Annotated in this window: 49 protein-coding genes (1 of these 49 running past the window's edge); 6 read left to right on the top strand and 43 right to left on the bottom strand. The window is 60.7% G+C overall.

Going from position 1 to position 57,671, the window contains the following annotated elements; all coding sequences use genetic code 11:
• Together AC07T0_RS22135 and AC07T0_RS22130 are read left to right on the top strand one after the other, a co-directional pair.
• Window positions 1–1,530, top strand: the 3' portion of a protein-coding gene (locus AC07T0_RS22135; RefSeq protein WP_495003191.1) for an AAA family ATPase. Its footprint begins 2,112 nt before the window's first position; the window shows 1,530 of its 3,642 coding nt (coding positions 2,113–3,642); the start codon falls outside the window, past its left edge; its stop codon occupies window positions 1,528–1,530.
• Entirely contained in the window at window positions 1,527–2,138 is a 612-nt protein-coding gene (locus AC07T0_RS22130; RefSeq protein WP_495003190.1) for a glutathione S-transferase, read from the top strand. The genes AC07T0_RS22135 and AC07T0_RS22130 overlap by 4 nt, the downstream gene beginning before the upstream one ends.
• Window positions 2,139–2,241: 103 nt before the next feature.
• Here the strand turns inward: AC07T0_RS22130 and AC07T0_RS22125 are convergent, their stop codons facing one another.
• The 10 genes from AC07T0_RS22125 to AC07T0_RS22080 form a co-directional block, all read right to left on the bottom strand.
• Entirely contained in the window at window positions 2,242–2,421 is a 180-nt protein-coding gene (locus AC07T0_RS22125; protein ID WP_495003189.1) for a hypothetical protein, read from the bottom strand.
• A gap of 213 nt (window positions 2,422–2,634) precedes the next feature.
• On the bottom strand, window positions 2,635–2,910 hold the full coding sequence (locus AC07T0_RS22120) for a DUF5629 family protein (RefSeq protein ID WP_495003188.1): 276 nt from the start codon (window positions 2,908–2,910) through the stop codon (window positions 2,635–2,637).
• Window positions 2,911–3,082: 172 nt separating this feature from the next.
• Window positions 3,083–5,467 (bottom strand): efflux RND transporter permease subunit, encoded by a 2,385-nt coding sequence (locus tag AC07T0_RS22115; RefSeq protein WP_495003187.1) that lies wholly within the window; start codon window positions 5,465–5,467, stop codon window positions 3,083–3,085.
• Between the two features lie 18 nt (window positions 5,468–5,485).
• Window positions 5,486–6,538 carry a WD40/YVTN/BNR-like repeat-containing protein gene (locus AC07T0_RS22110; protein WP_495003186.1) on the bottom strand — a complete coding sequence of 351 codons (1,053 nt, stop codon included), beginning with the start codon at window positions 6,536–6,538 and terminating at the stop codon, window positions 5,486–5,488.
• 509 nt (window positions 6,539–7,047) lie between these two features.
• Window positions 7,048–9,705 carry an aminopeptidase N gene (gene pepN, locus AC07T0_RS22105; RefSeq protein ID WP_495003185.1) on the bottom strand — a complete coding sequence of 886 codons (2,658 nt, stop codon included), beginning with the start codon at window positions 9,703–9,705 and terminating at the stop codon, window positions 7,048–7,050.
• A 12-nt stretch (window positions 9,706–9,717) separates the two neighbouring features.
• A complete protein-coding gene (locus AC07T0_RS22100; protein WP_495003184.1) occupies window positions 9,718–10,548 on the bottom strand; it encodes a DUF2797 domain-containing protein in 831 nt (276 codons plus the stop codon).
• Window positions 10,545–10,805 (bottom strand): YeaC family protein, encoded by a 261-nt coding sequence (locus AC07T0_RS22095; protein WP_495003183.1) that lies wholly within the window; start codon window positions 10,803–10,805, stop codon window positions 10,545–10,547. The genes AC07T0_RS22100 and AC07T0_RS22095 overlap by 4 nt, the downstream gene beginning before the upstream one ends.
• A gap of 27 nt (window positions 10,806–10,832) precedes the next feature.
• Window positions 10,833–11,705, bottom strand: coding sequence for a rhomboid family intramembrane serine protease (locus AC07T0_RS22090; RefSeq protein WP_495003182.1), 873 nt, complete (start codon window positions 11,703–11,705; stop codon window positions 10,833–10,835).
• Complete coding sequence (locus AC07T0_RS22085) at window positions 11,702–12,676, bottom strand: metallophosphoesterase (protein ID WP_495003232.1); 975 nt, start codon at window positions 12,674–12,676, stop codon at window positions 11,702–11,704. Before AC07T0_RS22085 ends, AC07T0_RS22090 begins: the two co-directional genes overlap by 4 nt.
• Window positions 12,673–13,563: an NAD(+) kinase gene (locus AC07T0_RS22080; RefSeq protein ID WP_100942950.1), complete on the bottom strand. Its 891-nt coding sequence runs from the start codon at window positions 13,561–13,563 to the stop codon at window positions 12,673–12,675. The genes AC07T0_RS22085 and AC07T0_RS22080 overlap by 4 nt, the downstream gene beginning before the upstream one ends.
• Window positions 13,564–13,651: 88 nt before the next feature.
• Here AC07T0_RS22080 and AC07T0_RS22075 point away from each other — a divergent pair, with 88 nt between their 5' ends.
• Window positions 13,652–14,602 carry a DUF1853 family protein gene (locus AC07T0_RS22075; RefSeq protein WP_495003181.1) on the top strand — a complete coding sequence of 317 codons (951 nt, stop codon included), beginning with the start codon at window positions 13,652–13,654 and terminating at the stop codon, window positions 14,600–14,602.
• A 194-nt stretch (window positions 14,603–14,796) separates the two neighbouring features.
• On the opposite strand, the gene AC07T0_RS22070 is transcribed toward AC07T0_RS22075, so the two are convergent.
• The gene (locus AC07T0_RS22070; RefSeq protein ID WP_495003180.1) at window positions 14,797–16,083 is read right to left on the bottom strand and encodes an arsenic transporter; all 1,287 of its coding nucleotides are present in this window, start codon (window positions 16,081–16,083) and stop codon (window positions 14,797–14,799) included.
• Window positions 16,084–16,124: 41 nt separating this feature from the next.
• Window positions 16,125–16,472, bottom strand: a complete 348-nt coding sequence (locus tag AC07T0_RS22065) for a metalloregulator ArsR/SmtB family transcription factor (protein WP_495003179.1) — start codon at window positions 16,470–16,472, stop codon at window positions 16,125–16,127.
• Between the two features lie 190 nt (window positions 16,473–16,662).
• Here AC07T0_RS22065 and AC07T0_RS22060 point away from each other — a divergent pair, with 190 nt between their 5' ends.
• On the top strand, window positions 16,663–17,214 hold the full coding sequence (locus AC07T0_RS22060) for a cytochrome b (protein ID WP_495003178.1): 552 nt from the start codon (window positions 16,663–16,665) through the stop codon (window positions 17,212–17,214).
• 141 nt (window positions 17,215–17,355) lie between these two features.
• On the opposite strand, the gene AC07T0_RS22055 is transcribed toward AC07T0_RS22060, so the two are convergent.
• The 16 genes from AC07T0_RS22055 to AC07T0_RS21980 all read right to left on the bottom strand — a co-directional run bounded on the left by AC07T0_RS22055 (window position 17,356) and on the right by AC07T0_RS21980 (window position 36,400).
• Window positions 17,356–18,273: a 1-aminocyclopropane-1-carboxylate deaminase/D-cysteine desulfhydrase gene (locus AC07T0_RS22055; protein WP_495003177.1), complete on the bottom strand. Its 918-nt coding sequence runs from the start codon at window positions 18,271–18,273 to the stop codon at window positions 17,356–17,358.
• A 196-nt stretch (window positions 18,274–18,469) separates the two neighbouring features.
• The gene (locus AC07T0_RS22050; RefSeq protein WP_495003176.1) at window positions 18,470–20,506 is read right to left on the bottom strand and encodes an oxidoreductase; all 2,037 of its coding nucleotides are present in this window, start codon (window positions 20,504–20,506) and stop codon (window positions 18,470–18,472) included.
• Window positions 20,507–20,796: 290 nt separating this feature from the next.
• The gene (locus tag AC07T0_RS22045) at window positions 20,797–21,903 is read right to left on the bottom strand and encodes a hypothetical protein (protein WP_495003175.1); all 1,107 of its coding nucleotides are present in this window, start codon (window positions 21,901–21,903) and stop codon (window positions 20,797–20,799) included.
• A gap of 156 nt (window positions 21,904–22,059) precedes the next feature.
• On the bottom strand, window positions 22,060–23,025 hold the full coding sequence (locus tag AC07T0_RS22040; RefSeq protein ID WP_495003174.1) for a glycosyltransferase family 2 protein: 966 nt from the start codon (window positions 23,023–23,025) through the stop codon (window positions 22,060–22,062).
• Window positions 23,026–24,021 (bottom strand): hypothetical protein, encoded by a 996-nt coding sequence (locus tag AC07T0_RS22035; RefSeq protein ID WP_495003173.1) that lies wholly within the window; start codon window positions 24,019–24,021, stop codon window positions 23,026–23,028.
• The gene (locus tag AC07T0_RS22030; protein WP_495003172.1) at window positions 24,018–25,967 is read right to left on the bottom strand and encodes a glycosyltransferase; all 1,950 of its coding nucleotides are present in this window, start codon (window positions 25,965–25,967) and stop codon (window positions 24,018–24,020) included. Before AC07T0_RS22030 ends, AC07T0_RS22035 begins: the two co-directional genes overlap by 4 nt.
• Window positions 25,968–25,995: 28 nt before the next feature.
• A complete protein-coding gene (locus tag AC07T0_RS22025; protein ID WP_495003171.1) occupies window positions 25,996–27,324 on the bottom strand; it encodes an ABC transporter ATP-binding protein in 1,329 nt (442 codons plus the stop codon).
• A gap of 5 nt (window positions 27,325–27,329) precedes the next feature.
• Window positions 27,330–28,139, bottom strand: coding sequence for an ABC transporter permease (locus AC07T0_RS22020; RefSeq protein ID WP_495003170.1), 810 nt, complete (start codon window positions 28,137–28,139; stop codon window positions 27,330–27,332).
• Between the two features lie 36 nt (window positions 28,140–28,175).
• Complete coding sequence (locus tag AC07T0_RS22015; protein WP_495003169.1) at window positions 28,176–29,114, bottom strand: NAD-dependent epimerase/dehydratase family protein; 939 nt, start codon at window positions 29,112–29,114, stop codon at window positions 28,176–28,178.
• Between the two features lie 71 nt (window positions 29,115–29,185).
• Window positions 29,186–29,905 carry a sugar phosphate nucleotidyltransferase gene (locus AC07T0_RS22010; protein ID WP_495003168.1) on the bottom strand — a complete coding sequence of 240 codons (720 nt, stop codon included), beginning with the start codon at window positions 29,903–29,905 and terminating at the stop codon, window positions 29,186–29,188.
• 3 nt (window positions 29,906–29,908) lie between these two features.
• The gene (locus tag AC07T0_RS22005; RefSeq protein WP_495003167.1) at window positions 29,909–31,063 is read right to left on the bottom strand and encodes a DegT/DnrJ/EryC1/StrS family aminotransferase; all 1,155 of its coding nucleotides are present in this window, start codon (window positions 31,061–31,063) and stop codon (window positions 29,909–29,911) included.
• A 58-nt stretch (window positions 31,064–31,121) separates the two neighbouring features.
• The gene (locus tag AC07T0_RS22000) at window positions 31,122–32,093 is read right to left on the bottom strand and encodes a transketolase family protein (protein WP_495003166.1); all 972 of its coding nucleotides are present in this window, start codon (window positions 32,091–32,093) and stop codon (window positions 31,122–31,124) included.
• Complete coding sequence (locus AC07T0_RS21995) at window positions 32,090–32,923, bottom strand: transketolase (RefSeq protein ID WP_495003165.1); 834 nt, start codon at window positions 32,921–32,923, stop codon at window positions 32,090–32,092. The genes AC07T0_RS22000 and AC07T0_RS21995 overlap by 4 nt, the downstream gene beginning before the upstream one ends.
• On the bottom strand, window positions 32,916–33,875 hold the full coding sequence (locus AC07T0_RS21990; RefSeq protein ID WP_495003164.1) for a GDP-L-fucose synthase family protein: 960 nt from the start codon (window positions 33,873–33,875) through the stop codon (window positions 32,916–32,918). Before AC07T0_RS21990 ends, AC07T0_RS21995 begins: the two co-directional genes overlap by 8 nt.
• A 2-nt stretch (window positions 33,876–33,877) precedes the next feature.
• Entirely contained in the window at window positions 33,878–34,870 is a 993-nt protein-coding gene (locus AC07T0_RS21985) for a GHMP family kinase ATP-binding protein (RefSeq protein WP_495003163.1), read from the bottom strand.
• 3 nt (window positions 34,871–34,873) lie between these two features.
• Window positions 34,874–36,400 (bottom strand): B12-binding domain-containing radical SAM protein, encoded by a 1,527-nt coding sequence (locus tag AC07T0_RS21980; RefSeq protein WP_495003162.1) that lies wholly within the window; start codon window positions 36,398–36,400, stop codon window positions 34,874–34,876.
• 451 nt (window positions 36,401–36,851) lie between these two features.
• Here AC07T0_RS21980 and AC07T0_RS21975 point away from each other — a divergent pair, with 451 nt between their 5' ends.
• Both AC07T0_RS21975 and AC07T0_RS21970 read left to right on the top strand, forming a co-directional pair.
• Window positions 36,852–37,991 (top strand): carbon-nitrogen hydrolase family protein, encoded by a 1,140-nt coding sequence (locus AC07T0_RS21975; RefSeq protein ID WP_495003161.1) that lies wholly within the window; start codon window positions 36,852–36,854, stop codon window positions 37,989–37,991.
• Entirely contained in the window at window positions 37,988–39,028 is a 1,041-nt protein-coding gene (locus tag AC07T0_RS21970) for an AraC family transcriptional regulator (protein WP_495003160.1), read from the top strand. The genes AC07T0_RS21975 and AC07T0_RS21970 overlap by 4 nt, the downstream gene beginning before the upstream one ends.
• 371 nt (window positions 39,029–39,399) lie before the next feature.
• On the opposite strand, the gene AC07T0_RS21965 is transcribed toward AC07T0_RS21970, so the two are convergent.
• The 15 genes from AC07T0_RS21965 to tssA form a co-directional block, all read right to left on the bottom strand.
• On the bottom strand, window positions 39,400–40,266 hold the full coding sequence (locus AC07T0_RS21965; protein WP_495003159.1) for a DUF2242 domain-containing protein: 867 nt from the start codon (window positions 40,264–40,266) through the stop codon (window positions 39,400–39,402).
• 105 nt (window positions 40,267–40,371) lie between these two features.
• Window positions 40,372–41,067 (bottom strand): response regulator, encoded by a 696-nt coding sequence (locus AC07T0_RS21960; protein ID WP_495003158.1) that lies wholly within the window; start codon window positions 41,065–41,067, stop codon window positions 40,372–40,374.
• Window positions 41,068–41,378: 311 nt separating this feature from the next.
• The gene (locus tag AC07T0_RS21955) at window positions 41,379–44,639 is read right to left on the bottom strand and encodes an ImcF-related family protein (RefSeq protein ID WP_495003157.1); all 3,261 of its coding nucleotides are present in this window, start codon (window positions 44,637–44,639) and stop codon (window positions 41,379–41,381) included.
• Between the two features lie 40 nt (window positions 44,640–44,679).
• The gene (gene icmH, locus AC07T0_RS21950; protein WP_495003156.1) at window positions 44,680–45,894 is read right to left on the bottom strand and encodes a type IVB secretion system protein IcmH/DotU; all 1,215 of its coding nucleotides are present in this window, start codon (window positions 45,892–45,894) and stop codon (window positions 44,680–44,682) included.
• The gene (tssK, locus tag AC07T0_RS21945) at window positions 45,894–47,231 is read right to left on the bottom strand and encodes a type VI secretion system baseplate subunit TssK (protein WP_495003155.1); all 1,338 of its coding nucleotides are present in this window, start codon (window positions 47,229–47,231) and stop codon (window positions 45,894–45,896) included. Before tssK ends, icmH begins: the two co-directional genes overlap by 1 nt.
• A complete protein-coding gene (gene tssJ, locus AC07T0_RS21940; protein WP_495003154.1) occupies window positions 47,224–47,733 on the bottom strand; it encodes a type VI secretion system lipoprotein TssJ in 510 nt (169 codons plus the stop codon). Before tssJ ends, tssK begins: the two co-directional genes overlap by 8 nt.
• Entirely contained in the window at window positions 47,720–49,648 is a 1,929-nt protein-coding gene (locus tag AC07T0_RS21935) for a type VI secretion system Vgr family protein (protein WP_495003153.1), read from the bottom strand. Before AC07T0_RS21935 ends, tssJ begins: the two co-directional genes overlap by 14 nt.
• Before the next feature lie 16 nt (window positions 49,649–49,664).
• Complete coding sequence (locus tag AC07T0_RS21930; protein WP_495003152.1) at window positions 49,665–50,054, bottom strand: DUF4280 domain-containing protein; 390 nt, start codon at window positions 50,052–50,054, stop codon at window positions 49,665–49,667.
• A gap of 81 nt (window positions 50,055–50,135) precedes the next feature.
• Complete coding sequence (gene tssG, locus AC07T0_RS21925) at window positions 50,136–51,137, bottom strand: type VI secretion system baseplate subunit TssG (protein WP_495003151.1); 1,002 nt, start codon at window positions 51,135–51,137, stop codon at window positions 50,136–50,138.
• Window positions 51,122–52,987: a type VI secretion system baseplate subunit TssF gene (gene tssF, locus AC07T0_RS21920; RefSeq protein ID WP_495003150.1), complete on the bottom strand. Its 1,866-nt coding sequence runs from the start codon at window positions 52,985–52,987 to the stop codon at window positions 51,122–51,124. Before tssF ends, tssG begins: the two co-directional genes overlap by 16 nt.
• On the bottom strand, window positions 52,980–53,474 hold the full coding sequence (locus tag AC07T0_RS21915; protein ID WP_495003149.1) for a type VI secretion system baseplate subunit TssE: 495 nt from the start codon (window positions 53,472–53,474) through the stop codon (window positions 52,980–52,982). The genes tssF and AC07T0_RS21915 overlap by 8 nt, the downstream gene beginning before the upstream one ends.
• Window positions 53,475–53,541: 67 nt before the next feature.
• Window positions 53,542–54,015: an Hcp family type VI secretion system effector gene (locus AC07T0_RS21910; RefSeq protein WP_495003148.1), complete on the bottom strand. Its 474-nt coding sequence runs from the start codon at window positions 54,013–54,015 to the stop codon at window positions 53,542–53,544.
• A 76-nt stretch (window positions 54,016–54,091) separates the two neighbouring features.
• Window positions 54,092–55,552, bottom strand: a complete 1,461-nt coding sequence (gene tssC, locus AC07T0_RS21905; RefSeq protein ID WP_495003231.1) for a type VI secretion system contractile sheath large subunit — start codon at window positions 55,550–55,552, stop codon at window positions 54,092–54,094.
• Between the two features lie 68 nt (window positions 55,553–55,620).
• The gene (gene tssB, locus AC07T0_RS21900) at window positions 55,621–56,136 is read right to left on the bottom strand and encodes a type VI secretion system contractile sheath small subunit (protein WP_495003147.1); all 516 of its coding nucleotides are present in this window, start codon (window positions 56,134–56,136) and stop codon (window positions 55,621–55,623) included.
• Between the two features lie 29 nt (window positions 56,137–56,165).
• Window positions 56,166–57,182: a type VI secretion system protein TssA gene (gene tssA, locus AC07T0_RS21895; RefSeq protein WP_495003146.1), complete on the bottom strand. Its 1,017-nt coding sequence runs from the start codon at window positions 57,180–57,182 to the stop codon at window positions 56,166–56,168.
• Window positions 57,183–57,671 lie beyond the last annotated feature (489 nt).

Here is a 57,671-nt window from a genome sequence, read left to right as displayed (position 1 = left end):
CAGCAGTTGCAGCAGTTGCAACAGAACATCGGCCAGGACGAGCAACGGCAAACCGCCCTGCTCACCCTGCAACAGGATGCCGCGCGGCTCCAGCAACAACTGCGCGCGGCCACCGAGGCCCGCCAGGCCGCGCACCAACAGTTACTCGATCAGCAACGCCAGATGGGTACCGATCAGGAACGACTGGAACAGGAGTTGGGCGCCTTCGCCAGCCTGTTGCCGGACGAGACCCTGCAGGGCCTGCGCAATGATCCGGCGGCGACCTTCATGCAGCTCGATCAACAGGTCGCGCAACGTCTCGGCCAGTTGGAGCAGCAGCGCGAGGAGCAACAGGAACAGCGCGAGCGCCAGGAGAAAATCGAACTGGAGCAAGTCCGCCAGCAAACCCGTGAGCAGCACTGCGAAGAGCTGAAACAACGTTGCGCCGTGCTGCTTGAGCAGCAGCAGGCCAGCCGGCTCAAGCTGGTCGGCCTGATTGGCGAACATGCCAGCGTCGAAGCCTGGCAACAGCAGATGGACCAGACGGTGGAGCATGCGCGGCAAGCCGATGCTTCGGCCAACCAGCAGTTGCAGGCGCTCGCCAGTCAATTGATCCAGCTCGGCGCCGAGCTCAAGGCCCGTCAGGAGCGCCGGCAGGCCCTGGAACAAGAAAGCCTGGAACTGGCACAACAGGTTGCGGATTGGCGCGCTCGTCACCCGGAACTGGACGACGCCGGACTTGAGCAACTGCTGGCCTGCGACGATGAGCACGTCAGCCAACTGCGACAGCAATTACAGGTTAGCGAAAAAGCCGTCGAGCAAGCCCGGGTGTTGCTGCAGGAGCGGGAGAAACACCTTCAGCAGCATCAGGCCCAGCACAATGGCAACCTCGACGCGCCAGCGCTGGACGCCGCCCTGGGCGATCTGCAAACACAACTGATTGTCAGCGAACAGCACTGCGCGGAACTGCGCGCGCAACAGACCGAAGACCAGCGGCGCCAGGACGCCAACCAGGAGCTGCAACAGCGCATCGTCGACGCCAACCGCGAGTATCAGCGTTGGGCGCGCCTGGACGCGCTGATCGGCTCGGCCACTGGCGATCGCTTCCGCAAACTGGCCCAAGCCTACAACCTCGATCTGCTGGTGCACCACGCCAACGCGCAACTGCGCCAACTGGTGCGACGTTATCGCCTCAAGCGCGGCGGCAGCATGCTCGGGTTGCTGGTGATGGACACCGAGATGGGCGACGAACTGCGTTCGGTGCATTCGCTGTCCGGCGGCGAAACCTTCCTGGTCTCGCTGGCTTTGGCCTTGGGCCTGGCGTCGATGGCCTCGAGCACGCTGAAGATCGAATCGCTGTTTATCGACGAAGGCTTCGGCAGCCTCGACCCGGAATCCCTGCAACTGGCGATGGATGCGTTGGACGGCCTGCAAGCGCAGGGCCGCAAGGTCGCGGTGATTTCCCATGTACAGGAAATGCATGAGCGGATACCGGTGCAGATCCAGGTACGCCGCCAGGGCAACGGGCTGAGCACCCTGGAGGTGAAATGACCCCGGCCACGCTGTATTCGTTCCGCCGCTGCCCTTACGCCATGCGCGCACGCATGGCGCTGCGGTATTCGGGAGTGGCAGTGAATATCGAGGAGGTCAGCCTCAAGGACAAACCGGCGCGGATGCTGGCGTTGTCGAGCAAAGGCACGGTGCCGGTGCTGGCCTGCGCTGATGGGCGGGTGATCGAACAGAGTCTGGAGATCATGCACTGGGCGCTGGCCCAGCATGACCCGCAGGATTGGCGGCTCGGCAGCGATCCGGCGGCGGCACAAGTCGCTGCGCTGCTGATCGAGGAAAATGACACGGTTTTCAAGCTGTGGCTGGACCGCTACAAGTACGCGGTACGCTACCCGGAATTTCCCATGGAGCACTATCGGGAACAGGGCGGGCAATTTCTCTTGAAACTGGACGGTTTGCTTGCGCGTAACGGCCATCTGTTGACCGAACACCTGAGCCTGGCGGACATTGCAGTCGCACCGTTCGTGCGCCAATTTGCCCATGTGGATCAGGTGTGGTTTGCGCAAGCGCCGTACAAACATCTACAGACTTGGCTGGAACAGTTCCTGGCCTCGGAACTGTTCAACTCTGTTATGACAAAACCCCTGTAGGAGCGAGCTTGCTCGCGATGGTGGTCGCAGCGACGCAGTGCATCAGGTTTCCCGCGTTATCGTTGACGTCCATCGCGAGCAAGCTCGCTCCTACAACCGACGCTCAGTGCTGGGTTTTGTGATCCAGGGCGGCGTAGAAGTTGGCGCTCTGTTGCAGGTACTTCTGGGTGTAGCTCTGGGTGTGGCTTTTCGGGCTGTTGATTTCCACGCTGGCGCTGGCAGGCAGGGCCACGGTGGCGGAAACAGCGGAAGCGGAGATGATGGAGAAAAGATTGAAGTTCATGATGTAACCCTCGAATGTCAGTTGGCTTGCTTGCCCTTTCAGGCCGTGAGTCAAAAGTACATCCGAGGGTGGACATCGTTGAAATTCATTGCAGCAGTAGCGGATATCAGCGTCATTAATAGAAGCGCAAGTGACTGATTCGTCAGGCGCTGCGGTCTATTGTCGCAGCAGCGAGCGCGCCGGGGCGGCAAGCTGCATCGATACCCTAACGCCTTACTCTTCCTCGTCGCGACCGGTGAAGGTGCTCATGCAGACCAGACGGTGTTCACTGGAATCGTCGCTCAGGGTCCAGCTTTGCAGGGTCTCATCGAAGGTCGCCGCTTCAAGCTGGGCACGGGTGAAACTCCAGCGCTTCTCGGCCCGGCCATCCATGCATTCGATCAACAGGCGGCTGTCGTCGAGGGTGAAATCGAAGGCGTGCAGGCCGTCGACTTCAAGCATGTTGCAGGTTTCAAGGGCATTGAGCAGGGTGTCGGTTGCAGCGGTCATGATGTTCTATCGTGTTTGGGGAAGTGCTCATGATAGGCGATATTGCCCTGCAGCGGCGCCACTACCTGTGGGAGCGGAGCTTGCCCGCGAAGAGGCCCTTGATGCCGCCAAAAGCTTCGCGGGCAAGCGCCGCTCCCACAGGGGGGATTCAGCGCCTGCACATCAGGTGTTCTCAATGGGAAAACAACGACCCACCGACCTTGCCCGCCAGCTTCTCCGGCTTGATCAGGAACCGCGCCAGCGCCGGCAACAGCCACAGCGCGCCGAACATGTTCCAGAGCAACATGAAGGTCAGCATCAGGCCCATGTCAGCCTGGAACTTGATCGCCGAGAAAATCCAGGTGCACACCCCGATCGCCAGACACAGGCCGGTGAACAGTACCGCCTTGCCGGTGGATTTCAGCGTCTGGTAATACGCCTCCTGCAACGGCAGCCCGGCACGCAGGAAGCTTTCCAGGCGACTGTAGATGTAGATCCCGTAGTCCACGCCGATCCCGACGCCCAGCGCCACCACCGGCAAGGTCGCGACCTTCACGCCAATGCCCATGAACGCCATCAGCGCATTGCCCAGCACCGAGGTCAGCACCAGCGGCAGGACGATGCACAAGGTTGCCGCCCAGGAGCGGAAGGTGATCATGCACATGGTCGCCACGCAGAGGTACACCAGGATCAGGATGGTCAGTTCCGACTCTTTGATCACTTCGTTGGTGGCCGCCTCGATCCCCGCGTTACCAGCGGCAAGGAGGAATTCCAGGCCGTTCTTGTTGTTCTCCTTGGCGAAGTCCTGCACCGCATGCACCGCGCGGTCGAGGGTCGCGGCCTTGTGGTCGTTGAGGAACACCAGCACCGGCGCCAGCGAGCAATTGTTGTTGTACAGGCCGTCGGCGCGGGCGATGGAGTTGTTCAGCACATCGGGGTTGCGCGACAGGGTTTCCCATTTCAGGTTGCCCTCGTTCATGCCCTTGATCATCTGCTTGGACACGGTCACCAGGGAGATCGCCGACTGCACGCCCTCGGTGTTCTGCATCTTCCACATCAGCTCGTCGATGGGCGCCATCGCCTCATAGTGCGAACAGCCCTCGGGCGCTGTCTTGACCATCACCACCAGCACATCGGAACTGGTGGAGTAGTTGTTGATGATAAAGCGGTTGTCCTTGTTGTAGCGCGAGTCGGGACGCAGCTCCGGCGCGCCCTGGTCGAGGTCGCCGATCTTCAGGTTCTGCCCGTACCAAAGCCCGCCGCCCAGGGCCAGCAAGGCCAGGACGATGGACACCGGGGCCACCCTGGGGCTGGCGAAATTCGCCAGCAGGCGCCAGAACGGGTGTTCGCGGGTCGCATCCTTCTTGCTGCGCCCGACCGCCCGCTGGCTGATGCCGACATAGGAGATGGCCACCGGCAGCAAGATCAGGTTGGTGAACACGATCACCGCCACACCGATGGAGGCGCCGATGGCCAGTTCGCGGATCACGCCGATATCGATGATCAGCAGGGTGATGAAACCCACGGCGTCGGCGAGGATGGCGATCATCCCCGGCAGGAACAGTTGCCGGAAGGTCCGTCGGGCCGCCGTCAGGGCGTTGTCGGCGTCGCTGGACTGCAAGGCGATGCCATTGATCTTCTGCACCCCATGGGAAATACCGATGGCGAAGATCAGGAACGGCACCAGCATCGAATACGGGTCCAGGCCGAAGCCGAACGCATGCATCAGCCCCAGTTGCCAGACCACCGCCACCAGGGTGGTGCTCAGCACGGCGATGGTGCTGCGGATGCACCAGGTGAACCAGTACAGCAGCACCAGGGTGATGATGAAGGCGACACCGAAGAACAGCACCACCATGACCAGGCCATCGATCAGGTCACCGACCTTCTTGGCGAAGCCGACGATGTGTACCTTCACATTGGGGTTCTGCGTTTCGAACTTGTCGCGGATCTTCTCTTCGAGCTGGTGGGAGAATTTCTGGTAGTCCAGCGCCAGCAATTTGCCCTGGTCCTGCGGGTCCGGGTAGGACTCCAGCAGCGGGATATCGACGATGCTCGACTTGAAGTCGTTGGCCACCAGGCGTCCGACCTGGCCGGACTTGAGCACGTTGTTGCGCAGTTTTTCCAGGCTGTCGGCCGAGCCGTTGTAGCTTTGCGGAATCACTTCGCCGCCGGCAAAGCCCTCCTCCGTCACCTCGGTCCAGCGCACGCTGGGGCTCCACAGCGACTTGAGCCCGGAGCGGTCGACACCGGAGATGTAGAACACCTCGTCGTTGACCTGACGCAGGGTCTCCATATAGTCCTTGGTGAAGATATCGCCGTCCTTGGCCTCCACTGAAATCCGCACGGTGTTGCCCAGGTTGGCGAGGTCGTTGCGGTGCTCCATCATCTGTTCAATGAACGGATGCTTGAGCGGAATCATTTTCTCGAAGCTGGTGGACGGCCGGATCAGCGTGGCCTGCCAGAACAGGAAGGCGCTGACCAACAGGCAGATGACGATCACTGCCGGGCGGTTGTTGAAAATCAGGCGTTCGAGAAACGTCGCCTTGTCTTGATGATGACTTTGCTGACTGCTCATAGATTCCCGCCTTTCTTGTTATTGGCCCAGCTCAGCGCCCGTGGGCGTGGTGGTGTGGGCGCCGCCCTGGCCGACGAGGATCAGGTTGCCGTTGCCGGTCGCCGTCACCGCCGACAGGGAAATCCGGTCGGGACGGTTGAACACGCTGAAGGTCACGCCGTCATCGCTGCTGCGGATCACGCTGCCGCCGTTGCCGACGATTACCAGCGAGCCGTCGGCCAGCAAGGTCGCGCCGGACAGACCGAACTCCAGGGCGCCACGGGCGGCCTTGAGTTCCACCGGTTCCCAACTGCTGCCGAAGTCGCTGGAGCGGTAGAGATTGCCGCGCAAACCGTAGGCCAGCAGCGTCGAGGGTTGGGCGGTGCCGATCACGCCGAACAGCGAGCCCTGGTACGGGCCTTCGACGTGCTCCCAGGTCTGGCCCCAGTCGGCGGAGCGGAACATGCTGCCCTGCTCGCCGACCACGAACAGCCCGGCATCCTTGACCGCGGTGATGGCGTTGAGGTGGTACTGGTCGGGATTGTCGAGGCGCTCGCTGACATTTTCCCAGTGCTGGCCGCCGTCGGTGGTTGCCAGCAGGGCCCCGTAGGCGCCCACGGCAAAGCCGCTGCTGGCGTCCTTGAACCAGACATCGAGCAATGGCGCTTCACGCTTGAGGTCCTGGAACTGGCGAGTCCAGGTGGCACCGCCGTCGGTGCTGGCGAGAATCTGCGCATCGTGGCCGACGGCCCAGCCGTGCTGGTCATCGACGAAATAGACCGCGGTGAGCATCTGCCGGGTCGGGACCTTGGCCTGGGTCCAGTGGCCGCCCTGGTCGTCGGAAAAGAGGATGTGTCCGCGATCACCGACGGCCACCAGCCGCTTGCCGGCGTGGACCACGTCGAGCAGCAGGCCCTTGATAGCCTTGGCGGATTCGATGGAGTAGACGGTGTCGGCAGTGGTTGGCGCCGCCGCGTATGCGCTGGCCGGCAGTGCCGCCAGTCCCGACAGCGAAAGCGCCGCCACCAGCAATGCCGTGCCGCGCCAGGTCGGCGGACAGCAAGAACCCGTAGGCCTCACAGGCTCATTCATAGACCTTTCTCCCCATTTATTATTGTCAGGTCGTCCAACCTTTCAGGGCGCCTTCGAGGGCGTTTCATGACTGCCGGGGCGTCTGAAACCGGCAATCTAGAGCCCCTTCTAAAGCTGGAGCTATCCTATCGGGCTTTGGAATCGTCTGACAATCGACGCCACGTTATCTTTTGTTAACCCGGGGCGTTGAGGGCAGGCCTGAATGATGGGGCATCAGGCGAGGTGATGAGCAAAGGCCACGGGTGTGGCCTTTGTGGAGGTGAGTCAGGTGTTTCAAGGGTGTTTGTGCCGATGCCTTCGCGGGCAAGCTCCGCTCCCACAGTTATTTTGCTCGTCCATAACATTCAGGCTCGACCCCAATCCTGTGTTTTGCTCGCCCATAACATTCAGGCTCGATCCGCTTTCGCGGGCCAGCTGAGCCCCCACCGTTTTTGAGTCAAACCCAACCTTCCTGTGGGAGCGGAGCTTGCCCGCGAAGGGGCCCTCAAGGGCGCCCGCAGGCAAACAGCTTAAGCCAGGCTCTTGCTGACAACCTCGTACACATCCGCCGACAACTCGCCCGAACCGCGAATCCGCTCCAGCTCGGCCTTCATCAGCGCCTGGCGGGCGCCGTCGTATTTGCGCCAGCGGGTCAGCGGCGCCAATTGCCGCGAAGCGATCTGCGGATTCAGCGCATTGAGCTGGATCACCAGGTCCGCCAGGAAACGGTAACCGGAACCGTCCGCCGCATGGAAGTTGATCAGGTTCTGCCCGGCAAAGGCACCGATCAACGCCCGCACTTTGTTCGGGTTCCTGATGGTGAACGCCGGGTGCTCCATCAACGCCTTGACCCGCTGCAAGCCGCCAGGCAACGGGCTGCCGGCCTGGACGCTGAACCACTGGTCCATGACCAGCGGATTGTCCTTGAAGTGCTCGGCGAAACTGGCCAGCGCCAACGCCTTCTCGGCTTCGAACGGCGAGTTCACCAACACCGCCAGGGCGGTCAGGCGCTCGGTCATGTTATCGGCGCTTTCGAACTGCTCCAGGGTCGCCGCCAACACTTCAGGCTTGCCACTGAGCATCAGGTACGACAGCGCAATGTTCTGCAGGGCACGTCGAGCGAAATGCTCGTTCTCGGCCACATAAGGCGTGGCTTTCGACACCGCGCGATTGGCCTGGTAACGCTGCCACAAGCCATCGAACAACTGCTCGGCCAACTGCCGGCGAACGAATTCACGAGCGGTGTGGATCGCCTCGACATCAGCCACTTCGCTGATCTCGGTGAGGTAGGCCTCGCCTGGCAACGAGAGCATTTCAGCAACCATCGCCTGATCAAGCTGCTCATTGCCCAGCACGCTGCGCAAGGCCGTGACCAGACGCGGATCGAGCACCAACGCTTCGCCCTTCTGATGCTGGCCGATCAGTTCCTGCAGTACCTGCACCGACAATTGCTGGCCGGCGTCCCAACGGTTGAAACCGTCGCTGTCGTGCTGCATCAGGAACATCAGCTGGTCGCGGTCGTAGGGGAAGCTCAGCTTCACCGGTGCCGAGAACCCCCGCAGCAGCGATGGCAACGGCTTGGCGTCGAGGCCGACGAAAGTAAAGGTCTGTTCCGCTTCGGTCACCGAGAGCACGCGGCTGGTAGCGCCAGCGGTCGTTTCAGCGGCCAGTTGCAGGGCGATTTCCGCCCCCTGGGCATCCAACAGGCCGATCTCCACCGGGATCACGAACGGCAGTTTTTCCTGCTTGTCCGGGGTCTGCGGGCAGCTCTGGCGGAAGGTCAGGCTGTAGCTCTTCGCGTTCGCATCGTAGCTTTCGCTGACGGCCAGACGCGGCGTACCGGCCTGGCTGTACCAGCGTTTGAACTGGCTGAAGTCGACGCCGTTGGCATCTTCCATGGCCTTGACGAAATCGTCGCAGGTCACGGCCTGGCCGTCATGGCGCTGGAAGTACAGATCACTGCCTTTGCGGAAACCTTCGGCACCGAGCAGGGTGTGGATCATGCCGACCACTTCCGAGCCCTTCTCGTACACGGTCAGGGTGTAGAAGTTGGAGATCTCGATAAAGCTGTCCGGACGCACGGCGTGGGCCATGGGACCGGCGTCTTCGGCGAACTGGTGGGTGCGCAGGTAGGCAACATCCTGGATACGCTTGACCGTAGGCGAGTTCATATCGGCGGAGAAGCCGGCATCGCGGAACACCGTGAAGCCTTCCTTGAGCGACAGCTGGAACCAGTCGCGGCAGGTCACGCGGTTGCCCGACCAGTTGTGGAAGTATTCGTGGGCAACAATGGCCTCGACCCGCTGGTGCGCGGCGTCGGTGGCGGTTTCGGCACGGGCCAGCACGGCGCTGGAGTTGAAGATATTCAGGCCCTTGTTTTCCATGGCGCCCATATTGAAGTCGTTGACCGCGACGATCATGAAGATGTCCAGATCGTATTCGCGACCATAGGCCTCCTCGTCCCAGCGCATGGACTTCTTCAGGCTGTTCATGGCGTGCTGGCACTTGTCGATATTTTCCGGCTCGACGTAGATGCGCAGCGCGACGTCGCGACCGCTCATGGTCGCGAAGCTGTCTTCGACGCACCACAGGTCGCCCGCCACCAGGGCGAACAGGTAGGCCGGTTTCATGAACGGGTCTTCCCAGGTCGCCCAGTGCCGACCGTCGTCCTGGGGACCGTTGCCCACCGGGTTGCCGTTGGACAGCAGCACCGGATAGCGATGCTGCTCGGCGATCACCGTGGTGGTGAACTTGCTCATCACGTCCGGGCGGTCGAGGTAATAGGTGATCTTGCGAAAGCCTTCGGCCTCGCACTGGGTGCAGAACATCGCGCCGGACTTGTACAGGCCTTCCAGGGCGGTGTTGGTTTCCGGATGGATCTTCACGCTGGTGTCGACGCTGAAGCGCTCGCTGCCCGGGTGCAGGGTCAGGTGGCTGTCGTCGATCTGGTAGTCATTGCTCGACAACACCTGGTCGTCGAGCTGCACCGACAGCAGCTCCAGCAACTGACCGTCCAGCACCAGCGGCGGCAGCCCCGCGCCGGCCGCCGGGTTGCGGCGCATCACCAGCTGCGCATGGACCAGGGTATGGTCCTCGAACAACTCGAAGGTCAGGTGCGTCTCGTCGATCAGGTAGTCCGGTGCCTGATAGTCCTTCAGATAGATCATCTTCGGTTGTTCGGTGCGCATGAGGGCGTCCTTCTACTGATGCACGGCGAGCTGGTAGGCCGTGTATTTACGGATATTGATCACGCCGGTGTCGAAGATCAGGTACTGGCCCTTGATCCCCATCAGCGTGCCTTCGGCAATCGGGTCTTTGTCCAGGTTGAAGCTGACCACCTTGGTCGGGTAGTGCTCGATCGGGTAACGGATTTCCAACGGCTCGACATCCCGCACCGGCTGGATCGCCTGCAGGCCGAACCGCGCCTGCAAGGCGGCGAAGCCCTCGGCACAGGACTCGAACAACTGCTCGCGCACCGCCTTGAGGTCCACCGCCGGTGCATCGCCCTTGAGCAAGGCGCGCCAGTTGGTCTTGTCGGCCACCTGGCTGCGGAACAGGTCCTCGACGAAACCGGACTGCTGGCGAGTGGCAACTCGCACGATCGGCAGCGCCTGGCTGGCGCCCTGGTCGAGCCAGCGGGTCGGCAACTGGCTGGCGCGGGTGATGCCGACCTTGATCCCCGACGAGTTGGCCAGGTAGACCACGTGCTCGGTCATGCAGAACTTTTCGCCCCAGGACGGCTCGCGGCAGGTACCGGCGTCGTAATGGCAGCGCTCGGGACTCATGATGCAAGTGTCGCACTGGGCCAGCTTGGTCATGCACGGGTAGCAATAGCCCTGGCTGAAGCTGGTCTTGGTCTTGCGTCCACAGTGGCTGCAATGAATCGCCCCAAGGAATTCCAGGCGCAGCTTCTGGCCGATCAACGGGTTGACCGGCACCTCGCTGTCGCCCAGGCGGAAGGCGTACTGCACGTCCGCGCCTTCAAGGCGCGTCGACATCTTGCTGATTGCACCGCGGCCAAGCTCGATCAATGGATGGCATCCGACTTGAACAGGATATTCGGCACCGGCGCCGACTTCGAAGCACACTCCTGCGCGCCCATGTAGCCGGTGCGCTGGTCTTCCGGCAGGTTCTGGGTTTCCCAGGCGATCATCGCCTGCAACGACAGCTCGCGCTGTTCGGCGCTGAGCTTGCGCCCGTCCGACCATTTGCCGATTTCCACCGCCAGTTTCAGGCTCTGGTAGATATCGGGGGTGATGTTTTCAATCATTTCGATAAAAGAGGACATGCGCTCTCCACGCGTGAAAAAAGTCGACTAGATGGCCAGTTTACGACGAGACCAGAGGCCGCCCAACAAACCGCTGAAACATCCGATGAGCAGTCCGCCGACATGCGCGCCGTTGGCGATTTCGCCAAAGCCGATCATCGAGACCAGGCCCGACAGGCACAACAGCAGCCAGACCAACATCATCACCAGCACACCACGGGGCAGACGGTAGACCGGGTTCGGCGACACCCACTGGTAGATCCAGCAATGCCCGAGCAAACCGTAGAGCACACCGGACAGGCCGCCGAACAGGGTCGGGCCACTGACGTAATACTGCGTGTAGTTGGAGACCAGGCTGAACAGCAGTGTCAGCCCCAGCAGGTTGATGCTGCCCTGACGCAGCTCGATACGCCGGCCCAGCTCCCAGTACCACATACCGTTCATGGCGATGTGCAGAATGCCGAAATGGATGAGCATCGGCGTCACCAGGCGCCACCACTGCCCCGCTGCCAAGCCGTCGGCCAGGGGGGTGAACTGGACGTAGTTGCCATGGACCTGGAAGTCGAGAAAGGTGAACCAGTGCAAGGTCTGCAGGTTGTCACCGAGCAGGGTGACGCCGGCGATGATCAGGCTCAGCAGCAGGATCGTCGCGGTGGCCGGACTCTGGCGCACCTGGCTGAGAAAGTTCGGCCGGGTCATGGTCGCGGGCTTGTCCGGGACTTCCAGGTGGTTGTCCGGATCGCCGGCGGGAAAACGCTGATATAGGGACAGGACGTCGGCACTGATCGACTCGGGCACCCACAGCACCTGTTCGCCGGATTCCTCGTTGACCCGGTGCGGCACCTGCATGCGCTCCAGCAGTTTGACGAAGCCACTCAGGTCAGTGGTCAATGGCAGGCGTAAGACAGCAGTGGCACTCATCGCAAAGCCTCGGGACGTTCGACATCGACCCAGACGAATTTCTGCGGGTCGAGGGAGGTTTCCTGGTCCAGCCGGTAAGCCGCCAGCTTGCCGTAGAGCACGGCGCTGTAATCCAGGCAGGCCAGGTTGGGACGGATCGGCGCGGGCTTGCCGCTGCGCCAGTAGTGACCGACGAAGAGCATCGGCTCGTCGAGGCCGTAGCGCAGCAAGGCGTTCTTTTCGGTAGAGGACAACGGCTTGCTCGCCACCAATTCAGGCAAGGCATCCGGCTGGAAAACGATATCGCCGTAGGTCTGCGGGTCGTCTTCCCAGAACTTGGTGCGGAAGAACGCCCGGGTCAGGCCGTCGCCGCCAGTCAGCGTCAGGCCGTCCGGCAGGCGCATATCGGTACCACGTAGCAGGCGGTCGAACACCGTGGCGGCAAAACTGCCGGGCAGCGCCGAATCCTTGAGGAATGCTTCGTCGATCCGACCGTCGGGGTACTGCGCCCGCAACGGCGCGATCAAGCCGCCATCCCAGCAGGCATGCACCACGCGGAAACGTCCGGCATCGACGAACAGTGGCAGTTCGTAGAACCAGGCGAGGAAGTCCTGCCAGTCCGCCGGGTGCTGTTCGAACTGGGTCAGGGTTTCCTGGAGCAGTCGGGCATGCCGCGGCGTATGTTCGCGGACGAACTGCTTGCCACTGCCCGCCGCGGCCGGCGTGCTCCAGCCCAGGGCGTTGAACTCGTGGTTGCCCATGATGCACAGCGCCTGCCCGGCCACGACCATGTCACGGACGATATGCAGGGCCTCGCGGATGCGCGGGCCGCGGTCGATGATATCGCCAAGGAACACCGCCATGCGCAACGGATGACGCCAGACGCCCCCCAGCTTCTGGTAGCCGAGCATGTCCAGCAGATGTTCGAGGGTATGGGCGCAACCGTGCACATCACCGATCAGATCGTAGCCACGCGCGGGATCGAGCATCAGTCGCCTCCACCACCCAGCCGACTGCCCCAGCCGAGCTTGGTGCGGCAAACTTCGTAATAGTTGTGGTCCAGCGGGTGAATCAGCCGCAGTTTCTGCGGTTTCTTGCTGATGGTCACCGTATCGCCGGGGGCACAGGTGAAATGGTTCTGCCCGTCGCAGGATACCTGCGGGTAGATCTGCATGTCCTTGGACACCACGATTTTCAACTCGCTGTTGCCGTCGACCACAATGGGGCGGCTGGACAAGGTATGGGGGTACATGGGCACGATCACAATGGCATCGAGCTTGGGATGCATGATCGGTCCACCGGCGGACAGCGCGTAGGCGGTGGAGCCGGTGGGCGTGGCGACAATCAGGCCGTCGGCCTTCTGGCTGCAGACGAACTGGCCGTCGATATACAGCTCGAACTCGATCATCCGCGTCGACTTGCCGGGGTGCAGGACCACATCGTTGAGCGCATCGCCCTGGCCGATGGCTTCGGCATGGCGGCGCACTTCGGCTTGCAACAGGAAGCGGTTCTCCACCAGGTAGTGGCCGTCAAGGACCTTGGCCACTTCGACTTCCAGGTCATCCGGGCGGATATCGGTGAGAAAGCCCAGGTTGCCGCGGTTGATCCCCAGCACCGGGATATTGTGCCGGGCCAGCGCGCGGGCGGCGCCGAGCAGGCTGCCGTCACCGCCGACGACGATGACCATGTCGCAGACTTCGCCGAGCATCTTGCGCGACGAGGTTTGCAGGCCATGGCCCGGCAGGACCTCGGCGATGGTGTCCTCGAGGATGACATGCAGGTGCCGCGCCAGGAGGAATTTCTTCAGCCGGCGAACGGTATCCAGCACCTGCGAACTGCCCAGGCGGCCAATGATGCCGATATTGCGAAATTGCTCCATGGGGCTCCTGCGGGGTCTGGGACGGGCAAAGGGGAGATTATGGGCGAAAGCCGGCCCGAGACAAAACCCTTTCAGCTATGCTCGCAGGATGATCCTCTTCCCCGACTTGCTCAACCTGCCCCGACAGTTGCGCCATCCCGAAGTGCGTGATCTGGCCTGGGTCATCCTGGCGCCACCGATGCTGGAAGACACGCCGTGGCCGCAACGCCACCCGTTGGCCGGCAGTGACTGGGTGCGGGCGCCGGAGCGGCTGGAGCAATGGTTGCACGGACTGGACCGCGATCCCGTCGAGTTGCAGGGTTGGCTGGTGCGCGGGGCGACCCGCCGGCTGGGGCTGTATTACGAGCGGTTGTGGCAGTTCGCGGTGCAACAGGCCCCCGGGATCGAGTTGATTGGCGCCAACCTGCCGATCCGCCGCGAAGGCCACACCCTGGGTGAGTTGGATCTGCTGTTGCGTGATCACGATGGTGTGCATCACCTGGAGTTGGCGATCAAACTGTACCTGGGCCCGCAGCACGGCGGCGGCGAAGACCCGGCGCGCTGGCTCGGTCCGGGTTGCCATGACCGACTGGACCGTAAGTTGGCACACCTGAGCCAGCACCAATTGCCGATTTCCGCCCGCCCGGAAAGCCGCGAGGCCTTGGCGACGCTGGATATCCATCAGTTCAGCGCACAGTTGTGGCTGGGCGGTTATCTGTTGTATCCGTGGCCCGGGACGGCACTTCCTCCCCGGGGGGCTCATCCGCAACATCTACACGGACGCTGGCTGCATCAGCGCGACTGGGCGGACTTTATCAAGCGCAGCCCGGCGGGCCGCTGGCAACCCCTGCCGCGCCATGCCTGGCTGGCACCGGCGCACTATGCCGAGGCGGACACCTGGCCACGGGAACAGCTGGAGCACTGGCTGAAGGAACTCGACCCGCATGCTCCGGCGCAGCTGCTGGTGCGCCTGACCCGGAATGCGCAAGGTGACTGGGAAGAGGCCGAGCGATTGTTCCTGGTGGCTGATCTTTGGCCGAATGTGCCGGGTATCGGTTGATCGCGCCAGCACAGCAAGCCCTCCCCCTCAACCAGAGTCAACGCACGCCCCTGTAGGAGCTAGCTTGCTGGCGATGACGGCCGAGCAATCGCCGCAAGACTCGCGGGCCTCATCGCCAGCAAGCTAGCTCCTACAGGAACCGTGCATGACCTGGGAAAGGGGGCGCCACTTACTATCGCCACCCGACGGAAACGTCAGACCAGCGACAAACGCAAGGCCAGGGCCGCCAGGGTCACCAGCAACACCGGCAGGGTCAGGACGATCCCGACCTTGAAGTAATACCCCCAGCCGATACGGATATCCTTGCGCTCCAGCACATGCAGCCAGAGCAAAGTGGCCAGGCTGCCGATGGGGGTGATTTTCGGGCCCAGGTCGCTACCGATGACATTGGCGTAGATCATCGCCTCCTTCACCACCCCGCTGGCCTGGCTGGCGTCGATGGACAAGGCGCCGATCAGTACCGTGGGCAGGTTGTTCATGACCGAGGACAGGAACGCGCTCAGCAGTCCGGTGCCCATGGCCGCGCCCCAGATCCCGTAGCCGGCGAAGTGGTCCAGCCAACCGGCCAGGTAAGTGGTCAACCCGGCATTGCGCAGGCCATAGACCACCAGGTACATGCCCAGGGAGAAAATCACGATCTGCCACGGCGCTTCTTTCAGCACCTTGCGGGTCGAGATTTTGTGACCGCGGGCCGCGATCCCCAGCAGCAAGGCCGCGCAGGCCGCCGAAATCGCACTGATGGGAATTCCCAGGGGCTCCAGGGCAAAACACCCCACCAGCAGAATGAGCAACACCCACCAACCGGCGATGAAGGTCGCCTTGTCGTGGATCGCGCTGGCAGGCAGCTCCAACTGCTGCGGATCGTAGTCGCGGGGGATGTCACGCCGGAAGAACCACAGCAACACCAGCAAGGTCGCCGCCACGCTGACCAGGTTCACTGGCAGCATCACCGAGGCATAGGCATTGAAGCCGATCTTGAAATAGTCCGCCGAGACGATGTTCACCAGATTCGACACCACCAGCGGCAGGCTGGCGGTGTCGGCGATAAAGCCGGCGGCCATGACAAAGGCCAGGGTCGCCGCCTTGGAGAAACGCAGGGCCCGGAGCATGGCAATGACAATCGGCGTGAGGATCAACGCCGCGCCGTCGTTGGCGAACAACGCCGACACCAACGCCCCCAGCAGCACGAAGGCGGCGAACAGATTGCGTCCGCTGCCCCGCCCCCAGCGCGCCACATGCAGCGCCGCCCAGGCAAAGAAGCCGGCTTCGTCAAGCAACAGGCTGATGATGATCAGGGCAATAAAGGTACCCGTGGCATTCCAGATGATCTGCCAGACCAGCGGAATATCGGCGAGCTGGACCACGCCGCAAAGCAAGGCCAGTAGCGCGCCCAGGCAGGCGCTCCAGCCGACGCCCAGGCCCTTGGGCTGCCAGATCACCAGGGTAATGGTCAGCAGGAAAATCAACGCGGCAATCAACATGCACAACAACCTTCAAGGTCAGCAAGAGAAATGGTAAAGGCTCAGCAGCAGCGCAGCGGGCGCTCGTCCATGGCCTGCAACCGCTGGATATCCGCGGCCAGCCAGGACTCGCTGGCCTGCAGGGTGCCCTGCAACAAGGTCGAGACCCATTGGGGCAACTCAGGGTGCAGGCGATAAAACACCCACTGCCCCTGACGACGATCGGCCAGCAACCCACCCTGGCGTAACTGCGCCAGATGCCGGGAGACTTTCGGTTGGCTCAACGCCAGGGCGGCGGTCAATTCACAGACACAGAGTTCACCTTCACGGGCCACCAGCAGCACGATCCGGCTGCGGGTTTCGTCAGCCAGGCACTTGAAGAGTTCCACGGGGGAGGCAAAACAGGACATCGCGGGCAAACCATTACATATGTTTTTTCGAATATATGGATAGTCATATATAAAAGCAAGTCCCAATCACGGGCAATACAAACCCTCCCCCTGAGTTGCCTTGGGCAAAATGCTGAAAAAAACATTAAAGTGTATGGACTTCGTCGCTCAAGAACGAAGGTTCCAGCCCTGATGACCCGAGGAACACGCTATGCCCTGGAAGAATACCGACAGCCGCTATAGCAGCGTGTCGATCGCATTGCACTGGCTGATGCTGGTGCTGCTGGCGGTGGTTTACGCCTGTATCGAGTTTCGCGGGATATTCCCCAAGGGCAGCGGCGGCCGCGCGCTGATCGTCGAGGCGCACTACATGTTCGGCCTGACCGTGTTCCTGCTGGTCTGGCTGCGCCTGCTGGCGCGCGCCTTCGGTGTGGCGCCGAAGATCGCCCCCGCGCCGCCGGTGTGGCAGATGCTGATCTCGAAACTGATGCACTGGGCGCTGTACCTGTTCATGATTGCTACGCCGGCCCTGGGTTGGTTGGTCGTCAGTGCCCAGGGGCATTCGGTGCTGTTCTACGGTGTCGAGCTGCCGGCGCTGACGGGCGAGGACCTGGGTTTCGCCAAAGAGGTCAAGGGCTGGCATGAACTGCTGGCCTCGATCGGCTACTGGTTGATCGGCCTGCATGCCCTGGCCGGCCTGTATCACCACTACTTCGTGCGGGATAACACCCTGCTGCGCATGCTGCCCAAGCGGCGTACTTGAGCCTTCTTGCTCGCAATGGACGCCAACGATAACGCGGAGTACCTGTCCCCCCGAAACCTGTAGGAGCCTGGCTTGCCAGCGAAGCTTTTGGCGATCTTGAGAGCCCCTTCGCGAGCAAGCTCTGCTCCTACACGGACCGGTTTACAGAGTAAAACCTCGGTGGCCTTGCAAACCGCCGGTATGCACGAACACCAGGCGCGTACCTGCTGCGAAGCGTCCGGCGCTCACCTGCTCCCGCAGCGCCAGCAAGGCCTTGCCGGTATACAGCGGCTCCAGTGGCACAGCGCTCTGTTGCTCGCTGTGCTCGATAAAACCCAGCAACGCCGGATCGACCTTGGCAAAACCGCCACGGCAGGCGTCGATCAGTTCAAAAGCCGGACTTACCGCCCCGCCCGCCTCCAGGATCGCCGTGACCAACGGCGCTACGCCATGGTCGGCCGGCACTGCCAGGGCACCGTACACCGGCCGACGCCCGGCTTCGGCCAGCACCAGTCCGGCCAGGGTGGTACCGGTTCCGGCGGCCAGCCACCAGCCGTGATAGTCAGTCCAGCCAAGTGTCGGCAATTGCCCGCGAACCTGATCAAGCAAGATTGCACAGCCGCGTGCGCCCCTCAAGCCACCACCGCCCTCCGGCACGCCGTGCAAGTGTGGATAGCGCAGGCGCCACGCTGCCCAGAAATCCGGTGCATGCCGCGCCCGATAACCGCCATGGCCGAGCCAGTGCAGTTCCATGCCGAAGGTTTTAAGGTCGCAAACGGTGGGGGTTTGCACGGGATGGCCGCGCAGCAGGCCGACGGTGGGGAAACCGAAACGCTTGCCCGCCGCCGCCAGGGCGTGAAGATGATTGGAATGCGCACCGCCCAGACTGATGAGGCCTTCGGCGCCAGTTTGCCGGGCCGCCGCCAGATGCTCGGTGAGTTTGAACCACTTGTTACCGCTGATCAGCGGATCGATCAGGTCGAGGCGCAGCACGGCCACCTCGACACCAGACCGGGTCAACCAATCCAGGTGCAGCGGTTCGAGGGGGGCGTGGGGGTGCCAGTCGGTCGGGGGTAACATTGCGAGGGAGGTCCCGTGGGGTAGACCTGCAAGTTTAACAGTTCGGGTCTTGGGACCAATGCCATCCAGAGATTTTGAAAGCACCGCAAAACTCTATGGGAGCTGGCTTGCCGGCGATGAGGCCCTTGCTCATCGAGACGCCATCGCCAGCAAGTCGGCTCCTACAGGAGAAAGACCGCGTTCAGTCTGGTCAGACTTACAACTCAGCCGCCAACCGCGAACCCTGGTCGATCGCCCGCTTGGCATCCAGCTCCACCGCCACGTCCGCACCGCCGATCAGGTGCACGTTCTGCCCTGCCGCCAACAGCCCGGCCTGCAACTCGCGCAACGGGTCCTGCCCGGCGCAGATCACCACGTTGTCCACCGCCAACAACTGCGACTCGCCACCACCGATGCTGATGTGCAGGCCCGCCTCGTCGATCTTCAGGTACTCGACGCTGTTGAGCATCTGCACCTGCTTGTTCTTCAAGCCGGTGCGATGAATCCAGCCGGTGGTCTTGCCCAGGCCATCGCCAACCTTGGAGGCCTTGCGCTGCAACAGGAACACTTCACGGGCCGGGGCATGGGGCTCGGCCTTGATCCCGGCCACCCCGCCCCGCGCCTCAAGACGGCTGTCGATGCCCCACTCCTTCCAGAACGCCTCGCGATCCTGGCTGGTGGCCACACCTTCATGCACCAGGAACTCCGAGACGTCGAAGCCGATACCGCCAGCACCGATCACCGCTACCTTGTGGCCCACCGGCTCGCGCTCCAGCAGCACGTCCAGGTAGCTCAGGACCTTGGGACTGTCGATGCCGGGAATCGCTGGCAACCGTGGCGCGATGCCCGTGGCGAGAATGATCTCGTCGTAGCCACCAGCCATCAGTTGCGCCACATCCACCCGTGTATCCAGGCAAACCTCGACATGAGTGGTTTGCAGCTTGCGCTTGAAATAGCGCAGGGTTTCGAAGAACTCTTCCTTGCCCGGCACGCGCTTGGCGACGTTGAACTGACCACCAATTTCACTCGCCGAATCGAACAGCGTCACCTGGTGCCCACGCTCGGCGGCCACGGTGGCCGCCGACAGACCGGCAGGCCCGGCGCCGACCACGGCGATTTTCTTCACCTGGGTGACCGGCAGGTAATTCAGCTCGGTCTCGTGGCAGGCTCGCGGGTTGACCAGGCAGGAGGTCAGCTTGCCGCCGAAGGTATGGTCCAGGCAGGCCTGGTTGCAGCCAATACAGGTATTGATTTCGTCAGCACGCCCTTGCGCCGCCTTGTTGACGAAATCCGGGTCGGCCAGGAACGGCCGGGCCATGGAAACCATGTCGGCATCGCCGTCGGCAAGGATCTGCTCGGCCACTTCCGGGGTATTGATACGGTTGGTGGTGATCAGCGGAATGCCCACCGAGCCACGCAGTTTCGCGGTGACCTTGCTGAACGCGGCGCGCGGCACCTTGGTGGCGATGGTCGGAATCCGCGCTTCGTGCCAGCCAATACCGGTATTGATGAGGGTCGCGCCAGCCTGTTCGATGGCCTTGGCCAACTGCACGATTTCGTCCCAGGTGCTGCCGCCTTCCACCAGGTCGAGCATCGACAGACGGAAGATGATGATGAAGTCCGCGCCCACCGCCTCACGCACCCGACGCACGATGTCCACCGCCAGGCGCATGCGGTTCTCGTAGCTGCCGCCCCAGCGGTCGGTACGCTGGTTGGTGTGGGCGGCGAGGAACTGGTTGATGAAATAACCTTCCGAACCCATGATTTCGACGCCGTCGTACTCGGCATTCCTGGCCAGGGTCGAACAGGTCACGAAGTCGGCGATCTGTTTCTCGATACCGTCCTCATCCAGTTCTTTCGGCTTGAACGGGTTGATCGGGGCCTGGATCGCACTCGGCGCCACCTGTTTCGGGCTGTAGGCATAACGCCCGGCATGCAGGATCTGCAAGCAGATCTTGCCCCCGGCCGCATGCACCGCGTGGGTGACGATACGATGCTGGTCGGCTTCGGCCTGGGTAGTCAGCTTGGCCGCGCCGGAATACACGCCGCCCTCGTCGTTCGGCGCGATACCGCCGGTCACCATCAGGCCGACACCACCCCGGGCACGCTCGGCGAAGTAGGCCGCCATGCGCTCGAAACCGCCGGGCTTTTCCTCAAGACCGGTGTGCATCGAACCCATCAGGGTACGGTTGCGCAACGTGGTGAAACCCAGGTCGAGCGGGGCCAGCAGGTGCGGGTATTGGGCGGCGGTCATAGAAACTCCACAACAGGCAAGATCACGGAAATGCGGGAAGCTCTGTGGCCCCCGTCAGTTGTATGACTGGCACATTAAAGAGCCCCCGGCCCTGGCTCAATGACCGAAACTGACAACTTATTGATCCAAATGCGCAGCCTCCTCAGCAAGGACACCGAAGCCGCCTCACCAAGTCAAAGACTCCCGTAGCTCTCATCCGCACGTTTGGTGATTGATTCGTTTATCTACTGGTCACGACAGGCGGCATCCGACGTCATCCGACCCCGGTTCTTCTGGAGGAAAACTAGCCATCACGGCATGTCAACCAGCCTGTGCAACTCCAGCAAACTTTCAGCGTGGAGGATATTTTTCATGTGATACTTTTTTTGCAGGACCTCCAGCCCAAGCGTCACATCCACCACTCCAAGTTCTTTTTTTATTGAAAAGTATTCGCCACCCCAACAAACAAAATTCCAGATCGCATTCTCCCCCACCAGCATGGGTGGAAGCAGCTTGAGGGGGACTGCGCCAAACTCACTGGGCGTGGCGGGGTAGCACATGGTGCTATCCAGCACGCTTTCCATAATCAGCCTCATCGGCAACGTCGCCTTATAACGCTCGAAAACGGCGTCTGCTCTTTGACGCCAAGCGAAGTCGAGAAGACTCAAGGCGTACTCATGAAATGGAGTCGTCTCCGGGCAAATACCTGCAATCTCTCCCTGCCGAGTAAAGACAGGGACATACTCGGCGGCAACGACGCGCCTTGCCATCATTAGCCGTCCCAACCGGGTCGGCGAGGGTATTGGCCATTGAGCTGACTGCTTGAAGTTCAGACCTATCCGACTATTTCCAATCAGCGCCATCACACCAGCCGGAGAAAGAAAGTGCTGAGGCCACTCAACGCTCGCATGTTTTCCAAGCTGCTCGACGACCTGCTCTCGATAGGGTGTTCTCAGCCCAAAGAAACAAAAATCAACCGTCGGGTTTTCATTCAAAGATGCTGGAATCAGCCGCTCCGAAAAACCCAATTCGATATAGGCAGTCGGGCAAAACCTTGAATAGAACGGAACCGAGCTTTCAACCATCGTCCATATAAATTTGGCATTTTTGGCCACTTCGGCGAAGGCTTGAAACCTGGCAACCCACTCGGATTCATCCCGCCAATTGAACCCCTTGCCATCCGGTATTTCCGTGGCAATGATTCCGTAGTCGACGCCTGAGCTGGCTATTTCTGCGAGCATGCCGGGTTCGAAGTATTCCCAAAATAGATTAATGGCGGATTTTTCTACGTGCGTTCTGGAAAAAGTGACCTTATGCCCTAGTTCGAGAAGCCCCGCTTGGAACCAATCGGCCATGTCAACCAACGTCGACTTGCCCATTTCATGGTGATTGGCCGTACAGAAATGGAACCAGGCCATAATTCAAGCGTCTCCTGAAAAATAGTTCTGATATCGCCAGTACCACTCGATATCGGCAGTCGTCCTGATAGGCATAGGTCTGTTAGCCATTCGCCGCCCACACTCCACGGCTTTGACACGCCCCCCACCCACTCAATCGGACTGTATGACGTCACCTCAGCCTTTGACAAAAGGCTTCAATAGACCATGGGCGGCAGAGTGACGAAGCGTGAACCAGATCCAAAGATAGCTACGCCAACGAAGTGGAAGTTGCGAGTCGAGAAAAATCTTTTTGAAATAAAAAAACAAAGCTCCCCGCTCCGTCGACGGAGCCTCGCCCATCGCTTCCGGGAGCAACGCTGTAGCCACTGACTCCCCCCGAAGTGCCTGAGTCAAGCGCCGGGCCGCATGGCGCCGGTTATCGCTCAATCTGATGAATATCGAATCATCCTGGAAACGCCCACGTTTACTGTACGTTTCGTCATAGGCCGCCTTGCCGGTGCGATAGTGCAGGTGCTCGAAAACCACATCGTGCAGATAGATAATCCGGTCAAAGCCCTGGTGTTGAAGACGCTTGAAAATATCGAACAGATGAAAATCTATAAAAGCACCCGCATAAGCCGTCGGATAAGGGTCAATCAGTAACTCGCAGGTGCTGCGTGACAGAATAGGAAAGGTTGCCAAGCCACCTTTTTTTAGCAGATCGTTGCAATAGCCCAAGTAGATCCGGTCAGTGAAACGACTGTCCATAGCCCGTAACTCCCGGTCCCAGCCTGCGGTCCGCATGACCATGTCATCATTGACCAACACAATGATCTGCCCACGCGATGCCTTATAGCATTCGGTGTTGTAAGCCCCCATGGATCGGTTGGGACCGATAATGCGCACCGTACGCAATGATCCGCCATCCAGATGGTGACTTCCCGGATCATCCTCGTCGACATAGAGGATGACCTCGACGGCGTGAAGGCTATCTGCCGTGCTCACTACGCTGTCAAAAAAACGTGCGACCAACTCAGGTCGCCCCCGGGTCGGTAGCAGCAGAGATATCAATGCCTGACCTTGCAACGGATCACTGGATCCAGAAGCGCTCTGCACGATAGGCCCTGCGCTGCTTTTGACTGCGGACAGTTCAGTTTCCATTTATGACCCCTTATTCAGAGCTACCGGCGAACAACTCAGGCGATCAGTCATTTGCCAATAGGCGAATAGATCGTGCGGAAACGGCCGCTCCAGCGCGAATTTTTCGGCCATGGCCTGATATCCCGCATGCATTCGTTCATACAATACTCCAGCGCCTTCGACGTAATCTCGCAGTACCTCAAGCCAATCGGGCCGTTCCAGGTCAATCTGGGGGCAGCAAGCGGCGATCTGCGACGTGTCTGCCGTCCCCAGGGAAACGGTCACCCTGCCGACCCGCAGGGCCGCAATGATGCGCATCAGCGAAAGCCAACGCCACTCCAGGCGCTGGGGAAGATTGAGCACCAGCCGGGTCGAACGGTTCAATGTATCGCGCTGCTCATGGGAGACAAACCGTCGAGGACTGGCGACAGAAAAACCTTGTTCCTGCAGCCGATCCAACAGCTTAGCGCGATAGTCCGTGATAACGCCGGTAAACAGCAGATCGCTTTCGAACACCCCGGTCTCCGAGAGTGGCTCGACTAACGCAAGCCTTGGAAAGCTGATCGTTCGTACGGGAACACCTGGCAGCATCTTATCCATATTAACCAATGCGGGAAGATCACCCAGTATCAGGAAACTGCAAATATAGGGTAAACACTCGAACAAATGCTGGATACGGGCTACCTGCACGCTGGGGTGCATATAATCGTTGTTATTCCAGAGCGGGTCGCCATGGATAAAAATCTTGTCATCCACAAAGTCAAGATGTTCGGTCATGATCACCGCGACCCGTTTGTTGTGGCGCGTGCAAAAATCAATGAGGGTGTCACGTGATGGCTCGGAAAAATTCTCGATCACTATATTCAAACACTCTTCACTGGGGTGCTTGCCGACGCTAACCGGATACCCCTGCTGCTGAAGTGCAAGGATTAGAAAATCGACCTGATCGCTGATACCAAAGTACGAATGGTTATAGACCCACAGGTGAACGGGCGGCCGGGTATGGAATTGCATCATGCATTTCCCTTTCGTATTGTCGTGTCCGGGTCCCGTGCTGAACCCGCTCCAGCCAAACCGGCAATGACCGACTGCTTGACGACCTGCAGGTTCCCATCCGAGTAGGATTTTTTATAACAGCCATTGTCCAATCTCTCGGCCGTCAACGCTCCATCACTCTGTAAAACGGCATGAAAACACTCTTTGTAAAGAATGATGTTGAAACCATGAAACCCTTCAACCACCAGCTGCAGCTCCGACTCATGCCCCCCGTCGGCAGCAAATGCAGCCTCCGCCGGGTTCACGCTCGAAGCTGACAGAACCTTTCGCAAGCCCCGGTATTGACGCAACCATCGTGAACAACGGCTGTGCAGACGTGGGAACGGCAGCAGCAAACTTGAGATTATCCTCACCATCCGCGAGGGCTCAGGCTGTCGAGCTTTCCCTGGCTGCGGCAGGTACCCGCCCATCAGTTCGGGCAGACTGTTTGCAAATACAATCGGCCGGCCCTGTGGCTGCCGATATTGAGTCAGTACCGACCAATCCCGGGTTGCCATGACCGGGCAACCTTCCAGAAGTACGAAACACGCCCCCTGGGACCAGACACTGTACAACCCGGTATTGATCCATAGTGCCGGGCGGGCGCTGCTGCCAAAGGCCCGGCGTAATCCCACCGCGTCAAGCAGACATTGCTTTAACGGTATCGGAGGAACCAAGACAGGCCGTGCCGGTGTCTTGTGCTCGGCGTAAAGCTGGAGCACACGAGTCCAGAAGGTATCGGCAAACGCCTCCACAGTGAAATCCGTCATGGCTCGCTGGTGAGCACCACGCTGCAATACGAAGTACCGCTGCGACGAGAGCAATTCGGGGATACGCAGCAGCAGCTCCTCGCCAATCAGCTCGTCCTCACGATCTGTCCGCACAGGTATCTTCCAGGGCTGTGCAGCAACGGACTCGGTACCCACCGTCACCCCGTGTACATTGTCCTGCAGTAACGTATTGCTGCCCTGAACCGCGGCAATTACAGGTACGCAGCCCAAGCTCATCGCCCTGAGAATATCGACCGTGCATAACACATCCGCTGGCTGCAGGAAGATATGCGAGCCGGCCATCAAGGCCTCGACTTGGGCACTGGAAGAGGTCGCCCATAAAATGCTACGCCCCGTCTCGCGCTCGACGAATGCGTGATCGACACCCGCCGCATCGAGCGCCTCCGGTGTGGGGCGCTCACAGGCCATACTGAGCGTGGCGCGATGGCCAGCCGCGCAGAAGTCTTTCCAAAAGCGCAGTACACGATGCCCACCACAGGTGAAAAAATCGGTCTCGTGATCCGGCGTGACCACAAAGAGAAACCTGGGATGGCTGAGCGCTGGTTTCTCGGGAAGCGTCTTCCAATCCTGCCGCATCGGCACAGGCAGTCCGATGGGCGTAGTGAATAGCCGAGGCTCAATCTCCGAAGCCTCGAGAAAGTCACTCAAGGCGTCAAGAGCATCGGGTTGGTGGGAAAACACTCCCAGGCACAAAGGCCCTCCCAGCAAACGGCGATAATGCTCACGAATGAGGGGCAACTTCTCCTCGACAGCGTCTTGCGACACAACCCACGGCGAGAACAAAGAGCGCAAAGACTCGAAATGCAGCAAAAAGGGTCGAGTCAGACTAGGGAATGGCACCGAGTGAAAAAGCTCTATATCGCCAGGCAACTTCTGCGTCAGCTGACGGTTTTCAGGCTCAAAACCGCGTATGTCAGACATGACCTGATGATCGGCCTGCTTTGCCAGCCCCGACAGCAACCACCGGCGAACATCGGCAGAGCTGGCAAGCTGATCTTGCAAGGCCACGTTGTCCCAGGCATTGATAGCAACCCCAACAGGTGCTCGGTCGAATAGCCCGCTATACAACGGATGAAATCCACGCCATGGAATGTAATGACTCTGATTCCAAGCAACAGCCACGGCCAACTCACTCACGATGTGTGTCCTCCATAGCGCTTGTACCTCATGAGCGGCTCTCCTGAAGGCCAGACACCGACAAGACGTCATATTTGACCTGTAGATCGGCGAAACCGGTGATACCCGGGGTATCGGCGAATTTCAGCCAGGTCAGCGAACGTCGTACGTCCAGGAAACGGTCTTCCTCAGGCGTTACCTGAGTGCAGCCAATATCCAGAAAGTATTCAGCGCCCACCAGCCCGGCATACAAGGAAAACCTGACGACCAGACACTCTCCAGCGTCCGCCGATAGCAGCGGGTCGCCGCGCATCAGCAGGTTGGTCCCGAACACATAGGTCCCATCGAGCGACACGATGGCAAACCCCGCGGACACGCCATCCAGTTTCTTATGGAAAAGCAACTTGACTAATAGTTCCACCGTCTGGCCCGAGGGAATCGTCGGTGGATCCCTACGTCCATCGACCAGTACCTCAACATCGATTATCTGAACTTCACCACTGCCCAGTCGCGTTTCGTGAGCGTTGTAGAAAGGCCTGTCACAGACCACATCGGCTTGCCCATTGGTCAGCAACCGCGATCGCTCCACTTCACCTGACACGACCTGGCCTGGTTTGTCCGACACGTCCTTCGGCGCGTCCGTGCCAGATAAAAGATTTTGATAGTGGTTGACCGCGGCGACAATCGGACCGTCATAGCACACGCGACCATTCTCGATCACCAGTCCACGTTGGCAAAGACGCAGCAGGGTATCGGCGCTGTGAGAAACAAACAGGATCGTCTTGCCCTGCTCGACAAACTCACGAATACGTTGGAAGCAGCGGTGCTGAAACCTCGCATCGCCAACACTCAGTGCCTCATCGACGATCAGGATTTCCGGTTCTACGTGAATCGCCGCCGCAAAAGCGACTCGTACGAACATACCGGACGAGTAGGTCTTCACCGGCTGGTCGAAGTGTTCGCCGATCTCGGCAAACGCTTCGATTTCGGGCATCTTCGCCTCCATCTTGGCTCGGCTGAAGCCCATGATCGAGCCATTGAGAATCACGTTCTCCCGCCCGGTAAACTCTGGATTGAAGCCCGCCCCCAACTCGAGTAGCGCAGAAACCTTACCGTTCACCCAGACGCTGCCGGTAGTTGCCTGCATCACCTCACAGATAATCTGCAACAACGTCGACTTGCCAGAACCATTGCGGCCCAATACGCCGATGAACTCGCCCTTGCTCACCTCGAAAGAAACGTCATGCAATGCCCAGAACTCTTTGTGGTATTGCTTGCGCAAAGGGTGAAGCCCTTCGATCAGACGCTCACGAGGCGACGAGAACAGCCTGAACTTCTTGGAGACACTCTTCACGGCGATTACGATATCGTTTGGCATGGCGATTAAAGGACATCCGCGAATTCCGGCTTCAGCCGACGAAAGATAAAAGACCCCAGAAACAACAGAAAGAGGCTCCCCCCCCAGAAAACCAGCGTCTGATCCAATGCCGGCAAGGAAACCGTTTGAAAAATCAGCGCCTCGCGATATCCCTGGACGATGTAGTACATGGGGTTATAGACCATCCATTTAGCGATGACTGGCGGCATGATTTCCGCGGACCAGACAATCGGGGTGCTCCAAAACCACAAATTGAGCAAAATCGTCAGGGCTTGGCCAATGTCCCGATAGAACACCTGCAGCGCCGCAAGCAGCCATCCCAGCCCCAGCAACAGAACACCTGTGCAGAATAGGAAATAGACAAATAGCAGGCGCTCCGGAAACAGGGGGACGTTGTAGAACAGCATTAAGCCCGCGAGTACCAGTAGAAACACACCGTGAGGAATCAGGCCCGACACCAGATGGACCACCGGAAGGATCTCCGTGGGGAAAACCGTTTTCTTGACCAGATGACTATTGCGGGTGACCGAATGGGTTATGGCGTGCAAGGCATCGCTGAAAAAGAACCAAGGTACCAGGCCGCAGACAAACCACAGGATGAAGGGGGTATTGACCGGTCCCTGGGAACGGAAACCGACCGCGAAGACGAAATAAAATACCGCCACCACCGCGAGGGGGTGGGCAAACGCCCACAACATCCCTCCGAGGGTTCCGACATAGCGACTCTGCAAATCACGCATAGCCAGCGCTTGAATCAAGGCGCGATGCCGAAAGACATTGCGCAATAGCTGCCGCGCCGAAAGTTGACTAGCCAAACGACGATCCTTTTATGGGCTTGTGCATCAGCACGGTCAGATGTTGCCGTAGACCATGTTCTTGATCATGGTGAAGCCCTTGATCAAGTCCTTGATGCCATCATCCAGCGACATGGAAGGCCGGTAGCCCGTCGCTTCCAGCTTGGCATTGGAAACCACATAATTGCGCTGGTCCTGGTCCTTGCCCACTGGCGCCTCGAGGAATACGAAGTCCAGAATATGCGCTTGAATACGCTCACACAACTCACGCTTGGAAATGTTCGCATCCGATAGACCGACGTTGTAAATTTCACCTTTCATTGAAGAGAAATGTTCCAAACCATGCAGGAATACCCGAGCCACATCGCGCACATGAATATAGTTGCGCTTGAATGAGCTCTCGAACAATACGACAAAGCGATCATGGACGGCACGATAAGTGAAATCGTTGACCAGAAGATCCGTGCGCATCCTTGGCGACATGCCAAAAACTGTCGCCAGGCGAAAGCTGATCACATTGTCCCGTTGCATCAGTAACTTTTCGACTTCGACCTTTTCCTTGGCATACTGCGAAATCGGCCGCAGGGGCGACTCTTCACTGCAAAAGTTGTTGGCATCTCCCGTTCCATAAGCACTGTTCGTGGTGGGCATGAGCACAACCTGCTCAGGTGACATCAGGCGCAGCATCATCTCGATCGCATCGTGATTGACGCTCGATGCCCCCACTGGATCGGCAATACACATGGGCGCCCCTACCAACGCCGCCAGAGGGATGACCACATCAGCCTTGCTCAACAGCGGCCTCATCACACTTTCAAGGCGAATATCGCCCTTTACCACGTTGAAATTGGGTGCATGGCACACATGATTCAAGCTTGCCTGCTTGAACAGAAAGTTATCAAGCACTGTTACTTTATGCCCAGCTTCCAGCAATGCAGGCACAAGGGTAGACCCCAAATAGCCAGCGCCGCCGGTCACGAGAATGTTGTGGCTCATCGTCTGCTACCTTTTTCAAGTGTATAAAATGATGTCAATACAAAAATGCCCCGCCCCCAGTCATTTATGACTCACCCTTCAATGCTCGCCAGTACAAGGGCCGCGCGGTGGTAATCGTCAGGAATACCGATGTCGATAAACGTCCCGTCAGCCGCGAAGCCCGACAGCGGGACCCCACGGTCAAGCAAGGTCGGTAGAAGCTCATCCTCCAGCGATAAAACCTCGCCCACGACGAACGGCAGGTTTGTCAAACTGCTTCGGCGTACCCAATAGACGCCACCATTGGCAAGACAGCCCGGTAGCCCGCGCTGTGATGCCAGCGAGATAATCTGCTGCGCCTGGTTCAGCTCAAGGCCCATGTAACGGTTCGCCTCACCCGCGCGAAAAAGGGACAAAGTCCAGTCCGCGACTGTTTGCCGGGCGAACCGGTCCAGTGCCGCAAGTTCGACGGCAAAGAAGGTATCGCCGTTAAGGACCAGAAAGGCCTCTTCGTCGATCAACCGAGAGGCCGCCAGCAGCAAACCACCGCCGGTACCCAGGCGTTCGTACTCAACCGCGTACTCCACCTCGGCACAACGATAGGAACTGCCGAAGTGCTCGGTAATGACGTCGCATTGGTAGCCCACCGAGAGGACGAAACGACGAATACCCTGAGCGATCCAGTAGTCCATCAAAGATTCGAGAAAGGGCCGACCGTTGACCGGAGCCATCGGCTTGGGCACATCAGACACGACGCTGCGCAAGCGAGTCCCCAAGCCTCCGGCCAGTATGATCGCCGTAGTCACGGTCATGGCTTACACACCATTCAGGAAGCGGCAAAGTTCATCGATTTCCTCATCTCGCAGATCCGGAAAGTTGCCGATGTAGAACCCGTAGAAATGGATGTGCTCCGTTTCGGGAAACTCACGGTAGTAATCCGGCGGCACAATACCCTTGAGGTAAGGCTGGCGCAGTTGATTGCCGCCGCCGGCGCTGCCCCGACGAAACTCGATCCCACCTTCCTTCATATGCGCCATAAGCCGCTGCGCCTGCGCCTCATCCGGCTCGCGCAGGATCAGATTGAACGCATAGTTGCTCGAGCCTTCCAGCTTGAAGTCGGTGCGGTACTTCTGCGGATCAATCCCCTTGAGGAAACGATGCAGGTTCGCTGTACGGCGCTCGACGTTGGCCGATAAGCGTTTTAGTTGCTTACGCCCCAGAATCCCACCGATCTCCGTATTTCGCGTGTTGAATGCAGGGAAGGCGAAAATGAAATCCGGATTGAGCTCAGGGTTGGCCTCCTGGTACCGGGTCCGAAACGCGGGATCGTCGGACTCCCTTACCATACCGTGGGAACGCAACATCCGGGCTTGTTGATAAACCAGCGGATCATTGGTGCAAATCATCCCGCCTTCGATGGTGCTCATGTGGTGGGCATAGTAGAACGAGAAATTGGAAACCCATCCCAGGCTGCCCAGGCGCCGCCCATTATGCTCAGCGCCGTGGGATTCGCACACATCCTCGATCAACGGAATGCCTCGCCGCTCCAATACCTGCATGACCTCATCGTCGATACCGTCAAAACCTTGCACATGAGTCAGAAATACTGCTCGAGTCCGCTCGTTCAACTTGCTCAAGATCTCTTCCGGCGCCATCGAAAGGGTACGCGGATCAATATCAGTGAATACTGGCGTGAAACCGTTTTGCAGAACGCTCGCGATATCGGATACCCAGGTCAGAGAGGGCACGATGACTTCCCCCCCTTCGGGGTGGCGGAGCTTGAGCAACGCCATGGTCAGCAGGTTTGCCGAGGCCCCGGAGTTTACGAAAACGCTGTACTTGACCCCCAGCCATTGCGACCACTCCCCCTCAAAAGCTCTCACGTTCTCACCATGAGTCAACTTGGGATCGTCCTGACGCAGATGCTCAATCACCGCATCCAAATCTTCCCGCAAGATGTTGTTACGCATTAAGGGGTATTTCATAGTCGACGACTGCTCCATTGCACATGTAGTCATGAAATAGGGATCAAAATGAACGGTGAAAATCGAGGGCTTTCTGGATAACCGCATGGCTACCGATACCCACCTGCTCGTGCAGGGTTTCACGGTTGCCCAGCTCGAATCGATACTGCGGCGCCACGCCAATATTCAAGAATGGCTTTCCTGGCACACGTCGGGACAGCAGGTTGAACAACAAAGCGTCCAGTCCACCAATCCCCTGAAAGCCCTCTTCCAGCGAGACGACCCCGCGAGCATCCCGAAGCCGGGAGACCAGTGCCTCTTCATCGAACCCGCTAAGATCGAACAGATCCACAACGTTCACCTTCAACCCCTGCTCAGCAAGGCTGTCGGCCACTTTAAGCGCGGTTTGTGTCATATAGCCCGTTGACACCAGGCAAAGCTCCCGGCCTTCGCCATGCTTATGAAAACCGCGTTTAAGGTCAGGCGGGTTGTGGCTGTAAATCAGCGGAAGGACTTGGGCGTCCAGACGTAGGTATTTGATACCCGGTCGCGCCAGACACTCGGCAGCTAACAGGCCGGACGTCACTTGATCGGCGGGAGAGAACACCTGCATGTTCGGCAGGCTGCGCATCAGCGTAATGTCCTCATAACACTGATGGGTTGGGCCTGAGACCACATAGCTGTAACCGGCTCCCACCCCGATCAGACTGACGTTGAGCGGACGAACCATGGACAGCAAGGCCAAGTTGACCCGGATCTGCTCAAAACAACGCATCGTGATAAAGGGCGCGATTGCATAAGCGAAGACCTTGAACCCCTCAAGGGCCAAGCCGGCCGATACGTTGATCAGGTTCTGCTCGGCGATGCCGACATTGACGAACCGGTGCGGGTAACGCTCGCGAATGAGATCAAGCACCGGCGAACCAAAATCGGCGGTGACGAAGAACACATCATCGCTCTCCATGGCTTCGAGGATTGACGAGAGCAGCGTGTCACGCATGGCGCGTGGTTTTAACGGCGGCGGCATAACACTCATTGTTCGACTCCCAGCAATTGATCCATCAACTGCGCCGCTATCGGGGTAATGTGTGACAACGGTGCGTTTTCCAGACCTGGCACCCTATGGCCCTTGCGAGTATTGACGATAATGACCTGCGGTTTCCCCTCATCACTGGCGCGACTGACATTCAATGCATTGGCAATAGCCTGTGGAGAATGACCATCGGCCACCACCTGAGTCGCCCATCCGAATGCAGTGAGCTTGGCACTCAAATCACGGTGGGAAACAATATCGTCAGTGTGGCCAAGCATGCTGATCTGGTTGTTGTCGACGAGCACGGTGAGGTTATCCAGACGGTGTTGTGCGCAAAACATGAAGGCTTCCCAATTAGAGCCCTCATGCAACTCGCCATCCCCGGTGACAACATAGACTCGCTGATCCAGCCCGCGCCTTTTTAACGCCAACGCCATGCCCGCGCCCACGCCCACGCCATGCCCCAGCGAGCCGTTAATCGTTTCGTAACCCGGTATCACCGGGTCCGGAATACCTCCCAGAAAGCTTCCCGCCAGACACACGCGCTCCAGTTCAGCCGCCGGAAAATAGCCGAGATCGGCCAGGATCGGGTACATACAGAGTGAGCCGTGGCCTTTGCTGATGATGCAACGGTCTCGTCCCGGCCAACGTGGATCGGCCGGGTTTTGCCGCAAAAAACCGCCATAGTAGAGCGTCACGAAAATCTCGATCGGCGACAACGATGAAGCCACTCGCGTCTCCGGCGCCCGCTGGTGAATCTTCAAGGTTTCTCGCCAAACCCAGCGTGCTTTTTCCAGTAACTGCCCACTGAGAGCAGGTTCAATATCATGCATGGAAATTCTCACTCTCCAGAAAGGACGCATACGTTTGGCGAATACCCGTTTCAAGGGATATACCCGGCTGCCAGCCAAGGGCCCGCATCCGTGAACTATCGAGCAACTTTCGCAAGGTGCCGTCAGGCCGTTCGCTATCCCAGCGAACTTCACCACGGTAGCCGACAATATCGGCAATCAGTCGAGCCAATTCGCTGATCGGCAGGTCATACCCTGTGCCAATATTGATGGGCAGTTCGGTAGACGAGAGATCCGTATCCAAAAGTAAATGGCCGGCAGCGGCCAAATCGTCTGCATAAAGGAATTCGCGCCGTGGCGCGCCACTGCCCCAAAGAGTGATCACTTGATCAGCGGATCGAAGCGCACGGTCGAAACGATTGATTAATGCCGAAAGTACATGCCCGGATTGAGGATCAAAATTATCGTTAGGCCCATAAACACTATTGGGAATTACTGGAATAAAGCGCTGCTCGCCATATTGCCGGTTGTACGCCAGGCACATGTGCACACCCGCCAATTTCGCGATGGCATAGGCGATGCTGGTCACCTCCGGCTTTCCGCTGAGTAACGCCTCCTCAGCCATTGGCTGAGTCGTCTCCCGCGGATACATGCAGGACGAGCCGAAAAACAACAGACGCTGCACACCGTAATGATGAGCGCTCTGTATGACATTGGTCTGAATTTCAAGATTATTTGTAATAAAATCAGTTGGATAGGTGAGATTTTCGACAATCCCCCCGACCTTGCCCGCCGCGAGAATCACTACCTCTGGTCGCTGATCGGCGAAAAATGCGTCAACTGCCCGCTTGTCCCTCAGCTCCAGTTCATCGTGCTCACGCAGAATCAGGTTGGTAAAACCCGCTGCGGTAAAGTGCCTGACAAATGCCGAGCCAACCAATCCGCGGTGCCCGGCGATAAATATCCCTGAACCTTCGGAAAAAAAAGGCGACATGCTTAGAATCCATTCGGCTGATAAAGGACCACACGACTTCCGGAGTTCTCAAACTGGAACGGTACATGCACCAGGTCTTTCAAACACTCAATGACCTGCCGTTGCAATTCGGGCTTGACGAAAAACAGCATAAAACCTCCGCCCCCGGCACCCAGCAACTTACCACCCGTGGCTCCCGCCGACCTGGCGATAGTGTAGATATGGTCGAGATCAGGATTACTGATCCGGTTCGACAAGCTTTTTTTCAGGCACCATCCTTCATGAAGCAGGGCACCGAAGTCATCCAGTGTCCCTGGGGCCTGAAGAACCGACAGCGCTTCATCCGCCATTTGCATGATCTGCGTCAGTTCACGGTGCCGCGACGATATGTTCTTGATTTGACTCTGTGCAATTTCCGATGCGATGCGGGAAAACCCGGTAAAAAACAACATCAAATGATCTTGCAAAGACTGCAGGCGCTCCTCGGGCAAGATGATCGGCGCAACATTGAAACCGCCATCATGATGAAAGTCGATACGATTGAAGCCGCCATAAGCCGCAGCGATCTGATCCTGCGAGCCGACACTTTCCTTAATCAGATCCTGCTCGATGTGTATTGCCAACTTCGCCAGGGAATTCTGGGAAATCTGTTCGCCGTTAAGTGCTTTCATCGCGTGTAAAAGCCCTACGGTAAACGACGAGCTAGAGCCCAGCCCCGAGCGCGCAGGTAAATCACCATCATGGTGTATCTCCAGCCCCCGATCACAGGCCATGTAGCGGAGCACCTCACGCACCGCGGGATGCTGAATCTCATTAGGATCCATCACGTTTTCGATCGCCGAATAAACGATCCGATACTTGTGATCGAAAAAAGGAGGCAAATGCCGACAGTTGATATAACAATACTTGTCGATCGAGGTAGAAATAACCACTCCACCCTCTTCACGAAACCAACCCGGATAATCGGTACCACCGCCAAAAAAAGAGATACGATAAGGCGTGCGCGTGACAATCATAGGTTAATCCCCCAGCAGTTTGCGCTTCAACTTTATACGCGTCATATCCTCAATATTCTGGCGTTGTGCAAGGCCGAACTTTTCCTGAACAAGCCCCAGATACAACGGATTCGTAAAATAACGCTGCCACGCCTCATCTCGAAATTTCAGCACCTGCGCGGCCGATAGATATTTCGTTGGCAAGGGCTCGCACTCATAGGACAAGAACGCATAACCCTCATAGCTGGAGGGTAACGACCAACCTTTTTCGCGAGCCATTCGATTCATCGGACTTCCTGGCAATGCTTGACACGGATACATATTGGTCATTTCGCAATTCAGCTCAATGGCCAGATCCAGCGTTTCCTGCATCGTCTCCAGCGTATCTTCGGGAAACCCAAAAATAAAGTTACTGATGACATTGATTCCACTGCTCCGAATCCCATCACAAACGTCGCGTATATTAACTTCCTTGAATGAACCTTTTGAAACTTCCTGGCGAACCATTTGATTGCCTGCTTCGACACCCAGTGCCAGCCAGTTGACTCCCGCTTTTTTGAAACGTTCCAACGCGTCGCGACGAACGGTATCGACCCGAGAGTAGGTCCACATATTAAAATTGAAATCGCGTTCGATGACCTGATCCAGAATCGGCTGATAGAACTTGCGATTGAGGAAGAACATTTCATCGCTGATTCGGAGCGTGCGCACACCCAGCCGGGCCAGCTTCTCCATCTCCCGCATCACCCAGGCCGGGCTCCAGAATCTCATGCCACGAAAGCTCGCGGCGTCTACATCATCAGAGTTGTCAGTCCGGTTAAGAATATTGATCATGCAGAAATTGCAGGCAAAATTGCAGCCCAAGGAGGTATAGATTGCTGCAAACGGTGTGCGATTGCCGTGATCGAACCCGGCGTGCCAAAAGTGGGCCCGGTACAGATCCAGTGGCCGCTGTTTGTAGGGCAAGAGATCCCAAGCATAACCAGGCATATCGATGTCCATGCGCTCCTGCGGCACCAACCGTTCGGGGGCATTGAGCATCGGCATGGAAAAATTCGCCGGTCCCGGCTGCTTGTAACCTATCCCCTTGATGGAAGGGAGATCATCGCCCAAGTTGCTTCTGAGCAGGGCGTGCAATGCATAAACCCCCTCGTTGAGCAAAACAATATCAATACAGGTGTGAGCCAGGACCTCTCGGGGTAGTGCACTAACGTGGGAGCCGACAAAGCAAATCTTGAATAATGAAGACTGCTCCTTAAGGGCTTTTGCAAGTTCCAAAGCCCCAATCATGCTGGTGGTGCCGGAGTTTGGATTTTGTCCATAGACGACGAAGACAACCAGTCGCGCCTGATGCTCTTCTATCCGTAGAACCGACTGCTCCAGGGTCAACCTTTCTGCGTCGCAATCAAGAATCGCTGCCTCAAAGCCCTGACTACGACACGATTGCGCCAGAAGCAGAGACCATGTCGGTGGTTCTATTGCAGAGTAGATATCAGCCAGGCCTTGATAGGCCTTGGCAGAAGAGTCAGGTGTTACAAATAACACATCCATAATGCTATTTCCCCCTCTACATTCGATCCAATAGCGCCCGTCATCTCACAGAATAACGGCGCCGACCCTGTAGCACGCGGCCCAACATCCCGCGGCGAAAGCTCCCCCCTCTTCCCTGCGGCACACTGACCAACCGCCAGCAACACCAAGGGTTACGCCGCAAACATCACCGCCGATCCAACTACCCTCGCCAAACGCCGAATATCTCGACTGCCTTAATCGGAGCCAGTCTCAATTTATACAACTCAAGAATTTTTATGGCATGTTGCCATCATTTAGCAACGGCAATCATTGACAAGAAGAACACAAAGTGATATTAAAAATCAACCGATTAGCAGCACTAAAAAACCTTAAATGACTGGCAAAGTATGCGCCGAGCCACTGTTTTGCCGTACCCTTGATTAAAATCCGAAAGAAGCATCACACTCCCGGTCGTTCGCTATCCAAGCCCATGCGCAAATTTCTGCTCTTCTCCTTACCGGTCCTGCTGCTCGCCGCCGTCACCGGTTACGGCGTGTGGACCCAACATCGCAGCAATGGCCACTACCTCTCCGACCTGCGTATCCGCCTGGCCCTGAACCAGGGCGTGGCAGGCGATCACGGCAACCTGCTGGGCCTGCAACCGGAACTGTTTCCCAACGACTACCAGAGCCCGGCGCGCCTGCACCGCAAGTTGGCCGCCTATCTGCAGCAGGCTCGCGGCCTGGGACTGCTGAACGACAAGACCATTGTGGTACTGCCGGAACATATCGGTACCTGGCTGCTGCTGCGCGGGGAAAAGGACGACCTCTACCAGGCCCTCGACCAGCAGGAAGCGATGAACTGGCTGATGCTCGGCAACCCGCTGAAACTGCTCGGCGCGCTGTTCAACGCCAAGGGCCGCAGTTTCCTCGAAGACGCCCGCCTGCGCATGAAGGCCAAAGCCATGGCCCAGGATTACCAAGCCGTGTTCGGCGGCCTGGCAAAAGAGTTCGGTGTCACCCTGGTGGCCGGTTCCATCGTCCTGCCGGACCCCAGCGTCGAGCAAGGCACCCTGAAAATCGGCAAGGGCGCCTTGTACAACGTCAGCCTGGTCTTTGCCGCCGACGGACGCCCCTTGGGTCAGCCCCAACGCAAGCTCTACCCGACCTTTGACGAACGCGGCTATATCAAGGGTGGCGAACGCCAGGAACTGAATGCCGTGCAGACCCCGGCCGGGCGCCTGGGCGTGCTGATTGGCAATGACAGCTGGTACCCGGACAACTACCGCCGGTTTGACGAACTCGGCGTGTCACTGATTGCCGTGACGGCCTCGCTGCCCGGCAAGGACAGTTGGGAGCAACCCTGGCGCGGTTTCAAAAACGCGGCCACCCCGGCGCAGATCAGCCTCAGGCCCGGCGAACTCGGCGAAGGCGAGGCCTGGCATCGCCTGACCCTGGCCAGCCGTGCCCCCGCCAGCCAGTCACTGGCCGGCATGACCGTGTTCCTCCATGGCCAGTTCTGGAACCAGCGCTATTCGGGACAAAGTTTTATCAGCCAGGATGGGCGCTCCATCGACGGGCAGGACCGCGGCGATCGCGGCGCGCGCCTGCTGAACCTGTGGCTGCCATGAAGCCGGTGTCGATGCGCCTGGGCGACCTGTCCGTGAGCTTCGTCCACAGCCTCGCCGACGCGGTGCGCAGTCACGGCCAGGACCCTGACAGGCTGCTGGAGCAGTACGGGCTGGACCCGGCGCGCCTGGCCGAGCCCAACGCACGGCTGTCGATTCCACGCTATATGCGCCTGGGACACGCGGCGATCCAACTCACCGGCGACCCGGCCCTCGGATTGCGCATGGGCCGCTTCAGCCGACTCAGCCAAGCGGGCCTGGCCGGTGTGACCGCCGCCCAGGCACCGACGGTACGTGAGGCGGCGCGAACCCTGACCCGCTTCGAGGCACTCTACGGCTCCAACTATCGCGGGCAGTCAAGTTTCCACGAAGACGCCGATGGCGCCTGGCTGCGTTTCTACTCCATCAGCCCGTACAACGCCTACAACCGCTTCGTGGTGGACTCGATCATCGCCGGCTGGCTGCAGCAGTTGACCAGTGTCGGCGGCGAAACGCTGCACGCCGAGCGCATCGATATCGAATTCACCGAACCGGACTATGCCACGGCCTACAAGGGCCTGGGCGACTGCCAGGTGCATTTCGCCGCCGAGCACAATCAACTGCGCCTGGGCCAGGCCAGCCTGGGCCTGCGCAACCGAGACCATTGCCCCAGTACCTGGCGGCACCTGCTGCAGCTGTGCGAACGAGAACTGGAACAACTGACGCGCACCCGCAGCCTGCGTGAACGTATCACTCAGTTGCTGGGTCCTTTGCTTAATGGCGGCCGGGAACCCGACCTGGAAGAAGTGGCGGCACGCCTGAAGCTGCCGACCTGGACACTGCGTCGCAAACTGGCCGAGGAAGGCACGCAATTTCGCGCCATTCTCAATAACACTCGCCGTGACTTGGCGATGACCTATATTCGCGACACCGAACTGGCCTTTGGCGAAATCGCCTACCTGCTCGGGTTTGCTTCAGCCGAGGCCTTTCAACGGGCTTTCAAACGCTGGAACGGCCAGACACCCGGCGAGTTCCGCCGCAGTCAGCGGCATTCGACCTGAGCCGAAAAAAACGACCGCTTACAGCTCGGTCGCGTCTTCAGCCGGTTCAACAGGGTCCAGTTCGAAAGCCTGGAACTCCAGCAGCTCTTCTTGATAGTCATCCATCGTCAAACTCCTTTTTTCATTCGAGGGTAAAACCGCTGTCTTGCTGACCGCCTCCTACAGGTAAAAGCGGGCTGGATCCAGCATAGGGGTCTCATGTGAAGGAAAAATGAAGCACCCCGTCTGCCCAGGCGCCTGGATAAGGGCCTGAAATAAAAAATTAGCAGAACGGTCAGGATTTACCCAGTTTTATTTTGTAGGCGGCGTCCCCCATCACAAGGCCACGGGATCGCGGTCGACAAAGCCGATCCTGCCGCCTGGTGCCGGGCTTACTGAGCCGGGGTTGCCGGCTCGCTGGCGACGGGCGCCGGGGCGGGCGTCGGCTCAACAGGGGTTACCGGGGCGGCTGGCGTGACCGGCGCGGCGACCGGCTCGGACGCGGCAGGCGCGGCCGGGGTGACAGGAGCGCCATGCAGCGGCTCCGTGGTCTTCGGTGCCGGTACAGGCGTCGGTTCCGCAGGCTTGGCTTCTGCCGCCTTGTGCTCTACCGGCTTGGGGTCCGTCGGCTTGTCCGCCGGTTTGTCCGCCTGGGCCTTGGCGGGTATCGCCTCGGGCATCCCCAGATCAACCTTGGGTTTCTCGTCGGTATGTTTCTCTTTCTTCACTTCAGGCGGCAGGAACAGTTCCACCAGGGTAAAGAAGCGGTCATAGAAGGTTGCTGAGGACACGGTCTCGCTGGCCACCTTGACCATCGAGTCATCGGTCGAGCCGATCGGCATCGACACCGAGCCCAGCACACCCACGCCCAGGCTGGCGGAGTTGTTGACCTTCTTCAGGGCATAGCGGTCCTGCAGGGCGTTGGCGAACATGGTCGAGCGATGATTGGCACTGCCATCCGCCGCACAGACCACGCTGAAGCTGATCTGCATATGGGTATCGCCAGTCTGCTGGAAGCTCTTGTTACCGCTGATCAGCTTCGGGTCGCTGCTGGTGATGATGTAGCCCTGGCTGAGCAAGGCGCGCCGGGCCGCTTCACAGGACGCCGCGTCGCTCACACCGTAGTTGCGCGAGAACGTGCCGGCGTCGTCGAAATTTTCCCGTTCGTAAACGGCGGTCTTGGTGGTCGACGAGCAGCCCGCGGCGCCCGCCAGCATCAGTGCCAATGCAACGGCACGCAAGTAGAATGATGTCGACATTGAAAATCCTGAGGAAAAACGGTCCGGGGCGTATTGTGCATCAGTTCGAGATCGCTGAGCGCACGCTGAACAGGTTGTGACAGCGAATTTTCAGGAAAATGCACCTCAGCGCCCTTCCATCTGATAACGCACCTTGTACAACTCGTTATCGCCACGCAGGCCCAGCTTGCGAAACGCCGCCTGTTTCTGAGTACTGATGGTCTTGATACTGCGCGAAAACTTGCGCGCAATGTGGGTCACCGACAAGCCGTCCAGGCAACAGCGCAGCACTTCATGCTCGCGTACCGTCAATTCGGAGGTCCTGGCCAGCACGTCGAGGCTGGCGACCTCGGACTCAGAGGCCGGGGTGGCGATATCGAGCCGTGACACCTCATGCACCTGCAACGCTTCGAGCATGTCCGGATGCAGGTAGACCTTGCCGGCCGCCACCTGACGAATGGCCAGGACGAACTCGCCGGAATTCAGTTCCTTGCCAATAAAGCCGCTGGCCCCGCAGCGTAGCGCCAGGGCCACCGTGGCCGGTACGTACAAGGACGAGATGATCAGCAGCCGCAGCTTTGGAAAGCGGATCTTCAGGGTACGAATCAGGTTCAGACCGTCGACTTCGCCCGAACGCAAGGAGTAATCCATCACCACCAGGTCGACCTCCTGCTCGCGCAAGGCGGTCATCAGCGCCGAGCCACGGGTGAAGCTGCCCAACAACAGAAGGTCGGCCTCGGCCTGGATCTTGATCTCCATGCCGCACAGGACCAGGCTGTGGTCATCCAGAATCATGAGGCGGGTAGGCTTTTTTTCGAGCATGGACTCTCCGGCACTGCTGCCAACGAAAAACTGACTCGGCAGTGGTCAGGTCCGCCCGACGCAAAATCGTTGTGCGGACTGCCACCCCTTCACAATGGCATCCTGCCCAACCGATACATCCCCAGATCCGCAGGGCCCCTCTCCCTGCGCCAGATACCCCGGCCAGCCGCGCCGCAATCGACCGACGCCCCTGGAGTGGGCTATGGCTGACCATGCTAAACAGTCGTCGGCGCATCCGACATAGGACATTTCCACAGACCCATTGCGAAACTGACCTTCATCTTGCGGGACGGGCCAAATACCTACAGTCGCTATGTCGAGGGGCATCGGAAATCGCTGAGGATCTTGCGGCCAAAGGGATGGTCAAGGCTGGCACTGCGCAATTGCAGCACCACCTCGACGTCCTCGAAGCCCAGGGTCAACCAGTAGCCCTCCCCACTCGGCGCCGGCACCAGCCGCCCCTGTTCCATAAAGCGGAACCAGGCCCAGGGCCCTTCGGCCGAGCGCACCAGGCTACGGCCGTCGATCAGTGTGACCACCATCCTCAATTGACTACCCAGGGCCCGGGTTGGCCAGGTGAACAGGCTGGGCCGGATCGGGCCGTGGGCATAGTTGAGTTGCAGCTCGTCCAGGCTCAGGCGCACCTGGGCGATGCTTTCAGCCATGGACACAGGGCTGAGTTCGAAATCGACCCGCGCGACGTCGGAGGTGCCGGGGAAAAACGCCCGACGAATCTGCTCCGCGCGCCGGAACTGTGCCGCCACCGGGCCTTCCAGTCGCGTGACGTCCGGATGACGCTGTTGAAAATCCTGCAACAGTCCGGCAGGAGCGAACAAGCGGTTGAAGTCGGCCAGCGATAGTTGCTCTCGGGCCTGTCGGTCAAAGGGATAGCGCTGGGCGAGCAGGCGTGAACATTCGGGGTTCAGTTGCTGGTTCAGGCCGACGCCGACTGTCACCACTGTCTGCTGGTGCACATGTTGCCGGCCAACGCTGACGATATCGGCAAACAGCGGTTGCAGCATCGACGGCAGCTTGTCGATCTGCCGTTTCAATGGCTCCAGACCGTCCACCGGCGGGCTCGGCAAACCCAGCGCCAGTGCCTGCTCCCGGGCCTGCAGGTAAACCGCGGCCTGGGCCAGGGCTTCGCGCAGCGCCTCGAGCGGGGCGCCAGCGCCTTCGCTCAGCTGCTGCAACGGCGCAAAGTGCCGATTGACGGGGTGCTCCTCGGCATCAAGCGTAACGGGGAGCTTGCGCACCTCCGGGGAAAGGCTGGAGGCCAGTGACGAAACCTGCTGCAGCGCCCTGTCGAGCAGTGGCTGCGGGGCCTCGCTGAACGCCAGGTGGGTTTCACGCCCTGCCGCGCGCAGCAAGCTGAACAGAGCCGAGTCGGCCCGCGCCAGTCGCTCGAGCCTGAGAGCCAGGGACTCGGGCTGGTCGAGGCCGACCAGTTGCAGGTCCGCGAAAAAACGCTCCCAGTGGCGGATATAGTCCTGTGCATAGAGCGCGGACACTTCGTGGTACAAGGTCGGCGCGTCCAGTCGCGGGCCTGCGCCCATGACCCAGTCGTCATCCTTGAGCGTCTCGGCCACCAGCAATGGCAGACGGCTGAGCAGCCGCTCGTATCCCCTGGGACTGAAGCGTGGCGGAACACCTCGGTTCAAGGGGGCACCGCTGCGGCGGGCAAGGCTCAGCAGGCCCTCGCTGCCACTGACGGCGACGACACTGAAATCCTCGCCATCGGCATTTCCCAACCTCTCGCTCAATCGAGCGTACAGCCGCTGCTGTTGCGGCACGCGGCGCAGATCTTGACGCACCTGCTCGACCCACTGCGGATCGACACTGATCACCGGCCCCTTCGCCAACAGCGGTATCAGCGCCTGGACATGAACCTGCAATTGCTCGCGTTGCGTCGGGGCCAGCGACTGCGCGAAATCGCCCTGCACCTGGGCCGACAACCAGTCTTCGAAGGCTGTCGCGTCGAAGCGGCCCTGGCCGCCCAGCATCAGGTAAAATCGCAAGCGCTCCAGGCGCTCGTTGTGCAGCCCGTTCGGCGGGGAATGTTGCAAGGTGTGCACAACACCGGGGAGTAACTCATTGAGCAGCGCGCCCTCGTAAAGACTACGAGTCAGGTCCAGCAATCGCTGATACTCGCTCAACCAGAAACCGGGCTGCAGCCAGCCGCCCGTGGGGAGATAGGCCAGGCTCCTGAAGCGCGCCAGGCGTTCGACCAGCGCCGGCGTCGCATACGTCCCGGCAGCGCTGGCCGGCAACGCCGCGAGCAACGCTTGCTGCTCGGCCAACCACTGCAACTGCCGGGTCTGCTGCCAGTAACCGTTACCGAACAACGTCGCCGACAGAATGACCAGGACACTCGACCCGAGCGCAAGAAACCAGCGCCCCCGGCCAGCCCCCAGAAGCAAAAACCCCGGCCAGCGAGTGTGACGCCGACTCTGCTGCAAGCAGCGAACCAGCCGCTGGCTGGCAGCCAGGGCGCCCGGTTCGACGCGCAAGTGAGCGCTGCAACGTAGCGATTGCAGATGCACCTGCGAGACCCGCGGCTGCTCGAAAAACGCCGTCCGCAGATAAGGCTGCAAGACCTCGCCGAACTGTCGCCACAAGCGCGGAAAACCGTAGAGCTGAACCCGCGCCGAGGTCTGCACTTCCCTCTGCAAACGCTCGGGGAGTCCGTCCTGCACCGCCGCGAAGGTGCAGGCCAGACGTTCGGCCAACACCGCCAGGTTCTGTCGGTTACGCCCATGGGCAAAGGTCAACGCCAGGTCCCGCGCCTCGGCCGGCAAGGTCAGCAGCGACGCTTCGAAGCCCGGCAAACGATCACAATGGCTGACAATCACCTGCACCGGCAGGCCGTGACCGAACTCGGCGGCCAGCTCTTCCAGACGTGCCCGCAGGATCAGCGCCTGGGCATCGCGGGCAGCGGGGGCCAGGCGTAACAGATGCACGACATTGAGCACCAGCACCGCCCCGGCGACACGGATCCCCTGGCGGCGCGAATTTTTCAGCTCATCGAGCAAACAACGCCATAGCTGAACGCAACTGGGGTCTGCCTGGGCCAACAGCGCCGCACTCACGGCCATGACCGAAAAGGCGCCGATACGCCTGGTCTGCAAGTCATCCGGTGGCGACTCCCCGCCCCCACGCGCCCGCCGCCCCTTTTCGCCCATCAGGCTGCGCTTGCCGGCGCCCGCCGCCCCCAGCAGCAGGAAGACCGGACCGCCCGCACCGGCCTGGCTTTCCAGGCGCCAGCGCTCCAGCCGTTCACGCAAGCGGCGTTCCCGAGCACAAGGTGGGTCCAGCCCCTGCAAGGTCTTTTGCGCCGCCTCGGCATGGCACAACTCCCGACGCTTGCGCTGGCGCCGGGTCCACCAGAAATAAAGCAGCCCACCCAGGTACAACGGCCCCAGCAACAGCCACTGCTGCCAGTCATGCGCCAACGGCGAGACCCCATCGATGGACAAGCGCGGACCCTGACTGCGCACCAGCAGGGTCAACAGATAAAGGCCGGCCGCCAGCGGAAGCAACCGCAGCAGGTTTTTCAGCAATCTCAGGAGCATGGTGGCAGTCATCCAGCGGGGGGCAAAGAGAGGGCGCGCCCTATGGCACGACGACGTCGGTCATCACCGACTCGAAGACAATTTCCACCCGACGATTGCGTGCCCGATTGTCCACGCTGTCATTCGGCACCCGTGGTTCACTGGCGCCACGCCCCAGGGCCTGCACACTCGCCTGAGCGGCCGCCTCGCCGAACATTTCCGCCTGCACGGCACGGGCACGCCGGAGCGAGAGTTCCTCGTTGGAGACCTGCCCCTTGCCGACCGGCGTGTCGTCACTGTGGCCGATGATCCGAATACGTCCCGGCCGATCCGCCAGCACCGTGGCGATACGCTGCAAGGTCGCCCTGTGCCGTGGTGCGATCACACTGGCACCTGGTGCAAACAACTCCGTGGTCCCGAGCAGCAACCGAACGCCGTTGGCCTCGCGCTTTAGCGTCAACCGCCCGGCCTGGAGGTCCTCAGCCAGATGCTCAGCCAGACTCTCGACCAACGAGGGCCGTCGCGGAGGAACATAAGGGCCCGTGTCCATGGCCGCCAAGACCCGCGCGGCGTTACGCAATTGCCGCTCGGAACGCACTTGCACGTCATATGCGGCCACCATCGTGAGGATCGGCGACAGCACCAGCAGAGCGTAAGCGCCCCAGAGCAGGGCACGCCGCCAGCGCTGCCTCAACTGCACACGCCTGGGCACCGAACGCGGATAACGCTCGCGGTACAGGCGCAAGGTTTCGTAAAGCTGGGCACGCTTGAGAGCCAGGATCGACTGGCCTTCGCGCTGGATTCGATAACGCCCCTCCAGGCCCAGCGCCAGGCACAGGTACATCAGTTCGAGCAGTGCCAGGTGCTCCAGCGGCCTGAGCTGTGCCTCATCCAGGAAAGCGAAGAAGCCTTCGCCGCCCTCGCTTTCCTGGTGAAAGGTCATCAACAGGCTGTGCTGTGACCAGGCGCCGCGGGCCCATTCGCTGCTGGCGATGACCTCATCAAGCAAGGTGCACAGGGCATAACGGGCGCGCCGCACAGTGTGCTGCTCGATACCGCAAGCCAGGGCCTGCTGCTGGAAGGTCCGCATCAGCGCGATCAGCCGCAGGCGCAGCGTCGGCAAGTCGGGCTGGCGCGTCAGGCGCTGGAACAGCACCACTTCATACAGCAGATCGTCAGCCAGCACGCAGAGGTTTTCGTCGACCGACGCCGGTCGTGCCTGAACACCCTCAGCGGTGCTTTTTGGCAATCCGGGAGCCACCTTGGCAGATGCCATCACGCCTCCCTGATGGCCCAGAACGCTAATTGCAGTCCCGGAAACGAACCGGCCACATGCAAGCCGAAGCCGCTGGTGTCCACCAGGTCGGACCACAAGGGATGATCGTTCGACAGCTGGAAATAGCTGAAGCCGGGATAGTAAGGCAGCTCCCGGGGAGCCGTTGGCAAGACCTGGATCGCCAGCCCGGGCAATTGCAGATTCACCAGGTCGTGCAGGCGCTCGGCCGGGCCGATCTTCAAGCGACTGGGGAAATTTTTGCGCAGTTCTTCGTCGGGCACCTGCGCGCGAACCGCGAGAATGAAACGCGCCGCCTGGTACAGGTGGATGTCCGGCACCTGGGCAAAACGAAAGCCAAAGGCCCCAGGCTTGAGAGCCAGGGCGACCACGTCGGCGCTGGCCAGCGTACTTAACGCCTGCAACAGATCCTGGATCAGCGGTACAAAGCTTTCACCCAGGCGGTCATGGCGATACGGCGGATAGGCCCGGGGGCGCTTGCGCTCCTGGCAGAAAATCGCCAACTCGCCCGCCAGCCGCACCAGCTCGCGGTACAGCAACTCAGGATGCAGCGCCGGCTGGCTGGCCAGGTGCAGCAACAGACTTTCGGCGCGGTTGATGCTCTGCAGCATCACATACTGCTGGATCTCCGTCATCCCAGCGAGCCCGCCCTGGCCCAACCCCTCGGCCAGGGCCGCACCGCGTTGCCGGGCCCGGGCGATCAGTTCGTCGACGGAACGCGCCAACACCGGCGAACAACGCCAGGCCAGCAGCGGCGCCACCTGTTGCCGGTCGAGCACCACCAGGCCGGCAGCCGTGCGTTCCACCACCCGGGCCACCCGCAAAAAGACATGGGAGGCGGCTACATCGGCTTCCCGCGCCAGTTTCAGGTTCAGGCGGCTGACCTGCACACAGGCCGGTTCGCCACCTTCGCTATTGGCATCGGCCAGCAGGATTTCGCTGACCCGGTAACGCGCCAGACTGGTGTCCCCGGCGGCGATTTCAGTGTCCGCCGCCCCAGGCCGATTGAGCGCCAGGGCCAGCACCAGTTGCACGTCACGCGCGTTGTCGGCCAGCGGATAACGCAGCCGGAGCAACTCTTCGTCCGTCAGGGCGAAGGGGCTGCCATCGGGCATGATCCCTTCGCAGACGCTCAAGGCCAGGGTGCCCAGCGCCAGCTGCGCGGCATCGATTTTCAGCGCGGCAAAGCCCCAGCCATGGGGTTGCACGGCGCGCAGGACCTGCGCCAGCCGGGCCCGGTAATGGCGCTCCTGCTGCTGGAAGTGTTGCGGCAGCAGGAACATGCCTTCGGACCAGACGACGCTATCGTGACTACTCATCGGCTTTCTCCTCCGGGGGCGCGGGCGTCAATGCCACGCGCTGGCGACCGATCAGCGCGGTCAGCCGCGAGGGCCGTGTCGGATCGATTTCGGCCCAGGCCCACCACTGGGCATGGTCGATATTGCGGTACTCGACCACCAGCGCGATAAACCGGGTGCCGGGCACCGGCAGAAACCCCTGCGCCTGCAACTGGCCTGGGCGTAGCAGCAATGACTCCTGCCAGAGCAGGTCACGGCCCAGCGCCTGCTCGGCCGCGGCCTCGGACTGGAACAGCTCGACCTGCTCCAGGCGCTTGCTGTCGGCCAGTTGCAGGAGCCTGACGATCACCGGCGACGGCCGACCATGCAGGTCGGGATTGCTGTCCAGCGCCGCTTCCAGGGACAACCCGATATGCGGTTCAGGTGCCGGCGGCTCGTCCGCCCAAAACCAGCTGCAGCCTGGTAGCGCCAACGCCAGCAGCAGGCACATGAGCCGTCGAAACACCGGCTTAATCACGACCATCGTCGGCCTCCTTGGGCTGCTTGACCGCCGCCGGTTTCGCCGCCTTGGCCGAGGCGGTGGCCGCGGCGGCACCGCCATTGATGTCGACCGCGGCCGAGCCGTCGAGGGTCACGGTCTTGCCATTGATCGCCACACCCGCGGCGCTGAGCACCAGGGTGCTGGCACCGACCTTGAGGGTCAGACTCTTGCCGGCTTCCAGCACGAGCTTGCCGTGGGCCTTGAAATCCATATCGGTCGCTGTCGACTGCCATTGGCCGGCAATCCTGCAGTGGCTGTCGCCACCGATATCCAGCGAGTGATCGGCATCGACCCGACTGTTGCGTTTGCCGCCCACGGACTCATGGAGATCGTCCTTGACCTTGAGCAACTGATTGGCGCCGACCGTCAGGTGCCAGTCGTTGCCGATGCTGGCGAAGGCATCGTTGCGCACCGTCAGGTCCTGGTTGCGCCCGGCATGGATCAGCAACTGCTCGCGACCGGCCTTGTCTTCGAAGCGCAGCTCGTTGTACACCCCCTGCTCGCCCAGAGACTGCGACTTGAGACCGCTACGGGCCGCCTGTCCCGGCAGTTCCCAGGGTGGCCGGTGACCGGCGTTATAGAGCCCGGCGGTGACCAGGGGCCGATCAGGGTCGCCGCCAAGAAACTCCACCACCACCTCCTGCCCGACCCGCGGCACGAACAGCGCGCCCCAGCGCTTGCCGGCCAGCGGCTGGGCGACCCGAACCCAGCAGGAACAGTGCTCGTTACGCTGCCCGCTGCCGTCCCAATGGAACTGCACCTTGATCCGGCCGAACTCATCGACCCAGATCGGTTCACCTGGCTTGCCAACCACAAAGGCCGTCTGTGGTCCGGCGATCAGCGGACGCGGCGTCTGGATCGGCGCGCGAAACACCTGGGTGGTGGGGATCGCCTCGACCTCGCAGTGCAACGGCTGCGTTTCATCCAGCTGCAAGGTCGCGGCCACGATCAGGTAGTCGCCGTTCTGCTCGGCGCGCGGGTGATCGACCAGGGTAAAACACTGTCCGGGCGCCAGATACGGCGACTGGCTGACACCCCGGCGCCACTGCTGGTTGGCATGCGCGGCTTCGAGCTGGATCCGCGCCTGGGCTTCGCCGGATTCGCGGCGGCTGAACCGCCCGGGAAAACCTTCCTGCCGATAGTTGCCATGACGGGATGTCGCCGCGCCAGCATGGCTGGCCGACAAGACGCTGGCCTCTCGAGTGCTGGCCTTGGTGAAATCGAAGTCCACCAGGCTGACCTCCCCGGGCCGCAGTTCAGCATGGGACTCCCAGACGAGCAGGCTGCCCGGGACCTTGTCCTGATTGGGCCGGTAGTTCATTTCACGCAAGTGCCGCACCGGCTTGTGGGCACTCATCGAATCGGCGATCACCAGCAGGTGGTCGTCGGCTGAATGCTCGAAAAAATAGTAGAGCCCCGCGCTCTCCAGCAAGCGGCTGCAAAAGGCAAAGTCGCTTTCGCCGAACTGCACGCAATACTCCATCGGCTCCGAGCATTCGGCCTGCCAGTCGAGGCTGCCGGGATAGTCGCCAAAGACCTCTTCGAGCACCTGCCTGAGGCTCAGGTTCTGGAAAATACGCTGGCGCCGGGACTGCGTCAGAAACCACAGCCAGGGCCTGAGGGAAAGCCGATAGCGCGCCTCGCGCTCGACCCGGCCAATAGTGCTGAAGGCCGTGATGTAGCCGTGAAGGGAGCGCGCCCGTTCACCTTCGCCCCCGAGGCTCAGTGCCAACGGGTGGCCCAGCAGGTTATCGACCTGCAAGCCGTCGTCCGCGCAGGCCACGGTCAGCTCGTATTCGCCGAGCCGGCTCAGCCCTTCCCGGCCACTGAGCTCGAGCAACGACAGCTTGGCGTCGATGCCAGGCACCTGAAGAGCGTGGTAAGGATTTTCGGACATGGTGACAAGGACTCGCTCAGGTAATCGTGGTCTTGAGGGTGGCGCTGGTGTTGACGCGGATCTGCCCGCCCCAGTTGCACTGGCAGGTACAGCGGTTGTCCAGCGCCGGCAGCTTGGCAATCCGCGTCCGCGTCGCGCCGGGCTGCCAGGGGGTGGCCGTGGCGGGCACGCAGGGCATCGGCGTCAGCACGCCCATGGCGGCAGCGGTCGCCGCCGCGACCTGGGGGTTGGCCGGACTGCGGCACAAGCCGAAGGCAGGGATATTGACCAGGGGTTGATGATCGAGAATGTTCGCCGCCGGCTGGCCTTCGGCCGTGACCCGCCCCAGCGGCAGGACATTCAGGCGGGCCGGTGCGGCGCCAAACGAACAGGAAAGCAAGGCACCCATTACAACTTGTTGATTCATGCGTGCTCCAGACAGACATCCATGGAAAGCCCGTGCAGTGTCAATCAAGGGGGCGTCGTGGGGTATCGGATAACTCCTAAATCAGTCGGCGCTGGCCGCTGCAGATCGCCGCCAGCGGGCGGGCTCGAAACGCCATCCCGGCGCCGCTTCGCAGCCGTTGCCCAGCCAGCAGGCTCGTCCAAGGCCTTGCCGCGCGCCCAATTGCAGCGCGGGTCGCTGCGCCGGTTGCAGGCGCAGGTCGAGGTCCCATTGAAAGGTCGGGCCGACATAACACTCGACCAGTTGGCACAGCGGCTCGAAGTCGCGCCCGCCGGGCAGCAGATGCGGGTACTCCGCCCAGGACAACGGCCCCAGGTGCAGGCAGAAACTGTGCTGGATATTCCACAGGCGACGCCCCAGCAACGCCGCCCCGCCGAGCCGCGCCGACTCGCAACGCCGCCCCAGTTGCAAGCGTTCATCGCGCGCCAGGACGGCCCGATGCCGGCCCAGGGTACTCACCGCCACCGGCAGGCGCAGCAGATCCCGGACCAGGGCCAGCAAACCGGCGGCGCTACGGCGTTGATCGATAAACTGCGGGGCATAAAAGCGCGCTCCATCGGGCAACGCACCGATCTCACCCGGGGAGAACGCCGACACATAGTCGGCAAAACGGTCGTCGCCCGGGCGATCGGCCCAGACCACCGGCCGCACCCGTGCCCAGCTTCGATAAAGCAAGCTCAGCAGGCGGTGGTGAAACACATCGAGAAAGTGCGCCAGGGTGCTGTCGCCATGGTTGATCTGACGCGACAGCACATCTTCGCTGAAATGCAGGGGCATCGGTCCGTTCGCCCCCGTCAGGCCGAAGAAGTTCACCGCCAGCAACGCGGCGCGGCCCTCACGCAAGCGCAACTGGGCGATCATCGCCGGTTCGAACGCCAGCGAGACGTGCTGCGCCAGGCGCAACGGGTCGTCGCCCAGGCGCTGCGCCGTACCCCAGCGCGGCGCATCGGGGTAAGTGCGCTCGAGCAAGCGCATCGCCGCGAAGAAATCGTAGCGCCAGGGCTGTGCGACCAGTTCGGGCGGTGGCGCTACCAGATCATGCATTGACCCGCCCTCGCCCGCCAGGTCTTGATATGGCCTCGGCCCACACTGTGCAACTCGGTCTGCATAAAGGCATTGAGCGCGGCATAACGGACAAAAAAGCGCTCCAGCGCGGCACCGAACAGATAGGTTCCGGTGCCTTCGCAGGCGGCGTCGTCGAGCACCAGGGTCAGGTTCAGCCCACGTCCGAAAGCCACCGGACCGGCACCGGGCAGGCGTCGGGTGACGACCTGCGCGCGCAAGGAGACGATGCCTTGCAGCAACTTATGCCCACTGCTGTCGTCCTCGGGCAGGTAATGCGCCAGCAGCTCGCGCAAGGCCTGGGCCCCGGCCGCCCCGTCGTGGTGAGCCAAGGGCAGGTAATTGCGCGACAGCTGGCGCACCACCTGCCATTGCCGATCGCCCTGGGACGGCGCGGGCAGCGGTCGCGAGGGGCCGGCCACACAGCGGATCGCCAGCACCGGGGCGCCCACATCGAGAACAAAATCGGTGTTGCCCGCCCCCAAAGGCAGGCGCAACGGCAGGTCGCGGTTGGAACACAGCACGTCCACCGCCAGACGCTGCAACTCGGCATCCGCCTGCAGTGCCAACACCAGGCTGGCGTCACAACCACGGTAACGCCGCTGCCCGTCGACGAAGCGTTGCGGGACGCGGCTGGGCGTGCGCTGCATCTGGTAGAAACCGGTCGCGCGAGCGGCGCTGGCGTCCAGCCCTGACGGGGCATACAGCGGCAGGATGACCTGGCGCTCCTTGGAGCCGGCGGCATAACCATGGACCGCCAGCACCTCCTGGATCTCGTAGGCGAGCGGCCGCGCCTTGTCGACCAGCAACGGCAAGTCGGGCCGATAGGGGTCGACGACAATACGCTCGACCCGCTTGTTGAACAGATTGATCACCGGCGCACAGAACAACCCGAAGTGGCTGGCATTGAGTAGCGTCGACAACGGTTGTGACAGGGGCGCGAACACCACTACCAGTTCCACGCTACGCGCCGGGCAATTGCGCAACGCCGACCCCAACCCCCCGAGGCTGACAAAGCGCTCGCCCTCGGCGAAGGCGAGAAAGGTCTTCAGCCGCGCGCACACCGCGTCACTGTTCAACGACCGCGCATACTGGCTGGAAACCGGGTGCGCCGGCGGTTGGCGGATCTGTCCGGGATCGATCCACGGACTCCACCCGCCCTCGCCTTCGCCAGCACGCACGAACAGCCCCTCGGCGCGGGTCAGCAAGGCTTCCTGGACCGCCAGGGGCAGCGAGCCATCGCCGCGCAGGAACAGTGTCAGTTCCTGCAGCGCCAATTGATCGAAAGCTACCCCAGCCGTGGTCCGCAGGCGCAGGCGCAGGGCGCCACCGTCGTGCTTGAGCACGCTGGCGGGCAAGCCCTTGAGCAACCCGGCACTGGGCAGGTAATCCGCGGATTCCAACGCCAAGGGCCAGAGCGTCACCGGGCGCAGGCTGCGAAACTCGCAACGCGGGTCTTGCCCGCCCGCCTCCCCCACGGAGCGCACCACGCTATCGGCCGGCAAGGTAAACCCCGAGGCCAGCGACCCCTCCTGCAAATCCGGGGAAAACTGCAACACCGCCATGGATGGCACCGGCAGCAACTGTTGCGGCTGCACCAGTTCCAGCAGGCTCTCGGTGAAACGCGGGAATTCGGCTTCCATTTGCAATTGCACGCGGGCGGTGAGAAAACTCAAGCCCTCCAGCAAGCGCTCCACCGACGGGTCGGTCACCTCCTCGGGACGCAGGCCCAGGGTGGCGGCAATCTTCGGGTAGTCCTCGGCGAACTCGGCACCGGCTTCACGGAGGAAACTCAGTTCACGCTCGTAATGCCGCAGCAGCCGTTCATCCATGGACGGACAGGCGGTCGTAGGGCCGGACCCGCACCTCCCCGCTCTCGGTGTTCCAGGCAGACTCCAGGCGGAAAGTGTGCAACGCCTCGAGGCCGCGAATCTCGCCTTCGATCAGAAAATTCAGGCTGGCACTGCAGGGTGTCACCGGCAGCAGTTGCACCGCGACGCTGTAACGCAGAATGCGCGGTTCGAAATCCAGAACGATTTCACGAATGCGGTTCTCGAGCTTCTGTGTATCGATGCTCGACAGCACCACCCCGGCCAGGTTGCCCAGGCCGTAGTTGAGCACCGAACGGGTAACATGGGGCTGGCTGCCCAGTGGACAAACCGCCCCCAGCCCAGTGGCATTGAACAGCAGCCTAAGATCCCGGCACAGCTGTTCCAACTCCTGCTGCGCGCCAGCCCCGGCCCGGCGCCGGGTCATCTCGTCGTCCGGGTTGGTGGGACGCAACAGACGTTCGAGCAGCGGCGTCATGGAAGTGCTCATAAAATCCTCCCGAAAAAACCCAGGCACCGATGGATCGCACAGCGTTGCGCAATCCATCGGCGTTCGATCACACGGTCGTGTTGCTGAGCAGGTCGTAGCCCTTTTCAAGGGTCGCGACAGCCTTGCCGTCAACGAAGTGCTTGTACTGGTACTTGATGGCAGTGAAGCTGATCTGGAAGGTCTCGATCGGGCGGTCGCCGCTGCCGCTGATCGCATAGTTGCTGATGATCGGCGCATCCAGCGTGAACTCGACATAGGGTTCGTTCTTGCCCGTCGAACTGCCGCTGGTCTGGATGATGCGCAAGGTCGCCTCACCCAGGGACTTGCCGCTGACCGACTCGATAAACAGATTGGGCGAAGAAACGTCAGTGGTCTTGTTCAAGGTGATCTCGGTGACATGCCCGACGCTCGGCTCACGGTCATTGCCAATGGAGATGGAACGACCACTGCTGAACCCCCAGGAGTCGATTACGATCCAGTCCTTGTGATCCTTCTCCTGGCAGTTCCCCTTAATCTCGGTTTTGAACTTCAATACAATCATTCGGTACTCCAACATCTATTTATTTGAATGGTTAAGCACCTTTCCCGGGAGGAGGCCCCGGTCGGGCAGGAACCCCTCAGCCTTTGACCGAGGGCAGTTGAGAGACCAGGCGCAGGGATACGCTCAGGCCTTCCAATTGATAGTGGGGACGCAGGAAGAACTTGGCCTGGTAGAAGCCCGGGTTACCCTCCACTTCCTGCACCACCACTTCGGCACCCGCCAACGGCTTGCGCGCCTTGTCGGCGTCACTGGCGGTCGCCGGGTTATGCTCGACGTACTTGACAATCCAATTGTTGAGCCAGATCTCCATGTCTTCGCGCTCGCTGAAGGAGCCGATCTTGTCGCGCACGATGCACTTGAGGTAATGGGCAAAACGGCAGGTGGCGAACAGATACGGCAAGCGCGCCGCCAACTGGGCATTGGCGGTGGCGTCGGGGTCGTCGTATTCCTGGGGACCGTGCAGGGACTGCGCGCCGATAAACGCCGCCAGCGAGCTGTTCTTGCAATGCACCAGGGGCATGAAGCCGTTCTTGGCCAACTCCACTTCGCGCCGATCACTGATGGCGACCTCGGTCGGACAGGTCATGTCGACACCGCCCTCCTCGGTCGGATAGGTGTGTACCGGCAGGCCGCTGATGGCGCCGCCGGACTCGATGCCGCGAATCCGCGAGCACCAGCCGTACTCCTTGAAGGAACGGTTGATATTGATCCCCATGGCATAGGCCGCGTTGGCCCATAGATAGTTCTGCGCCTGGCCCTCGGTGACTTCCTCGAAGGCGAACTCCGCCACCGGCGCGGTGCGCACGCCATAGGGAATACGCCCGAGGAAACGCGGCATGGTCAGGCCGATATAGCGCGAGTCCTCGGAGCGCCGCAGGTTGCGCCAGGCGGCATGCTCGGGCGTCAGGAATAACTTGCTCAGGTCCCGGGGGTTGGCGAGTTCGCGCCAGGAGTCCATCAACATCACCGCCGGCGACGCCGCGCTGATCAGCGGCGCATGGGCCGCCGCGGCAATCTTCGCCAGCGACCCGAGCAGCTCGACATCCGGCGGACTGTTGTCGAAATAGTAATCGGCGATCAGCACACCAAACGGCTCGCCCCCCAACTGCCCGTACTCATGTTCGTAGATTTTCTTGAACAGCGGGCTCTGGTCCCAGGCCGCGCCCTTGAACTTCTTCAGTTCGCGGGCCACTTCGTCCTTGGCGACGTTGAGGAAGCGGATCTTGAGCTTCTCGTCGGTCTCGGTATTACTCACCAGGTAGTCGAGGCCACGCCAGGCCGATTCGACGGCCTGGAAGTCCGGGTGATGAAGGATGTCATTGACCTGCGCGGACAGCCTGGCATCGATTTCACCGATCAGCGCCTGGATGGTGCCGAGGGTGTCGTGGGCAATCAGATGGGTCGTGCGCAACGCCTGTTGGGCCAGGGTCTGTACCGCATTTTCGATGGCTTCGCGCACCGGCGCGCCACGCGGTTTGAACTCGCGTTGCAGCAGGTCGTTGAATTCACTGGGCGACAGTTCGACTGTCGGCTCGATGCCGGACTGATTCTGAGAAGTGACGGACACGGATATTTACCTGTTTCAGGGAGCGATCATCGAAGGCATCAGTCTTCGGACTCGGCGGCCACCGGCTTGGCCTGGGCCAGCAGCGACTGCATCAGGGCCGGGTTTTCCAGCAAGCGCGCCATCAGTTGCTCGGCGCCGCTCTTGCCGTCCATGTAGGTCAGCAGGTTGGCCAGTTGATTGCGTGCCTCCAGCAGCTCCCGCAGCGGCTCGACATTGCGCGCCACGGCCCCGGGCGAGAAGTCGTCCATGCTCTTGAAGTCGAGGGACACCGCCATCTGCCCTTCCCCGGTCAGTTGGTTGGGGACATTGATCCGAACCTGGGGCTGGATGGCGGCCATGCGCTCATCGAAGTTGTCGATGTCGATTTCCAGGAACTTGCGCTCGGCCACCGGCGGCAGGTCGGCACGGTTGGCGCCCGAGAGGTCGGCGAACACGCCGTTGACAAAGGGAATCTCGACGGTCTTCTCGGCGCCGTACAACTCGACGTCATATTCGATCTGGACTCGGGGCGCACGGTTGCGCCCAATGAATTTCTGGCTGTTGTTACTGGACATACAGATAAACCTGAGCAGGGAGGGAAAGGTCAGTCATGGGCGATACCGCCCAGGGCATGCAGGTCAGCGAGGCTGCCTGGCACCAGTTCGGCGATCGCTTCGAGAAAACTCATGGTGGCCAGCCGCCGCGTTCTGGCCGCCAGCAGGGGCACCGGGCTCGACGGCTCGTGGTGGGCGTAGTAGGCGCAAATGGCATCCAGGGCGCGGACCACGTCGTCACGGGACTGGCAGACGCCGCTCCAGGCGCTCGGGACGCTGTTTATCCCCTCGCTGGCCGGCGTCTGCGGCAAGTCCCCGGCCGGCGATGGCAAGACGGCGCTGCAGCGCTCCTCGGCGACGCGGCACCACTTGTCCAGGGCCCGCCCGAGCGCCCCGAGCGGGGAAATACCGGGCGCCGCGGTTTTTTCCTCAAGGCAGGCGCCGATCCGCGCGATCAGCGCGACCAGCGCCCTCAACGAGCGCAGGTTCTCGAGCAACTCATTGCGGGCCGGGGATTCGACCAGGGCGATCAGGCGCGCCAGCCCCTGTGTCCGAGCCTCCTCCTGGGCGGATTCAGCGATGCAGGCCAGATCGGCCAGACGCAACGGTTCAAGGCCCATGGCACTGGCCAGTTGCTGACGTTTGAGCACCAGGACCACGCTGGTGGGCACCGCCAACTCGGCGAGGGTATTGAGCCGCATCAGCGGATCGTGTTCATCTTCGGCCAGGAGCTGAGGGTGAACGTCCTCCCAGCGCTCGCGCAACAGGCCATCGATCAGGCGCAGCCCGTCGACAAAACCGGATAACCCGTGCCACTCCAACAAGGCCCGCGCCAGGCAGACCGCAACCCGCAGATCGAGGGAATCTTCCAGCAGCGTCAGGCACAGCGAGCGCACCCGTTGCCAGTCCACGGGCGTGGCGGGATACACATGCTCGCCATATTGAACTTCGTTGCCACCGTCTACTTCTTGTAACAGTTGAATGAAGTCCGCTCGGTATTCCAAGTTCGGGCCACAGGGTCTGTCAGCCAGGGTATTAATATAAGGAATCAGTTCTTCTATCGACATATTCCAGCCCCATGACAAATGCCCTTCAGGCATGTTTGAGCACAATCACCAGCGTTAAACCCCGGCGCCTTGTGCACACGGCACGCCAGGGGCTGCGGGGATTCACTCTAGTCAAAGGGCGGGGCCGAAAACATAGGAATAATCCGAGATCGGATCACCACGAAGTTCCGTATCACCGGCGATAAACAAGGGAAGTTTGTAACGTGGAAATAAACAACCAAGCAGCAAACTTTATGACACGGCTTAAACATCTACCAAGTCGCGCGGGTGTCATAAAGCAGCTGGGAGAGCAGCGCGGTAAATCAGCGCAAGAAGCTCAGATGGTCATTGGTAAAAAACAGGCAAAAAAAATGCCCCGGCAAGCCGGGGCATTTTCTTTTGCTTCAAGGAGTTCAAGGGCCTTGAAGCGGTGTATGGCGCAGCGGACGGGACTCGAACCCGCGACCCCCGGCGTGACAGGCCGGTATTCTAACCGACTGAACTACCGCT

The organism is Pseudomonas sp. GW821-FHT04D07 (assembly GCF_059420225.1).
Note: the sequence above shows the minus strand (reverse complement) of the source record. Positions and strands in the feature narration are given on the sequence as shown.

Coding starts and splice junctions, on each gene's coding strand:
- AC07T0_RS22035 (WP_495003173.1), bottom strand. CDS start 24,021: ATGATGCAATTCCATACCCGGCCGCCCGTTCACCTGTGGGTCTATAAC.
- tssA (WP_495003146.1), bottom strand. CDS start 57,182: ATGTCGATAGAAGAACTGATTCCTTATATTAATACCCTGGCTGACAGA.
- AC07T0_RS22000 (WP_495003166.1), bottom strand. CDS start 32,093: ATGAGTGTTATGCCGCCGCCGTTAAAACCACGCGCCATGCGTGACACG.
- AC07T0_RS22005 (WP_495003167.1), bottom strand. CDS start 31,063: ATGCGTAACAACATCTTGCGGGAAGATTTGGATGCGGTGATTGAGCAT.
- AC07T0_RS22075 (WP_495003181.1), top strand. CDS start 13,652: ATGATCCTCTTCCCCGACTTGCTCAACCTGCCCCGACAGTTGCGCCAT.
- AC07T0_RS22125 (WP_495003189.1), bottom strand. CDS start 2,421: ATGAACTTCAATCTTTTCTCCATCATCTCCGCTTCCGCTGTTTCCGCC.
- AC07T0_RS21995 (WP_495003165.1), bottom strand. CDS start 32,923: ATGCATGATATTGAACCTGCTCTCAGTGGGCAGTTACTGGAAAAAGCA.
- AC07T0_RS22040 (WP_495003174.1), bottom strand. CDS start 23,025: ATGGAAACTGAACTGTCCGCAGTCAAAAGCAGCGCAGGGCCTATCGTG.
- AC07T0_RS22090 (WP_495003182.1), bottom strand. CDS start 11,705: ATGAGTGCCACTGCTGTCTTACGCCTGCCATTGACCACTGACCTGAGT.
- AC07T0_RS21960 (WP_495003158.1), bottom strand. CDS start 41,067: ATGCTCGAAAAAAAGCCTACCCGCCTCATGATTCTGGATGACCACAGC.
- AC07T0_RS21980 (WP_495003162.1), bottom strand. CDS start 36,400: ATGGATGTGTTATTTGTAACACCTGACTCTTCTGCCAAGGCCTATCAA.
- AC07T0_RS22080 (WP_100942950.1), bottom strand. CDS start 13,563: ATGGAGCAATTTCGCAATATCGGCATCATTGGCCGCCTGGGCAGTTCG.
- tssK (WP_495003155.1), bottom strand. CDS start 47,231: ATGAGTAGTCACGATAGCGTCGTCTGGTCCGAAGGCATGTTCCTGCTG.
- AC07T0_RS21970 (WP_495003160.1), top strand. CDS start 37,988: ATGAAGCCGGTGTCGATGCGCCTGGGCGACCTGTCCGTGAGCTTCGTC.
- AC07T0_RS22070 (WP_495003180.1), bottom strand. CDS start 16,083: ATGTTGATTGCCGCGTTGATTTTCCTGCTGACCATTACCCTGGTGATC.
- pepN (WP_495003185.1), bottom strand. CDS start 9,705: ATGCGCACCGAACAACCGAAGATGATCTATCTGAAGGACTATCAGGCA.
- tssB (WP_495003147.1), bottom strand. CDS start 56,136: ATGTCCAGTAACAACAGCCAGAAATTCATTGGGCGCAACCGTGCGCCC.
- tssJ (WP_495003154.1), bottom strand. CDS start 47,733: ATGGTCGTGATTAAGCCGGTGTTTCGACGGCTCATGTGCCTGCTGCTG.
- AC07T0_RS22130 (WP_495003190.1), top strand. CDS start 1,527: ATGACCCCGGCCACGCTGTATTCGTTCCGCCGCTGCCCTTACGCCATG.
- tssG (WP_495003151.1), bottom strand. CDS start 51,137: ATGCATGATCTGGTAGCGCCACCGCCCGAACTGGTCGCACAGCCCTGG.
- AC07T0_RS22010 (WP_495003168.1), bottom strand. CDS start 29,905: ATGACCGTGACTACGGCGATCATACTGGCCGGAGGCTTGGGGACTCGC.
- AC07T0_RS22055 (WP_495003177.1), bottom strand. CDS start 18,273: ATGTTACCCCCGACCGACTGGCACCCCCACGCCCCCCTCGAACCGCTG.
- AC07T0_RS22065 (WP_495003179.1), bottom strand. CDS start 16,472: ATGTCCTGTTTTGCCTCCCCCGTGGAACTCTTCAAGTGCCTGGCTGAC.
- AC07T0_RS21910 (WP_495003148.1), bottom strand. CDS start 54,015: ATGATTGTATTGAAGTTCAAAACCGAGATTAAGGGGAACTGCCAGGAG.
- AC07T0_RS22045 (WP_495003175.1), bottom strand. CDS start 21,903: ATGGCCTGGTTCCATTTCTGTACGGCCAATCACCATGAAATGGGCAAG.
- AC07T0_RS22015 (WP_495003169.1), bottom strand. CDS start 29,114: ATGAGCCACAACATTCTCGTGACCGGCGGCGCTGGCTATTTGGGGTCT.
- AC07T0_RS21955 (WP_495003157.1), bottom strand. CDS start 44,639: ATGCTCCTGAGATTGCTGAAAAACCTGCTGCGGTTGCTTCCGCTGGCG.
- AC07T0_RS22060 (WP_495003178.1), top strand. CDS start 16,663: ATGCCCTGGAAGAATACCGACAGCCGCTATAGCAGCGTGTCGATCGCA.
- AC07T0_RS22095 (WP_495003183.1), bottom strand. CDS start 10,805: ATGTCCTCTTTTATCGAAATGATTGAAAACATCACCCCCGATATCTAC.
- AC07T0_RS22025 (WP_495003171.1), bottom strand. CDS start 27,324: ATGCCAAACGATATCGTAATCGCCGTGAAGAGTGTCTCCAAGAAGTTC.
- AC07T0_RS21915 (WP_495003149.1), bottom strand. CDS start 53,474: ATGAGCACTTCCATGACGCCGCTGCTCGAACGTCTGTTGCGTCCCACC.
- tssF (WP_495003150.1), bottom strand. CDS start 52,987: ATGGATGAACGGCTGCTGCGGCATTACGAGCGTGAACTGAGTTTCCTC.
- AC07T0_RS21975 (WP_495003161.1), top strand. CDS start 36,852: ATGCGCAAATTTCTGCTCTTCTCCTTACCGGTCCTGCTGCTCGCCGCC.
- AC07T0_RS22050 (WP_495003176.1), bottom strand. CDS start 20,506: ATGACCGCCGCCCAATACCCGCACCTGCTGGCCCCGCTCGACCTGGGT.
- AC07T0_RS21985 (WP_495003163.1), bottom strand. CDS start 34,870: ATGATTGTCACGCGCACGCCTTATCGTATCTCTTTTTTTGGCGGTGGT.
- AC07T0_RS21990 (WP_495003164.1), bottom strand. CDS start 33,875: ATGTCGCCTTTTTTTTCCGAAGGTTCAGGGATATTTATCGCCGGGCAC.
- AC07T0_RS21935 (WP_495003153.1), bottom strand. CDS start 49,648: ATGTCCGAAAATCCTTACCACGCTCTTCAGGTGCCTGGCATCGACGCC.
- AC07T0_RS22120 (WP_495003188.1), bottom strand. CDS start 2,910: ATGACCGCTGCAACCGACACCCTGCTCAATGCCCTTGAAACCTGCAAC.
- icmH (WP_495003156.1), bottom strand. CDS start 45,894: ATGGCATCTGCCAAGGTGGCTCCCGGATTGCCAAAAAGCACCGCTGAG.
- AC07T0_RS22115 (WP_495003187.1), bottom strand. CDS start 5,467: ATGAGCAGTCAGCAAAGTCATCATCAAGACAAGGCGACGTTTCTCGAA.
- AC07T0_RS22110 (WP_495003186.1), bottom strand. CDS start 6,538: ATGAATGAGCCTGTGAGGCCTACGGGTTCTTGCTGTCCGCCGACCTGG.
- AC07T0_RS21965 (WP_495003159.1), bottom strand. CDS start 40,266: ATGTCGACATCATTCTACTTGCGTGCCGTTGCATTGGCACTGATGCTG.
- AC07T0_RS21930 (WP_495003152.1), bottom strand. CDS start 50,054: ATGAATCAACAAGTTGTAATGGGTGCCTTGCTTTCCTGTTCGTTTGGC.